This window comes from Vibrio sp. ZF57 (genome assembly GCF_001691235.1).
GTDB lineage: Bacteria > Pseudomonadota > Gammaproteobacteria > Enterobacterales > Vibrionaceae > Vibrio > Vibrio crassostreae_C.
In genome coordinates, this window is sequence record NZ_MAKD01000117.1 from 1 (window position 1) to 57,671 (window position 57,671).

The 57,671-nt window shown below is 44.0% G+C and carries 49 protein-coding genes and 3 pseudogenes (1 of these 52 running past the window's edge); 23 read left to right on the top strand and 29 right to left on the bottom strand.

Annotated features, from left to right (window positions below; genetic code table 11):
* Positions 1–41 precede the first annotated feature (41 nt).
* A complete protein-coding gene (locus A6D97_RS18395) occupies positions 42–473 on the bottom strand; it encodes a MarR family winged helix-turn-helix transcriptional regulator (RefSeq protein ID WP_065584988.1) in 432 nt (143 codons plus the stop codon).
* 97 nt (positions 474–570) lie between these two features.
* On the opposite strand from A6D97_RS18395, the gene A6D97_RS18400 reads away from it, so the two are divergent.
* The 4 genes from A6D97_RS18400 (at position 571) to A6D97_RS18415 (ending at position 3,953) form a co-directional block, all read left to right on the top strand.
* Complete coding sequence (locus tag A6D97_RS18400; protein WP_065584989.1) at positions 571–1,062, top strand: DUF2798 domain-containing protein; 492 nt, start codon at positions 571–573, stop codon at positions 1,060–1,062.
* Positions 1,063–1,096: 34 nt separating this feature from the next.
* The gene (locus tag A6D97_RS18405) at positions 1,097–1,402 is read left to right on the top strand and encodes a DUF3861 domain-containing protein (protein ID WP_065584990.1); all 306 of its coding nucleotides are present in this window, start codon (positions 1,097–1,099) and stop codon (positions 1,400–1,402) included.
* Between the two features lie 206 nt (positions 1,403–1,608).
* Positions 1,609–2,373, top strand: a complete 765-nt coding sequence (locus tag A6D97_RS18410; protein ID WP_065584991.1) for a hydratase — start codon at positions 1,609–1,611, stop codon at positions 2,371–2,373.
* A gap of 221 nt (positions 2,374–2,594) precedes the next feature.
* On the top strand, positions 2,595–3,953 hold the full coding sequence (locus A6D97_RS18415) for a Na+/H+ antiporter NhaC family protein (protein WP_065584992.1): 1,359 nt from the start codon (positions 2,595–2,597) through the stop codon (positions 3,951–3,953).
* 201 nt (positions 3,954–4,154) lie between these two features.
* Here the strand turns inward: A6D97_RS18415 and A6D97_RS18420 are convergent, their stop codons facing one another.
* The 3 genes from A6D97_RS18420 to A6D97_RS18430 form a co-directional block, all read right to left on the bottom strand.
* A complete protein-coding gene (locus A6D97_RS18420) occupies positions 4,155–5,315 on the bottom strand; it encodes a multidrug effflux MFS transporter (protein ID WP_065584993.1) in 1,161 nt (386 codons plus the stop codon).
* 310 nt (positions 5,316–5,625) lie between these two features.
* A complete protein-coding gene (locus A6D97_RS18425; RefSeq protein WP_017060579.1) occupies positions 5,626–6,006 on the bottom strand; it encodes a hypothetical protein in 381 nt (126 codons plus the stop codon).
* A 155-nt stretch (positions 6,007–6,161) separates the two neighbouring features.
* Positions 6,162–7,874, bottom strand: a complete 1,713-nt coding sequence (locus A6D97_RS18430) for an RluA family pseudouridine synthase (RefSeq protein ID WP_065584994.1) — start codon at positions 7,872–7,874, stop codon at positions 6,162–6,164.
* 291 nt (positions 7,875–8,165) lie between these two features.
* Here A6D97_RS18430 and A6D97_RS18435 point away from each other — a divergent pair, with 291 nt between their 5' ends.
* A complete protein-coding gene (locus tag A6D97_RS18435; protein WP_016769103.1) occupies positions 8,166–8,618 on the top strand; it encodes an NUDIX domain-containing protein in 453 nt (150 codons plus the stop codon).
* 17 nt (positions 8,619–8,635) lie between these two features.
* Here the strand turns inward: A6D97_RS18435 and A6D97_RS18440 are convergent, their stop codons facing one another.
* The 9 genes and pseudogenes from A6D97_RS18440 to A6D97_RS18480 form a co-directional block, all read right to left on the bottom strand.
* The gene (locus A6D97_RS18440) at positions 8,636–9,073 is read right to left on the bottom strand and encodes a bifunctional diaminohydroxyphosphoribosylaminopyrimidine deaminase/5-amino-6-(5-phosphoribosylamino)uracil reductase RibD (RefSeq protein WP_017060582.1); all 438 of its coding nucleotides are present in this window, start codon (positions 9,071–9,073) and stop codon (positions 8,636–8,638) included.
* A 155-nt stretch (positions 9,074–9,228) separates the two neighbouring features.
* On the bottom strand, positions 9,229–9,783 hold the full coding sequence (locus tag A6D97_RS18445) for a nucleotidyltransferase family protein (protein ID WP_065584995.1): 555 nt from the start codon (positions 9,781–9,783) through the stop codon (positions 9,229–9,231).
* Positions 9,783–10,070 carry an antibiotic biosynthesis monooxygenase gene (locus A6D97_RS18450; RefSeq protein WP_017060584.1) on the bottom strand — a complete coding sequence of 96 codons (288 nt, stop codon included), beginning with the start codon at positions 10,068–10,070 and terminating at the stop codon, positions 9,783–9,785. Before A6D97_RS18450 ends, A6D97_RS18445 begins: the two co-directional genes overlap by 1 nt.
* A 957-nt stretch (positions 10,071–11,027) precedes the next feature.
* A complete protein-coding gene (locus A6D97_RS18455; protein WP_017060585.1) occupies positions 11,028–11,885 on the bottom strand; it encodes a hypothetical protein in 858 nt (285 codons plus the stop codon).
* Positions 11,885–12,739, bottom strand: a complete 855-nt coding sequence (locus A6D97_RS18460; protein WP_017060586.1) for an ABC transporter ATP-binding protein — start codon at positions 12,737–12,739, stop codon at positions 11,885–11,887. Before A6D97_RS18460 ends, A6D97_RS18455 begins: the two co-directional genes overlap by 1 nt.
* On the bottom strand, positions 12,736–13,107 hold the full coding sequence (locus A6D97_RS18465) for a GntR family transcriptional regulator (RefSeq protein WP_017060587.1): 372 nt from the start codon (positions 13,105–13,107) through the stop codon (positions 12,736–12,738). The genes A6D97_RS18460 and A6D97_RS18465 overlap by 4 nt, the downstream gene beginning before the upstream one ends.
* 223 nt (positions 13,108–13,330) lie before the next feature.
* Positions 13,331–15,137: pseudogene (locus A6D97_RS18470) on the bottom strand (EAL domain-containing protein).
* A gap of 835 nt (positions 15,138–15,972) precedes the next feature.
* A complete protein-coding gene (locus A6D97_RS18475) occupies positions 15,973–16,452 on the bottom strand; it encodes a type II secretion system protein (RefSeq protein ID WP_017060589.1) in 480 nt (159 codons plus the stop codon).
* Positions 16,453–16,702: 250 nt separating this feature from the next.
* Positions 16,703–18,085, bottom strand: a pseudogene (locus A6D97_RS18480) (EAL domain-containing protein); the annotation flags it as partial.
* Positions 18,086–18,273: 188 nt separating this feature from the next.
* On the opposite strand from A6D97_RS18480, the gene A6D97_RS18485 reads away from it, so the two are divergent.
* Positions 18,274–18,963, top strand: a complete 690-nt coding sequence (locus A6D97_RS18485; protein WP_017060591.1) for a response regulator transcription factor — start codon at positions 18,274–18,276, stop codon at positions 18,961–18,963.
* Positions 18,956–20,305 carry a HAMP domain-containing sensor histidine kinase gene (locus A6D97_RS18490; RefSeq protein ID WP_065584997.1) on the top strand — a complete coding sequence of 450 codons (1,350 nt, stop codon included), beginning with the start codon at positions 18,956–18,958 and terminating at the stop codon, positions 20,303–20,305. Before A6D97_RS18485 ends, A6D97_RS18490 begins: the two co-directional genes overlap by 8 nt.
* Positions 20,306–20,478: 173 nt before the next feature.
* Here A6D97_RS18490 and A6D97_RS18495 read toward each other — a convergent pair whose 3' ends face one another.
* The gene (locus A6D97_RS18495; RefSeq protein ID WP_050633186.1) at positions 20,479–21,015 is read right to left on the bottom strand and encodes a GNAT family protein; all 537 of its coding nucleotides are present in this window, start codon (positions 21,013–21,015) and stop codon (positions 20,479–20,481) included.
* 226 nt (positions 21,016–21,241) lie between these two features.
* Between A6D97_RS18495 and A6D97_RS18500 the strand changes: the two genes are divergently transcribed.
* A complete protein-coding gene (locus tag A6D97_RS18500; protein ID WP_029235617.1) occupies positions 21,242–22,507 on the top strand; it encodes an HD-GYP domain-containing protein in 1,266 nt (421 codons plus the stop codon).
* 132 nt (positions 22,508–22,639) lie between these two features.
* Here A6D97_RS18500 and A6D97_RS18505 read toward each other — a convergent pair.
* A pseudogene (locus tag A6D97_RS18505) lies at positions 22,640–23,020 on the bottom strand (PTS sugar transporter subunit IIA); the annotation flags it as partial.
* 130 nt (positions 23,021–23,150) lie between these two features.
* Here A6D97_RS18505 and A6D97_RS18510 point away from each other — a divergent pair.
* The 4 genes from A6D97_RS18510 to A6D97_RS18525 all read left to right on the top strand — a co-directional run bounded on the left by A6D97_RS18510 (position 23,151) and on the right by A6D97_RS18525 (position 26,710).
* Positions 23,151–23,771 carry a hypothetical protein gene (locus A6D97_RS18510; RefSeq protein ID WP_017060596.1) on the top strand — a complete coding sequence of 207 codons (621 nt, stop codon included), beginning with the start codon at positions 23,151–23,153 and terminating at the stop codon, positions 23,769–23,771.
* Positions 23,772–24,216: 445 nt separating this feature from the next.
* Positions 24,217–25,425 carry a NupC/NupG family nucleoside CNT transporter gene (locus A6D97_RS18515; RefSeq protein ID WP_065584998.1) on the top strand — a complete coding sequence of 403 codons (1,209 nt, stop codon included), beginning with the start codon at positions 24,217–24,219 and terminating at the stop codon, positions 25,423–25,425.
* Positions 25,426–25,726: 301 nt separating this feature from the next.
* On the top strand, positions 25,727–25,996 hold the full coding sequence (locus A6D97_RS18520; RefSeq protein WP_065584999.1) for a hypothetical protein: 270 nt from the start codon (positions 25,727–25,729) through the stop codon (positions 25,994–25,996).
* Positions 25,997–26,041: 45 nt separating this feature from the next.
* The gene (locus A6D97_RS18525) at positions 26,042–26,710 is read left to right on the top strand and encodes a class I SAM-dependent methyltransferase (protein ID WP_240492709.1); all 669 of its coding nucleotides are present in this window, start codon (positions 26,042–26,044) and stop codon (positions 26,708–26,710) included.
* Positions 26,711–26,854: 144 nt separating this feature from the next.
* Here A6D97_RS18525 and A6D97_RS18530 read toward each other — a convergent pair whose 3' ends face one another.
* Positions 26,855–27,997, bottom strand: a complete 1,143-nt coding sequence (locus tag A6D97_RS18530) for a DUF3541 domain-containing protein (protein WP_065585000.1) — start codon at positions 27,995–27,997, stop codon at positions 26,855–26,857.
* 283 nt (positions 27,998–28,280) lie between these two features.
* Between A6D97_RS18530 and A6D97_RS18535 the strand changes: the two genes are divergently transcribed.
* Positions 28,281–29,636 (top strand): diguanylate cyclase, encoded by a 1,356-nt coding sequence (locus A6D97_RS18535; protein WP_065585001.1) that lies wholly within the window; start codon positions 28,281–28,283, stop codon positions 29,634–29,636.
* 161 nt (positions 29,637–29,797) lie between these two features.
* Positions 29,798–31,438: a DEAD/DEAH box helicase gene (locus A6D97_RS18540; protein WP_065585002.1), complete on the top strand. Its 1,641-nt coding sequence runs from the start codon at positions 29,798–29,800 to the stop codon at positions 31,436–31,438.
* 539 nt (positions 31,439–31,977) lie between these two features.
* Here the strand turns inward: A6D97_RS18540 and A6D97_RS18545 are convergent.
* Positions 31,978–33,507 (bottom strand): DUF3612 domain-containing protein, encoded by a 1,530-nt coding sequence (locus A6D97_RS18545; protein WP_019823380.1) that lies wholly within the window; start codon positions 33,505–33,507, stop codon positions 31,978–31,980.
* A 169-nt stretch (positions 33,508–33,676) separates the two neighbouring features.
* Between A6D97_RS18545 and A6D97_RS18550 the strand changes: the two genes are divergently transcribed.
* Positions 33,677–34,273: a malate synthase gene (locus A6D97_RS18550; RefSeq protein ID WP_017060610.1), complete on the top strand. Its 597-nt coding sequence runs from the start codon at positions 33,677–33,679 to the stop codon at positions 34,271–34,273.
* Between the two features lie 127 nt (positions 34,274–34,400).
* Here the strand turns inward: A6D97_RS18550 and A6D97_RS18555 are convergent, their stop codons facing one another.
* The 6 genes from A6D97_RS18555 to A6D97_RS18580 form a co-directional block, all read right to left on the bottom strand.
* Complete coding sequence (locus tag A6D97_RS18555) at positions 34,401–35,417, bottom strand: GGDEF domain-containing protein (protein WP_017060611.1); 1,017 nt, start codon at positions 35,415–35,417, stop codon at positions 34,401–34,403.
* Positions 35,418–35,874: 457 nt separating this feature from the next.
* Positions 35,875–36,087, bottom strand: a complete 213-nt coding sequence (locus tag A6D97_RS18560) for a cold-shock protein (RefSeq protein WP_004740083.1) — start codon at positions 36,085–36,087, stop codon at positions 35,875–35,877.
* Between the two features lie 359 nt (positions 36,088–36,446).
* Positions 36,447–37,724: a cytosine deaminase gene (locus tag A6D97_RS18565; protein ID WP_017068656.1), complete on the bottom strand. Its 1,278-nt coding sequence runs from the start codon at positions 37,722–37,724 to the stop codon at positions 36,447–36,449.
* 9 nt (positions 37,725–37,733) lie between these two features.
* Positions 37,734–38,972 (bottom strand): cytosine permease, encoded by a 1,239-nt coding sequence (gene codB / locus A6D97_RS18570; protein WP_065585003.1) that lies wholly within the window; start codon positions 38,970–38,972, stop codon positions 37,734–37,736.
* Between the two features lie 679 nt (positions 38,973–39,651).
* Complete coding sequence (locus tag A6D97_RS18575; RefSeq protein ID WP_017066494.1) at positions 39,652–40,875, bottom strand: biotin/lipoyl-binding protein; 1,224 nt, start codon at positions 40,873–40,875, stop codon at positions 39,652–39,654.
* On the bottom strand, positions 40,869–41,219 hold the full coding sequence (locus tag A6D97_RS18580) for an MFS transporter (protein WP_017066493.1): 351 nt from the start codon (positions 41,217–41,219) through the stop codon (positions 40,869–40,871). The genes A6D97_RS18575 and A6D97_RS18580 overlap by 7 nt, the downstream gene beginning before the upstream one ends.
* A 133-nt stretch (positions 41,220–41,352) precedes the next feature.
* On the opposite strand from A6D97_RS18580, the gene A6D97_RS18585 reads away from it, so the two are divergent.
* Positions 41,353–42,360 carry an AraC family transcriptional regulator gene (locus A6D97_RS18585; protein WP_017061786.1) on the top strand — a complete coding sequence of 336 codons (1,008 nt, stop codon included), beginning with the start codon at positions 41,353–41,355 and terminating at the stop codon, positions 42,358–42,360.
* A gap of 10 nt (positions 42,361–42,370) precedes the next feature.
* Here A6D97_RS18585 and A6D97_RS18590 read toward each other — a convergent pair whose 3' ends face one another.
* Together A6D97_RS18590 and A6D97_RS18595 are read right to left on the bottom strand one after the other, a co-directional pair.
* The gene (locus A6D97_RS18590; protein ID WP_065585004.1) at positions 42,371–43,309 is read right to left on the bottom strand and encodes an urea transporter; all 939 of its coding nucleotides are present in this window, start codon (positions 43,307–43,309) and stop codon (positions 42,371–42,373) included.
* A gap of 82 nt (positions 43,310–43,391) precedes the next feature.
* On the bottom strand, positions 43,392–44,051 hold the full coding sequence (locus A6D97_RS18595; protein WP_017061784.1) for a pyridoxamine 5'-phosphate oxidase family protein: 660 nt from the start codon (positions 44,049–44,051) through the stop codon (positions 43,392–43,394).
* A 90-nt stretch (positions 44,052–44,141) separates the two neighbouring features.
* On the opposite strand from A6D97_RS18595, the gene A6D97_RS18600 reads away from it, so the two are divergent.
* On the top strand, positions 44,142–45,599 hold the full coding sequence (locus tag A6D97_RS18600) for a PLP-dependent aminotransferase family protein (RefSeq protein WP_065585005.1): 1,458 nt from the start codon (positions 44,142–44,144) through the stop codon (positions 45,597–45,599).
* A gap of 46 nt (positions 45,600–45,645) precedes the next feature.
* Here A6D97_RS18600 and yjeH read toward each other — a convergent pair whose 3' ends face one another.
* Entirely contained in the window at positions 45,646–46,917 is a 1,272-nt protein-coding gene (gene yjeH, locus A6D97_RS18605) for an L-methionine/branched-chain amino acid transporter (protein WP_065585006.1), read from the bottom strand.
* Positions 46,918–47,171: 254 nt separating this feature from the next.
* Here yjeH and A6D97_RS18610 point away from each other — a divergent pair, with 254 nt between their 5' ends.
* The 3 genes from A6D97_RS18610 (at position 47,172) to A6D97_RS18620 (ending at position 49,289) form a co-directional block, all read left to right on the top strand.
* Positions 47,172–47,633, top strand: a complete 462-nt coding sequence (locus tag A6D97_RS18610) for an Lrp/AsnC family transcriptional regulator (RefSeq protein ID WP_017061781.1) — start codon at positions 47,172–47,174, stop codon at positions 47,631–47,633.
* The gene (locus tag A6D97_RS18615) at positions 47,627–48,547 is read left to right on the top strand and encodes a LysR family transcriptional regulator (protein WP_017061780.1); all 921 of its coding nucleotides are present in this window, start codon (positions 47,627–47,629) and stop codon (positions 48,545–48,547) included. The genes A6D97_RS18610 and A6D97_RS18615 overlap by 7 nt, the downstream gene beginning before the upstream one ends.
* A gap of 127 nt (positions 48,548–48,674) precedes the next feature.
* Positions 48,675–49,289, top strand: a complete 615-nt coding sequence (locus tag A6D97_RS18620; protein WP_017061779.1) for a LysE family translocator — start codon at positions 48,675–48,677, stop codon at positions 49,287–49,289.
* 393 nt (positions 49,290–49,682) lie between these two features.
* Here the strand turns inward: A6D97_RS18620 and A6D97_RS18625 are convergent, their stop codons facing one another.
* The gene (locus tag A6D97_RS18625; RefSeq protein WP_017061778.1) at positions 49,683–50,846 is read right to left on the bottom strand and encodes an alpha/beta fold hydrolase; all 1,164 of its coding nucleotides are present in this window, start codon (positions 50,844–50,846) and stop codon (positions 49,683–49,685) included.
* A gap of 53 nt (positions 50,847–50,899) precedes the next feature.
* Entirely contained in the window at positions 50,900–51,130 is a 231-nt protein-coding gene (locus A6D97_RS18630) for a hypothetical protein (RefSeq protein ID WP_017061777.1), read from the bottom strand.
* 273 nt (positions 51,131–51,403) lie between these two features.
* Between A6D97_RS18630 and hcp the strand changes: the two genes are divergently transcribed.
* Positions 51,404–53,065, top strand: a complete 1,662-nt coding sequence (gene hcp, locus A6D97_RS18635) for a hydroxylamine reductase (protein ID WP_017068651.1) — start codon at positions 51,404–51,406, stop codon at positions 53,063–53,065.
* A 101-nt stretch (positions 53,066–53,166) separates the two neighbouring features.
* On the top strand, positions 53,167–54,240 hold the full coding sequence (locus tag A6D97_RS18640; protein ID WP_065585007.1) for a hybrid-cluster NAD(P)-dependent oxidoreductase: 1,074 nt from the start codon (positions 53,167–53,169) through the stop codon (positions 54,238–54,240).
* 239 nt (positions 54,241–54,479) lie between these two features.
* Here A6D97_RS18640 and A6D97_RS18645 read toward each other — a convergent pair whose 3' ends face one another.
* Positions 54,480–55,916, bottom strand: coding sequence for a glyceraldehyde-3-phosphate dehydrogenase (locus A6D97_RS18645; protein ID WP_017068649.1), 1,437 nt, complete (start codon positions 55,914–55,916; stop codon positions 54,480–54,482).
* Between the two features lie 893 nt (positions 55,917–56,809).
* Between A6D97_RS18645 and A6D97_RS18650 the strand changes: the two genes are divergently transcribed.
* Positions 56,810–57,671, top strand: the 5' end (the start) of a protein-coding gene (locus A6D97_RS18650; protein WP_065585008.1) for an ATP-binding protein. The gene runs 1,703 nt beyond the window's last position; 862 of the gene's 2,565 nt are visible here — the first part of the coding sequence; its start codon is at positions 56,810–56,812; the stop codon falls past the right edge of the window.

Here is a 57,671-nt window from a genome sequence, read left to right on the forward strand (position 1 = left end):
CCACCGATCTTACGATTCGGTGGCGTTTTTTAGTTTTATTTTTAAGAGCAGCTTTCTAAGTTCTGCGCCATTTTCTTCGCAATTTTTCTGAATTGTTCTAACTCGTCTTCGGCCATGCCTTTGGTCATTCTCTTCAGCATGTCTCGATCGATATCCGAGACCTTACTCATGATCTCTTGACCCTTATCAGTCAGAACCAATAACTGGCTGCGCTTGTCTTCCGGGTTCGGAGACTTCTTCACAAGTTCCTGATTGATCAAGGCATTAATGAGCCGAGTGACCTGTGCTTTATCACGATCTAGGAAGTGTGCGATATCGATAGCGGTACATGGAGACTTCTTAGTAATGATCTTCATGACACGAATGTTCATAGGTGCGATCTCTGAGTCTAAGCTCTCAATCTGTTCGCTCATTTGACGTTTCAAAGAGTGCACTAGACGAAAGATTGATTCTAGCGATGTGTTATCAGACATAAACTATCCTTAGAAATATAGTTGACATTATCAACCACTGTATTTATAGTTGACATTATCAACTTAATTGTTCGTAAATTCAAGACAGGAAATAGATATGACGATTCAAGCAACTCTAACGCCAACTCTTCCTGAGCAAAAAGGCACACCGGTTTTATACAAAGTTTTGGTCATGATGAGCTTAATGCTGACGATTGGCGGCAGTTTAACGGCTGTGATGACTTACATGAATGTCGGGTTCGGTGAGGCATTCATTGGCAACTGGCTCTCTTCGTTAGCGCTAGTTGTCGTGATTATGATGCCAATTGGCATGGTGATGATGACTTTGGTGACTAAGTTGGTCGCTAAGGTATTGCCCAATTACGGCGAGAAAGCTCGCAACCTAATCGTGGGATTGATTATGGCGTTTATCATGGAGTCCATCATGGCATTTGTAACAGCGGCAAATAACATTGGATTTTCGGATACATCGGCGTTTACCAGTGGATGGTTTAATGGATTTATTGCCGCACTTCCCATTGGCCTTGCGATCATGGTCGTGATGTCGATGACGGTTAAACCTAAGCTCGAACGATTCATGAAGAGCTAACCAAAACACTTTTTAAGCATTTTAGGAGATCCACATGAAAGCATTCACAGGCAAACACAATAACTACCGTATCACTATCGAAGAAGTGAATATCAAAGAAGATCGTGAACTGCAAACCATGCAGTTTGAAATTGAAGACAGAGAAAATATGTTCGCGATTGTTGAGAAGATCAAACAAGACAGCGGCTTAGACGAGCAATCAGCAGCGCGACTAGGAGTGAGTATTCGCTTGCTAGGTCCATTGATGATGCAAGATAGAAAACACCCTCTGTTTGTTGATTTCATGCCTCACTTCAGAAACTTCATGCAGAATCTGAAGAAGACGTTGAAAGGGCAGTAAAGCCCAATCATCAGCAATACATCGAAAAGCCAGTAATCAACTTACTGGCTTTTATGTTCTTTAAATCAAAATAATTTCAGTTGTTTGCGTCTAGAATATGTGAAAATTTATGGCTGAATTTTCGGTGGTGCATCGTTGTTGAATTGTCTATTCAAGCCTCAATAAATCCGATATTATACGGGTCATAAAACTAAAGGTGGTATTATATGACAAATGTATTTGAACAAGCGGCTGAAGAACTGCTAAGTCGCCGCGTTGCGGGAACCAAAGCACCAAGATTGAACGAACAATACCGTCCGAACAACTTGGAAGATGCGCTAAAGATCCAATCATCAATGATCGATCTCAAGAGCGACAAAGTCGGCGGTTGGAAGTGTTTACTTCCTCTGGCTGAAGACAAGTTTGTTGTTGCACCTATCTTTTCGGGTAGCGTTCAACAAGGTGAAGTTTGCGAACTGTTTGCTGACAACGACGTAGTGCGTGTTGAGCCTGAAATTGCATTCACGCTTGCTAAGAGCCTGCCTGCAAACCAAGAAGGCTACAGCGAAGAGCAAATCAACGATGCTATTGGTTCTTGCCACATGGCACTTGAGCTAATGCAGTCTCGCTTTGCTGATGACAGCGGCGCTGAGTTCTACGAAAAGCTTGCTGACGGCCTAGTAAACCAAGGTTTGTTCATTGGCCCAGAGATTGACCGTGAAAAAGCATTCACTTCTTCTGAGATCAATATCGAAGTAACTCAAGGCGAACAAGTTCAAGCGTTCGCAGGTAAGCACCCAAATACATTACCACCAAGCCCTATCTACTGGCTGATTAACTACATGACTCGTCGTGGCGTTGATTTCCAAGCGGGGGAAGCGATAATCACGGGCTCATACTGCGGTATCGTTGAGATCGGTTTCGATAAGCCGACGACTTTCCACTACGAAGGCATTGGTGAATACCAAGTGACGTTCAAACAAAAAAGCTAAACTAGCAAGCGCACTAAATAAGCAAAAGCGAGTTTCTGTGTAAACGCTATCTATTCTCGAAAGGCTATTTACTGGTGAGTAAATAGCCTTTTCTATTATGTGATGTTCAATGGTGTGCTTATTACTTTGCATTAAATTGGGCGTTTAGACGTCTAGACGTTGACAAGTCCTAAGTGTGACATTAGTCTGCTCTCCTTCCTGTTCTATTGTGTTGTCGTTCCATGTCCAATTCGAAAAATTCTAATGCGGTAATTGCCCCTTCGGCAGTGGCGCTTATCCCTCTGATCGTGTTCCTTGCGCTTTTTATCGGCGTAGGTACCTACCTGTCGCTGCAAGGCGTCGATTTTGCTTTCTATCAACTTCCAGCTCCGATTGCGGCTCTGCCTGCTGTGATGTTAGCGTTGCTATTGAGCAAAGATAAATTGAACCGTGCGATTGAGCAGTTCTTAGGTGGCGTGGGTCACAAAGACATTATCGCAATGTGTATGATCTACCTATTGGCGGGTGCTTTTGCTGCTGTGGCTAAAGCTTCTGGTGGCGTGGACGCGACGGTAAACCTTGGTCTATCGGCTATCCCAACGAGCATGATCCTACCGGGCATCTTCCTTATTTCGGCGTTCATTGCGACAGCAATGGGCACCTCTATGGGTACTATCGCTGCGGTTGCTCCTGTTGCACTAGGCATTGCTGACTCAGCTGGTATGAGTATTCCTCTAACCGCTGGCGTAGTGCTAAGTGGCGCTATGTTTGGTGACAACCTTTCTATCATCTCAGATACCACGATTGCCGCGACTCGCTCGCAAGGCTGTGAGATGAGAGACAAGTTTAAAGAGAACATCCGTATAGCACTTCCTGCTGCACTTATCGCGATTGTTATCTTTGCTTTCAACAGCACAGCAACTCAAGTTCCTGAAACAGGCCCAATTGAATGGCTGAAAGTCCTTCCGTACATCACTATTTTGATTCTTGCTGTATCGGGTATGAATGTATTCGTTGTGCTGACGATTGGTATCTTGCTGGCGGGTGGCGTGAGCCTAGGTTCTGTTGAGAACTACGGTATGACGGATTACGCTCAAGATATCTACGCAGGCTTCGGCAACATGCAGGAGATCTTCTTACTGTCGATGCTGATTGGTGGTTTGAGTGAGCTAATGCGTCGCCAAGGTGGATTGGCGTTCCTGACTAGCTTGGTAAGTGGTGTGATTCGTGCGTTTGGCTCTTCACACTCTAAGCAAGCGAATGGCCGTGCGAGTGAGTTGGGTATTGCGGGCTTGGTATCTATGGTGAACCTATGTACTGCAAACAACACGGTAGCGATTATTGTGTCTGGTAGTGTGGCTCGGCAATTAGCTGAAGAAAATAACGTTTCTCTACGTCGCTCTGCCAGCTTATTGGATATCTTCTCTTGTGTGATTCAAGGCGTATTGCCTTACGGTGCACAGGTATTGCTATTAGGTTCGGTATTTAACTTATCGCCTTTGGATATCGTGGCTAATTCTTACTACTGTTTCGCGCTTGCAGTCGTTGCTGTGGTAGCTGTGTTTATTAAACACCCAGCACGTCAAGTGGCTCAAGCTTAGTAATAATTGACCAAACTGAGTGCTCACTGGCTCTGATAAGAAGGCTCCTTAATAGGAGCTTTTTTGTGCGTGAAACTCATGGCTTGAAAATTCAATGTACGTCTTCAAATACAAGAAAACCGCCTATGTAGACGGTTTCTAATTTCGTTATAGCGGTTTTCAAGTTTATTGTAGTGTGAATGACAATTAGGCTTGAGAGCTTTAATTCAGCTTATTAGTCACGAACTCTTTGTTTCTGACCATTAGCCACATCAGGCCGCCTAGCGTACCGATGGATAATTGGATAAAGCCTAGGTTTTCAATCAGTGACTCTGGGCGGATTGAAACTAATACCATGCCAAGCGAGCCACAAATCATGCTGAAGAACTGTATCAGTGCGACGGCAGAGCCCGTGTCATGATCTTGTTGATTCAACATCAAGTTGGTCCCCGGTACTCGCATGATGATCGCCATTAATGTCGCTGGTGCAGCGATGAACATGAAGAACCAAGGGGACAGGTCGCCAATGGTTAGGGTGAAGATTCCCGCAAGCGCTAATAAAGCAAAACATCCTGAGATGACCTTTTGAACCGGCATTCGGTAGGACAACTTCATGTAAATTGTTGGACCAAATGAGGCGCACAGTGCATTGAATGCGAACGCGTAACTAAACTGTTGTTCGGTCAATCCAAAGTGATCGATGTAGATATAAGAACCCGCCGCAAGAAAGCCCATCAACGCCATCGGTATGATAGAGAAAATGACCAGCAGCTTGACGAACGAGCGGTTTTTCATGACCACGCCCATTCTTCCCCATGATCGGAATATAGAACCTTGGTATTTGTTTTCGAGTGTTTCTCGGTAGCAGCAAGCTAATACTGACGCAAATGCACCAAAAATGGTGAGCGTGACAAACATCATTCGCCAAGAAGCAATTTTCAGTAGAAAGGCACCAAATACAGGCGCAACCATTGGCGCGATGATCACCAGTGACATGATAGTCGCCATGATCTTTTCACGTTCTCGGCCATCATAAAGATCTTTGACAATGGCGGTAGCGATAACGGTGATAGCACTACCAGCAAAGGCTTGGAATACACGAGCACCAATTAACTGTTCGATGCTATTGGTCATCGCGCACAATATGCTCGCGACCATATAACCCGCTAATCCAATTAATAGGATCGGCTTACGACCGAATTTTTCGCTGAGCGGTCCCCAGAACAAAAGACCGATGGCGTAAGTAACGAAGTAGCTGCTCAGGGTTAGGTTGACCATGGATCGGTCAGTATTAAACACCTCGACCATCTGCGGAAGCGCAGGTAAGTAAAGGTCGATAGTCAATGGAGGGAAAGCACTTATTATGACGAGAAAAAATAGCATACCGGTCTTTCCCAGTACTGGTTGTGGTCTCTTCAAGGTGGCTCCCGTTGTCCAAAATAGGTTTTTAATTGGTGTGATATTGCTATACAGAAGGCTAAGGCACGTCAGACAAGAAGGATAGAGTCGTTCAAGAATATGGTGAAAGTAACGATGAACTTATCTCTAATGAGTTCGAATCTACGAAGTCGGTCTGTGCACTGAATTGTATTACAAAACATTATTGCTTTTATAGCTAACGAGTTCAATTAGTTAGTAGCAGTGTAGCTTGTAATCGCCAGCGACACATTGTAATGATTATCGACTTGGCTTGTTATCTTTTCTTTGGGCGTTTTTCGACTAAACCGTTACGCTCTAAACCACGTCGAACGCTGCTGCATAGTTTACCAAAGCGGCGCAGTTCTTCGAAGTTAGGGCCTTGGCCAATGGAAATACTGTGCTCCCAATACATTAACTCGCTGTCGACCATCTCAAGTAGTTTCTTAGAGCAACCCGAGCAATTTCCTTTTGGACCACAGATAAACGTCTCTGACTCGTAAAGTGGGAGTTCGTTTTTAACTTCTTCAATTAAGTTAAGCATTGCCGAGTTTAAGTCTGGCTTTTTGGATGTAATTGGCTTCAAGCTTGGTGCTTGAGTTGCAATTAATGGGGAAGTCAGTTTGTTAGGTTGTAAATTCAAAGCAGCTGATGACATATCAAAGGCCTCAAGGAGAGAAGAAGGTGGGCATGCTACTCTTCACAACAAAGTGAATCTTGATGTAGTGCAATAAGCGTGGAGATATACCCAAAAGAGGTAGGAGCCACAAGCGGTTGTGACTCCTTATCAAAGCTCGGTACTAATGAGAGATTTTAGAATTCAGCGTCGAACTGGAATTCCATCCACTCTTTGGTGACTGGGTGGTGCAGCGCAAGTCTTTCTGCGTGTAAGTGCAATCGGTCGGCTTTATTTCCATATAGGCCATCACCCACGATAGGCATGTTAAGCCCTTCTTGGTGTGAACAGTGAACACGTAACTGGTGTGTACGGCCTGTTTTAGGGTGCAGGTAAACCTTAGTGGTTTGCTCGTTTCGCTCAATCACTTCCCATTTGGTTTCTGCAGGCTTGCCGTGTTCGAAGCAAACAATCTGACGAGGGCGGTCATACAAGTCGCCACGCAATGGCAGTCGAATATAGCCTTCATCTTGTTCTAGCACACCTTCAATCATTGCCACGTAACGCTTCTCAACTTCACGAGTAATGAACTGCTTCTGTAAGCTTTTGTTCGCACGTCGTGTTAAAGCAAATATCAGAATGCCAGAGGTCGCCATATCCAAACGGTGGATAACAAATGGCCCTTCAACATCTTGGTGCATTTCTTGAACGCGTGTGTAAGCCGAATCTTTGATGGTTTTACCCGGTACGGATAGAAAACCTGCTGGTTTGTGTACTACAACGATGTGTTCATCTTGGAACAGGATATCGAGGTCTTTTCCTTCAGCTGGGTTTTCTAGCAATGGGTTGGGATCGACTTCTAAGCCTTTCATCATGTGACCTAAAATCGGTACACACTTACTTTGGCAAGACGCGTAGTATTTCTTGTGTTTACGGATTTCCGATTTCGGTGATCGACCCCACCAAAATTCAGCCAGTGCCAGCGGTGTGTAACCGTTCAAATACGCGTATTGCAGCAGCTTTGGAGCGGCACATTCGCCAGAACCCGCTGGTGGTATCTTGTATGGGGTGTCTTCAAAGATCTGGTTCAGATCCTCAATGTTTCCTTCCGCATTTTGGAAAGCGTATTGTGAAAACAACTTGTGTTGAAGCTGATGAGAAAGGTGTGCTCTTTGCTCTTTTAGCTCAGCCAGTTGAGAGGTGAAAACATCAACTTTAGCCTGCAACACTTGCAGGGTCTGTTCCCAGTTGAGTTTTAGGTATTTCTGCTGGTTCTTGTCGGCAACACTGGCCTTGTTTAGCTCGTTATTTAGCTGTTCGAAAGCTTGCTCATCAAGGTTTTCTTTGCCTTGTTCACGTTGTTCTTTACGTGTTTTTCGGCCTTCTATAATTAATAAACGTTGCGCTTCAATCTCTTGTTCAGCTTGTGCTTTTTGTTGTGCCAGTTGCTCGCACAGTTCAAGGTAATCAGCGTTTGCTTGCAGCGCTTTAAATTTCGCATTCACAGCCATCATGTCGGCTGTGTCTTGATGGAAAAAGCTGTCGCTGCTCAACATGTCGAATACGGGTGGCACAAAATGGGGCAGTAGGTTTTGGTCTGCGATTTTTCCAGAGAAAGCAGAGAAGTAACCCAATTCACCTTCTGGGCTTTTCACCAGTAACACACCAAACATTTTGCCGCGACCAGCGTCAGAATCTAGTCCGAAGTCATGCTGCCAGTCGGTTTGTGTTTCTAGATATTGTTGAAGCTGATGAGAAGCGATTTCACACAGTGGGTGCGGTTCGTAGTAGAACGGGAATGTGAAACGCTCAGGCAACGAATATGACTCGATCGGCTGTTGAAAACGAGTGAAGCAATGCTCAGGTGTGTGGCTGTTTTCTGAGTCGTGCGTTGGTTTTGATGAGTGCATAGTCGTATTAATACTTATATCGTGGTGATAAATGGTTGTGAGTCTACTGTGTATGTTTAGAGACGTTAAACACAGTACAAGGCGGCGATTCTACTCTTTATCGAAAAGCGCCTCAAATAAGAAATGGTTCTATTACTGGATAGCTAAGCGAGACGGTTAATACTGAACCCATGAGTTATAGCTTGAACACCATTAATTGATGAGTAACTTCTCGTTTTTAATCATAGAAGACAATTTAACAAACCAAGGGTGGTAGCCTCGCTGCCCTCTTATGAAAACTAAGGTAACGTTATGATTCCACTCAATACTTCGATTGTTTCCGGTGTCGCTATTTCAGAGATCGACGGACAAATGAAAATGCTATTAATGAAGCGTGTTAAAGGTGAGTTTTGGTGTCATGTCGCAGGCTCGATTGAAGCGGGAGAAACAGGCTGGCAGGCTATCGTGCGCGAGTTTGAAGAAGAGACCCAAATTAAAGTGGAAGCTTTGTATAACGCGCAGTTTCTGGAGCAGTTTTATGAGGCGCACGTGAATGTGATTCAGCTAATCCCCGTGTTTGCAGTGCTATGCCCACCCAACCAAGCGATTGAACTGAATGACGAACACACCGAGTACCGCTGGTGTAATTTAGAAGAAGCAAAAGCGTTAGCGCCGTTCCCCAACCAACATGCCGTCTACGATCATATTTGGTCGTATTTTGTCGATAAGCCAGTCAATCCGCTTTATCGAGTGAAATTGAACTAATACTGGCTGTTTAAGATCTAGGACTTACCAAGGTAAGGGGCTAAAAAGGTGCTCACTTGCGCTTGGCATAACCCCACATCTACCTTCACACCGTGCGATTCAAGGATGGCAACTCCACGACCATTATTACGAGGGTCTGGGTCTAGCATCGCCACGACTACGTGTTTTACACCTGCTTTAACCAATGTATTAGCGCAAGCGGGTGTTCTGCCGACAAACGAACATGGCTCTAAAGTTACGTAAGCGGTAACCCCTTCCATTGTTCCGTCCGTTTTGTCGTTATAGTTATTGAGTGCTTCAACCTCGGCGTGGTTTCCGCCGACTTTTTGCGTGTATCCAACAGACACCACCTTATCGTCTTTCACCAAAACACACCCTACTGGCGGGTTTGGTTGGCAATCAGGTAAGGCTTGGCGCGAAGCTTCGAGTGCTTGCAGCATGTATTGTTGGTTCATGGTCGTTACTCAGTATGACGAGAGAGCGTAGCAGCTAGTCGCCACGCGTGTTTGATGAGTTGGTTAATTACTAACTTAATAAGCTAATAAGTGGGGCATGTTCGATCTGATTGGACTTTTAGTCAATGGTTTTAGCGTTTGAATTCGACTGCTAGTTAACTGTGACTCATCGTTAACTTGGGCCACTGGGTTAGCCAGTTCTTGGATTGTACTCTTTGATCAAAGATATCTCGGTTACGCTTTGGGTTGGGTGTGATTTGCAAATCAAACAAACTCTCTAAACCAAAAGACGAAATACATTCGATGTCTCCATTGAGGCTTTGCTTTACGGCCACAGCGGTCTCTTTCTCTGGCCAGTAACTCATCGCATCCAATGAGCCTTGGTAACGTTCATCCCCATTTCTGGTGTGCATGCAGGCTTGATTGCGAACTTGCCAATTCAGTTCAGGTAACCGTTGTTTAAGCAGAGCCTCGTATTGAAGATCCGATTCGTAAGAGGTATCAATGGGATCAAAGTAGATCACATCAATATCATTGAATGGAGTCGGGGAGGCATAACCATGCTGGTGATCCCAAACGAGGTTTCTCACAAAGCCCGCAGCGACATAACACTGCGGCAAATCCAACTGAGCGACACAGTCTAAAACCTTCATTCGTAAGGGATCTTGTTTGATCAACGTGACGATGCGTTTGGCTAGCGGATGTATCATTATGATGTCGGAACATCAGTGACTTGGTAATGACGTGTCACGTTCTGGGAGATTTCACCCCATTCAGAGGCTTTTACTCGCTGTTGGTGCATTTCGAATGCTTCTCGGCTAGTGAATTCTTCATACACTTCAAAGCGATTAGGTTGAAGCGTGCTTTGACTGACTCGAAACACAATACAACCAGGTTCTTCTAGTGTCAGTTCTTTGTGCACAACCAAGGCATGTGTCACTGCTTCTAGGTCGTTGTCTGGCACTAGAATATGCCCTTGCAGAATTACTTTACTCATAATTACGTCCATTTAATTACGTCTATTTAATTTGGTCCATTACGGCTTTTTTCTATCAAAAGCTCTATCCGTTACAAACATAATCCCATTTTGATGTTGTAACGTATAGGCTAATGTGGCGATTATTAGTTCACATTGAATGTGTTTTTAGTTACACCGTAACTTTAAAGGTGATGTAATCAACAAATGATAAGACACTGGAACTAAATCAGCGTTGGTCCGGTCTATTAAATTAGTATCATTGAACTGTATTGATACTGAAATGAATTTGTCATCTGAGAGAACTAACCTTAATTTTGAACAGCGGCTCATAGGATTGATTTGAGCCATAGTTGATATCTAGGTCGTACTTTGATGTAAATGGTACTCAAAACTCTATATATTTTGTGATTTGTATCATTGATCTGGGCATCAAACACCGTTAGATTCGATTGGTTGGCAATAAAAATAGCTCATGAAGAGCAGTTAAAGAAAAGGAAATATCCCTTATGAAAAAAATGAGAAGAGCACAGCTTCATCGCGTTCGTATCCAATACTGGAAAGACACGTCAAAAGAAGCATCAAAGAAATAAGCTTTAAATCGTAAAGCTTTATAAAGCTGAAAAGCTTAATCAAATGTAAAACGCAACAAACCGATTTCATTAGCACTCTCAAGGACCTTCATCTGGTCGGCGACTAACGAAATCATCCCCAAAGAGCTGGCAGGCATTAACAACAATGCAATTCAATGTCAGCTCATTAATACCTCCTCTAAGTTTATCTTCGTTTGTTAAACCTGTTACCCCAAACTAAAGCTTGTTCCTTGTTCCTTGTTCCTTGTTCCTTGTTCCTTGTTATCGCATCCCTGTACTCGTTAACGTCTTGATAATAAAAAAGCTCCCGATTTCTCAGAAGCTTTGATTTAGATTTTGATATCTGATGTGACTGCCCGATAAAGGCTCGTGCTTAGGATAGACTCTAACGTTGGAACAGCGTCTTTAAGCTCACATCGTCCGTTCTATTTAGCTTTAGGCTCAGTAGATAGCCACCAACACCGATCAGTGCGTAAATACCTAAAGATAAAATCGGCGCTTCTGCAATCGCACTTAATGGGTTGCTTGCTATGAGCACATTCATTGGCAATGACGCGATGAGAGATAGGAAGTCATTGATGCCATAGAACCCAAACACGGCGACAGAGAGGAACTTAATCGCATAGCTTGAGATGAAAATGACAAGCAATGGAGAGTTTACCAGCTGCGAAATCGCTAGAGTGACGGTTGCCAGTGGCAATAAAACCAGTGCAACTAACATCATTCGTCCAAAAAACACGACCCAGTTGCTCAGCACATAAAACAGAGATTGTTGTTCAACCAATAGCGCCAGTTGTTGTTCACTTGAGACGTTCAATATCCAGAATAGAAAATCTGCGAACAGTACTAACAATGCACAGATAGCCGGAATCACCACTAAACCGAAGCCGAGTTTCACACCGTGAGTCATTGCGTTAGATACCGGCATACTTCTCCAAAACATCGAACTGCCTTCTTGGCGCTCTTTACGCAGCGTTTTAGGGATGTAAAGCGTTGATAGGATCAGTGAAATAAGGCCCGCGCCAAAGTAGATCACTGAGTTGAGGTCTTGTGCGAACTCTCTGTGGATGTCGCTCACGTCACCGTTCACTTGCATTTCGAAGAAAAACTCATGCTGCGCTGCGCCATTGAAGAACAGACTAACGAACAGTAAGAAACCACATAACGCGACAAACAGAGGCAATCGAGTGTTAATTTTGTGCTCGATGAGTTCTTTTTCTAGCATGTAAAAACTTGGATGCATTATGCCTTCTCCGTCTGTGTTGCAAGGAATAGATCTGCGAGACCAACGTTATAGATGTTACCCAGTGATTCAACCTGCGCTTTGTATTGACCTTCCAATAACCACTTAGTGGTGCCCAGGCCTGATTGCGAGGTCAGTGGGTTGAGTTTCTGTATCTCGCTTGAATGGTTATTTGCGACTTCGATAATGAAATAGTCATTTTCGATGTCTTCCATGCTCTTTTGCAGCACACAATGGCCTTGTTTTAAAATCAGAACATCCGTTAATAAATGTTCAATCTCTGAAACCTCATGGCTTGCAATGATCATGGCGCGTTCGCCGTCGTGGAACCACTCAAGTAGATGGCGATAAAAAGTATCGCGGTACAGTAAATCTAGGCCAAGTGTAGGCTCATCTAAGATCAACACTTGGGTGTCAGTCGCGATGATGATCGCAAGGTGAAGTTGTACCTTCATTCCCTTAGAAAGCTGCTTGATAGTCGAAGAGAGCTTGATGTTGGTGCTGCTTAGCGTCTGTTCTGCTTTTTGCTTGTTGAAGCTAGGGTGTACACCTTGGGTGTATCTAAGCAGTTGCTTAACGGTCATCCACTCGGGTAACACGTTAACATCTGAGATGTACGACAAGTGCAGCATGAGTTCTGCATGCTGGTGGATAGGGTGGTAGCCATTAACCTCTATCTCACCTTGATAGCTGTGTCCACCAAGCAGTGATTTGATCAGTGTCGATTTCCCTGCGCCATTATGGCCCAGCAATCCAAGCACTTGCCCCGGTTTTAACTCAAAGCTGATGTTCTCGACACCCACTTGATTTGAATAGGTTTTGGTTACGTTTTTCACGGAAAGTAAAGTACTCATGACTTGTCCTTTATATGTTGTGCTAGCTGTTTCACGAGTTCTTCGACACTCATATCAATGATGCTTAGCGTCTCAGCGATGGCTGGGATCTGTGTGTTGATGAATGATTGGTGTGCGGACTCTTTCAATTTTTGAAGTGCCCCTTCGGCCACATACATGCCTTGGCCGCGTTTTTTCTCTACCAAGCCTTCATCCACCAGTAACTGGTAGCTTTTCATGACAGTAAGGTGGTTGATCTTGAGATCGGCGGCAACCGCACGCACAGAGGGCAATGCTTGTAGCTCTAGCCAAACACCCTGAAGAATTTGGTCACTGATCTTGGCGGCAAGCTGCCTAAAGATCGGCTGGTCGTCTTTCCATTCGGTCATAATTAAAACTGCATGGTGATATACATGTGTATAACACTAACCTATTTATTCGAGTTGGCAAGGATTTTATGAAAGTGCATCGGGTATTTTTATGTTTAGATAAAGCACGTTTGGTGGGGAGGGCACTTGAAGCCTACATCCTTGTGGGCTCTCAAGCAGCTGTATAAGCGATGATTATTTGAATAGGGAATGGTTGCTGATCAAGATTTCTATTAGGCTGGACCTATTGCTCCTTTGAGTCATTAGGCCGGCTATATAGGTAACCTTGATGTAAGTTGTAGCCTAACTGACACAAGATATATTGCTGCCTACGCGTCTCGACACCTTCATAAATCATTGTGATATTTGATAGGCGTCCAATCTCCGAGATATTGAGTAATACACCCTGATGATGCTCTCCTGACTCGATATCCTTAACAAAGCAACGATCCAGTTTTAGATAGGCCGGAGAGATAACATTGATGATTTCGATGTTGTTATTGCCCGTACCAAAGTCATCCAGAGCGATAGTGATACCAAGCTTTTTGATATCCTTAATGTTATCGATAACCTCACACCCATAGCCAATGTTCGAATATTCAGTAATCTCTACGACAAACTCATTCGCTTCCATCGCGGCTAAATGCTCACTGAGCCTTGCGAAGTTCGACCCTACCAAAGCACTCGGACACACGTTGACACCATAGATCTCATGGCTGTTGTTTAACTTCGCTTTTCTGACTGTCTCGATGAGTAAAATAGTATGAAAGGTGAGTAAATTGGTGCGTCTCATGGTGTTGATGAAGCTTAAAACGCCAACGTTACGCACACGAGATAACAACTCGTAGTAGAGAACGCAGTTGTCTTCGGTGTTGATGATCGGCTCTTCTTCAAAGGAGATGTGTTTCCAACGAAACAGGTAGATCACGAAACCCAGAATATAGGAACGATAAAGCAGGGTGGCGAGTATCAGAGAAAGCGCAATCCATAGTGCAACAATGTCGTCACTGTAGAAGGTGATGGTTGCACCCGTTGGTAGGGAGGTTTGATAGATAGATTTACTCTCTTCGCCAAGGTTTAAGATGTGGTAACCATTCTTCTGGATGGAAATCGAATCGACTAATAGAGGCAATAGTGAGTTCTTGTATCGAGCTTCGATAGATCGTTTAGATATTCGAGCAACCATCTCAATGTCGTGCTCGGTATCCATGAAGCGTGAATAGGCAAAGTCAGCACTATCGTAGAAGTCGTCTAATTGATTGAGCTCTATCATCTTAGAACGTGTTTTAGAGATATAGCAGGAGTCATAAGGTGTGGTCATGACGACAGAATCAAGGTTGAGCGAGTGCCTTAGCGAGTGCACAGCCCCGTGGCTATCGCAACCGTAGTCCATGACTTCTGCGGCAATGTGTTTGGTGTTCTCACTGTATTCATTCGCAATCTTCGTCGTATAAAGGATTTGGGAAAAGTAGACAACGAATAGGAAAAAGGAAGAGATGGTGAACACGGCTATCAGAGCCTTAATCAGCTCTCGATGATAGGTGTTGAACATCAGTTTCAACAGGCTTTGTTGCGTAATTAAATTTAAAGATAGAACAACCCCGTTTCGCGTATTTTTTCAACATCTCGAACTGGCTGGGCTTGAACTGGTTGATGTCGTACTTAGGTGCGATACGGTTGGTTGAGCTTTTATCGAGATCGATAAAGTAACCTACCTTATAAAGGTTAGAGATAAGTTCGCTATTATTATCTACCTTCGCTTTCTTACATAAGCTTCGATATTTCTTTCTTATAGAAGCAATAATATTTTTTAACGCGTATAAGCTAAACTCTTCGTCAAAGTGTAATTTAAAAGATTCTTCAACATCTCGTGCAGATTGAGGGTTTGATATTGACGAGTGTTCAATAAGGTATTTGAAAACAAAACTCTCTTTACTATTAAGAGTTTCCTCTGATATCTTATTACTGCCTCTTTTTATGTATATTTTTTCTTCATTGTAGATTAGTTGCAAGCTCTCATTATTGTTATTTATATTGAAAGAACAGTGCATAGCTTAACTCCTAAGCGATAGTTATTATATTTGTGTGATGGATATGTGATGGCTGGGATTTTCATTCAACACAAGAGTTCGATCTAAATAATATAACCAAAATGTCACCATTTTATCTCAAGATGTTGATACTAATCGCAGAATTTGGGCTTTAATGAAAGGTTATGGAGATGTTCACCCAAAAGTTGAATTTATAAATGAAAGCCAATGATTTACAAGGGGTAAGGGGGATTTATCCATTTGTTTTGGTATTTATCCATTTCACAGCTTCTACGCGGTAGGTTTAGCGACTGGATTTAGAGGTTTCTAATGTAGCTTCTGATGGTATTCATTCGGTTTATCGATGTGTGAGATTTATCAGAATTTTTCATGATAAAATTAAATTATGTCATTTTATGTGATATTAATATAATTTATGAGGCGTATTGTTTTGGTGATTTAATTAAAGTAATCAATGATAGAATTAATTATATTTGTTGAATGATTGACTTTAATTTATTCTGTTACGAAATTTAAATAATTAAACTTTAAGGTGGGATATTTAAAATAGGGAAAGGATGATTTTTATCATGATGTGTTGATTAAAGAATTTTAATGGAATTATTATTGACATATGTATCAAATATGTGTCTATGTAAATATTAATCGGCTAGTGATGAAAATAAGATATGAATGAGGTTGGTGTTATACCATGAGCACTGCCTAAAAGTATAAGCAGCAACAAGTTAGATCAATTAGTGTTATTTTTGAGCAAATGTTAGCGTAACCACATGATATTCAAAGATCTGTTGCGGTGGCTTTGTGTTAACTATGGAAGCGTGCAATCGTTGAGTATTTAACATGCACCATCAAGCACCACGATCTGTGGTTCTTTTTCTGGCTGATAAAGCACCTGACAAAAGTCTCCTTCTGGCGAATAGGTGTAGTTTTCGGTGTCGAAAGAGATGGCGGCTACTCTTTCTGCATTGCTGCCAGAGTCTACTTCTTTGTTGATGACATGAAGCTCTGTTGCGTCGATATTGAGCAGTCTTCTTAGTGAGTCAACATAGGCGATTGGGTAACCATGACAAACGTAGTAGGTCTCAATCTCCGTCTTTTCAACATAGTTGCACTCATCCTCAACGCCAGCAATCGCTGACTTCGCGTAGATCATATCGATACCCGTGCGAAGGTTACCAGCCACATCATGTATTTTACTCGCCCGAGCACTTCCTTGAACGTCTAAGAACTTGACCATAGCTGTCGCCGAAACGATCGCTAAAATTAATACAGAGATGATGAGTTCTAAAAGAGTGAAGCCGTTTTGTCTGTTCATGGTTACCGATTATTTGCTCTGCTAAAGGGACGGAATGAGGGTAATCTAAATACCAAAGTCATTACAGTTAGTGGGTATAATGGTTTGGTGTTTTATTGTGTGAATTTCTAAGTAATTTTCTTTATAAACAATAGCTTAATTATTTCCTCTTACTGTTAAACGCTATGTAAGCATACGTAAGCGTACACACCCACAGCAGCCGATTGTTTAGGAAGCATTCAAACGACTTAATTTATTGATAAATAAGTCTTTAATTGTAGGATTGTCGACCATTCAAAAACTGATTTTCGACTTCATTTGAGGGAATTGGTTTACTAAATAAAAATCCCTGAAGATACTGGTATCCACAATCGATTAAGAACGCTTTTTGCGTTTCGGTTTCGACACCTTCAGCAACCACTTTTAGCCCCAATTTTTCACAGATAGCATGGGTGGCTTGGACAATCGCTTTGCTCCCTTTGTGTGAACCGTGGACGAAGCTTTTATCGAGTTTCACGGTGCTAATCGGTAAGTCATGCAACATCGACAGTGACGAGTAGCCTGTGCCAAAGTCATCAAGGTGAAGCTCTACGCCCAATTTAGAAATATCGCTTAACGCTTGCCTGACTTCACCATGCTTGAAGATCATGGAAGATTCGGTGATCTCAAGGGCGATGCTTTGAGGTTGGATATTGTAGAAGTTCAACATTGCTAATAGCTGCTCGGCAAAGGTCGCGTGCATCTGAATACTCGAAATATTGATACTCATCATCAACTCACTATCAAACTCACGTTGCCATATCGATAGCTGTTTGAGTGCAGAGTTCAGAACCCATTTCCCGAGCGGTACAATCTGCCCCGTCTCCTCCGCTAAGCTAATAAACTCATCAGGGCCTATGTTACCTAGCTCTTTGTCTGACCATCGAAGCAAGGCTTCAAACCCTTTCACCTTGTCGCTGTTGGTGTTCATGATCGGTTGGTAGTGAAGGTTGAGATCGTCGTTTTCTATGGCGCGTGCCAGTCGATGGCGGATCTCTACTTTGCGATGCAGGGTTTGTGCTAAGTCTGGGGTAAACGTTTGGAAGCGGTTTCGACCATTCGCTTTTGCAAGATGCATCGCCATACCCGCTTGCTTTAGCAATGTTTCTTGGTCAACCGCGTTATCAGGGAAATGCGCGGTACCTATGCTGCAACCGACAGATAAACTGCCGATGCCTCTGATATGGAAACTTCGGTTTAAGGCATCAATGATGCGAGAGCAAAGTAGTGGGATATTTTGATTTCGGCAGGTGTGGGCAATCACAATGAATTCGTCGCCACCAAATCGCCCTATCATGCATTTCTCATCAACCAACTGTTTAAGGCGTTCACCAACCTGTTTGAGTAGTTGGTCTCCGACAGTGTGCCCATAAGTGTCATTAACTAATTTGAAGCCATCAAGGTCGACAAACATCAATTCAAACGGTGAGCGATAGGCAATGCTGGTTTCTAGAAGGTTGCTGATCCCACGGCGATTATAAAGCTCCGTTAAACAGTCGTGTTCTGCGTTGTATCTGGCTTTTATCAGCTTCTCTTTTTGCTTTGTTGTACAGGTTAGGTTTAGCAGCAGTTCGCTTTTATCAAAGAGCCACTTTCCTTGCACATCAAAATGGTGTGCTCTGAAGGAGGAAACCTTGATAAACCAAGGCGCACCGGTTGTTGGTTCTCTATTCTGTAAACGTGTATGTACAAAAGTGATTACTATGTTTTGCGTACGGTAAATGTAGGGCTCTGATTCCAATATTGATGATCTATGACCAGTATATATACTGCCTTCGCTTTTAATAAATACTGGTGATAGGAATGTCGAAAACCAAAGTGCTCATTGTTGAAGATGACCAAGAGATAGCTCGTCTAACGACGCTTTACCTCGAAGCTGAAGGTTACAATGTTAGCGTTGTTCATGAAGGGAACTTGGCACTTGAAGCGATCCGTAGTATTGAACCTGATTTAGTGCTGTTGGACTTGATGCTTCCAGGGATGAGCGGCGCGCAAATTTGCCGTCAAGCCCGTGAGTTTTACAATGGAATGATTTTAGTGCTAACGGCTTCCGCCGATGAAATGAGCGAGGTCAGCTTGTTTAAATTTGGTGCGGACGATTACGTTGCCAAACCGATTCGTGGCCATGCCTTGTTAGCGCGAATTGAAGCGTTATTGCGTCGAGCGACTCCCGTAAAAACTGCGCAAGAAACTACGGCTGAAAAACAGTGCGATATTGTAATCAACAGCTCTGCTCAAAGTGCCACGCTCTACGGCCAAAACCTCAAGCTTACTTCTGCTGAATTTGAAATCTTAAACCTTCTCGTTAATAACATCTGTCAGGTCGTGACTCGAGACCAGTGCTGTCAGTTATTTAGAGGGATAGATTACGCGTTCAACGACCGCTCGATTGATATGCGCGTGTCTGGGTTACGCCGAAAGCTGCGCATTCACGCAAAAGACAAACAGTTGATTCGTACGGTTCGCAACAAGGGGTACATGCTGGTTGCGTAAGTTCATTGCTACGAAGCTTCGCTCGGTTTCGATGTTTGCTCGCTTATACCTTGGGATTGTGACTGGGATGTCGGCAACGATATTTTTGTTCTTGAACCTTGGTGAGGGGTACATGCGACGCACCGAGATCGAAACCTTCCTCAATGATGGCATCTACTTTGCGGAGCAGTATGTTCGTCAACACAATCAAGAAAACTCACTCTATAAAGAGCTCGATAGAACAGGCTACCAACAATTTTATATCTTCAATTTACGCCTGTTGGAGAATTGGTCGGGCGAGGCGCCTTGCCAACAATGTGAGTTATACACAACCTTAAACGGTGTGCCGATATATCTAAGTGATGACAACCTCTATTCGACCGTGTTTCAGCTACCAAACTCTAAATTCAGTTTTGGGTTCAGTGAGGTAGGGGACTTTTTCTCTCCTGACATTGAATGGTACGAAGACTCAGAACGACACTTTTTGTTAGGGCTGTTGTTGGCTGTGATTGTGGCGATTGGAGCAAGTGTTTACTTACCTGTGAGGCGTTTTCAAGAAAGAATAGAGTTGCTCGTCGAGAAGCAGAAACAGTTTGGTAAGGGCAAGCTTAGTACTCGATCTGACATGGACGACATCCATCCTGTTTCTGATTTGGCCAGCAGTTTTAACTTCATGGCTGAAGAGATCGAAAGCAAAGTAAAACAAAGTCATATTTTCGCTCAAGCTATCCCACACGAAGTACGAACTCCGCTAAGTCGTATTCAACTGGCGACCGATATCCTAAGAAGGGGAGCCCCCGATAATCATCAGGTTCTTTTCGATGACATTGATACCTACATTGAGGATATCAACGAGCTCACGTCAGAAATCATCATGCTGTCGAAGTTGAATGTCATGGATAACTCTTTCTTTGAGCTCGTTAAAGTGACCTCCGATCTTCGTGAGTATTGCCTAGACCGAATTCGTTACTCGAAACTAGACAATGCCACCTTTGAATCTAAGGTACAGCTAGAGTGCAAGATTAAGTGTGATTGCTCAATGGCACGCTTGGTGTTCGATAACGTTCTCAAGAATGCGGGTAATTACACACAAGACAAAGTGTGGATGACGCTGGATGAGAACTCAGAAAACTGGCTGGTGGTGATTGAAGACAATGGTTCTGGAATACCAGAGAATAGGCGTGATGAGGTATTCCTTCCGTTCTCTCGACTAGACTCAAGCAGAACGTCGACCAACGGTGGATTGGGGTTGGGCCTCGCGATTGCTCTATCGGCGGCTAAAAAGCTTTCTTGGGATATCAAAATCGACGACAGCAACTATGGTGGCGCCAAGTTCAGTATCGTGATTCCTAAGATCGCATAAGCTGCAGCTTCAAGAGCTCTTCAGGCTCGTCAAATAACAAAGCCACCGACTAATACCGTGGCTTTGTTATATTCCGATTTACAAGCGAGTGACTTCTTAGTTACTACTGCCTAGAGCCTAGAGCCTAGAGCCTAGAGCCTAGAGCCTAGAGCTTAGAGCCTAGAGCTTAGAGCTTAGAGCTTAGAGCGATGAAGTCCATAAATAGCGTGGTCTACGATGCGACCATTCAAGTTTTCGTTACGCGTGATGATACCTTCTAACGTGAAATGTAAGCGCTCACAAACCTTACGGCTGCTTTGGTTACCGGTTGCGGCTGATATCTCTACCTTTTCCATATCTAACTCATTGAAAGCAATATCAATCAGCTTCTGGACAACGCGCGTCACAATCCCCTTTCCTTGGTATGTCTCAGATAACCAATAACCTATCGTCACCTTTTGCTTATCATGATCAATAGTATTGAAACTGCAGTTACCGACGACCTTGTCTTGATACACGATCGCACAGGTCATGCTTTTCCCTTCCGCATAATCGTGTAGCGAGCGTTGGATGAAGATCCTAAAGTCTTGCTCGGTTTTACAATGTGGCGGCCACACGAGCCATTGACTTAGGTACTCATTCTGGCTTTGTGAGATTTCCGCGTAGTGAGAAGCGAAGCTCTCTTCAACCAATGCGATGGAGAGTTCGTTGTCGATAACCGTTTTAAACATGTCTTTCCTTTTCTTATGGCTGCTTATTTAAGCGAATCTTAGTCGGCAGGCTATAATGTCGCATGATTTTTAATATGCAACCATTTGTAGCACGGATTTTTCGTGATACGTTGGTTCTATCACGAAACTCATTAAACCTTACAATAGTTGTGTATATAATCATTAGCTATGCATTAGTATTAGCGGCCTAAATATATAAAAAATATAAAAATGCTAGGCTTAAATAATGAATCAACATTGCCAGGACGTGACCGTGGACTTAAGGAAGGCTCTATTCGGTATTGCTAAGGCGCTTGATAACGTCGGTTTCGAAAGTAAAAATCATGGACAGAGAGTGGGCTATATCGCGTATCGATGTGCTCTGAGTGTGGGGTGGGAAGAAGAGCAAGCGCAGCTCGCGTTTTCGTTAGGCTTGATTCACGACTGTGGTGTCTCGCAAATTGATGAACAGCTCAGTTTAACGTCTGGGTTTGTACCTGACTCAAGCTATCACCATTGTCAAAAGGGCTACCAAATCTTAAAAGAGTGCCCAGTTCTTTCTATATTTGCTAAGCCGGTTCTTTATCACCATACTCCGTGGTCTGAGCTAAGGGCTATTCATATCAGCGAGTTAGAAAGAGAACTAGCTGCCATCGTGATGCTTGCCGATAGAGTCGATTATCTATACGGCATAACCTCTTCTGATCGTTATGGAAACCTAACACCAGATGGCAAAGCGAGCATCATTGAACGTTTGACTGAACAAGCGGATGAGATGTTCGAAACCAACCTTGTGCAACACATGTGCGAGTTGGTTGATTTGGATGACTTCTGGTTTTCTATGGAGATTCCATACATCGAGAACATGAGGGATAACTTTGAACCTGTGCCATTTTTCTCCCAGCAAATGTCGCTGGATGAGACGGTGGCCTTTGCCGAGTTTATCGCCAATGTTGTTGATACCAAAAGTTCGTTTACCTTTAAGCACTCTTTAAAGGTTGGGCAGCTTTCAGAATACCTCGCCAAACAGCTGGGTTATTCCTACACCACTCAGCGCAAACTCTATCTGGCTGGGTTAGTCCATGATATCGGTAAACTGCAAACCCCTAATGACATTCTGCATAAGCCGGATTTACTCACTGAAGAAGAGTATTGCTGTATTAAACGCCATGCAACGGACACTCGATTCGCATTGCAGGAGTTGTTCAGTTCACCTCAGGTTTGTCAGTGGGCATCTAATCACCATGAAAGGTTAGATGGTTCGGGTTACCCAATGGGAAAAACGGCGGAAGAGTTGGATCAACCCAGTCGAATTGTTGCTGTGGTGGATGTGTTTCAAGCGCTAACTCAGTCTCGACCTTATCGTGGAGGCATGACGTTAGAAGAGACTCTCGCTATTTTGAGGGACCACGTTGATAACTTTAAGTTGGATCGAGAAGTGTTTGAGTGCCTTAATAAACACGCGCAATATTGCTTTGAATTATCGACAGACAAACGAATGTACGCGTTTTAACGCCACTGAATGCTTTCGAGGTGTGACGCCTAAACTCATACTCGGTCGAAATGACTAAACACCAGAAACAGAAAAGCGATAGCCGAGGCTATCGCTTTTTTCATGGGGGTTATCAGGATCTTTATATCGAGATTAGTATCGTTTTAAGATCTCGATGATCGCTTGCTCAGTTTCCGCTGCGATGATGGCATCGATGTCATCATCATTTTGGAACAACTCTGATAGCGCCATAATCGTATGGATGTGGCTATCTGAGTCCATCGCTGCCAGAGTAATCGAAAGGTAAACGTCACCGTTGTCTTCTGACTCTAAATCAACACCCTTCTTGAATACCGTTACTTGCAGTGATGCTTCGTTCACACCATCTTCAGGGCGAGCATGAGGCATCGCAATTTTTGGTGCCAGAACATAGTACGCGCCGATGTCCTTGTGCTTTTGCTTGATAGCTTGAACATAATCTGTTCATTTCATAACGTTCCGTTACAAACCCTTGTTATTGACTGATGACTCAATAAATTTAACCCGATGTGTGAGCGAATTTATATAAATAACAATTATGTAAAATATTGATTTTATGAATGTTTACTCATTAAGTCGATTTTTGTTAGAACAGCCTATTCAAAACAATAAGATAGGTAAATCTATGAAAAAACTCGTCAGTTTACTGCTCGCTGCAGTATCGTTAGGGCTTTCTGGTTGTGCAACGGTATTAACAGCAGAACAAAGTGCGCCTCAACTCAATGAAGTTCCACAGGAAAAAGCGTTGACCGTCGCTGTAATCGATAAGAGACCATACGTTCTCGATCATGATAAAGAGCCAAAATTTGAGGGAATTATTCGCAGTTCGTTAGGTATTCCTTATACCTACAACACGGCGACACAGCAGCCAATGTCTCAATTTTTGACTGACAGATTGGTCGCAGGCTTGAAAAAACAGCAAGTAGCTGTTGAGTCGGTTGAGACGACGCCTGAAGAGGATATCACCAAGGTTGCTGAGCAGATGAAAGCATTCGACAACAAATCGATGATGTTTGTCTTGAATGAGTGGAAGTATGACTTCCACGCATTTACGGATAACTCTTGGTACAACGTTAATGTGATTATCTATGATGAAGCTGGTAATAAGCTACTCAGCAAAAATTTCCAAGGCGAGAATGATGTACCTGATGGTGGTGCAATCATCAATGAGATGCAACTGATCTACAAACAGCGTTTTGAAGAGATATTCCGAGATGCTGAAGTGAAAAGTGCCCTGCTAAACTAGTTATTCCCACTTTGATCTCATATTTTGAAAAAGCCACACTCTGTGGCTTTTTGTTTTAATGCTGGTTTTTTTTGCATTATTTCTTGCTGGGAAAATGAATTATTGCGAGAAGTAGTTCGATTTGTACGCTTTATGACCGCGCGATCGTTTGCGTTAAAAAATGTGATGAAAGTCTCACTTAACTGTTTATACTTCTCTTCCGGTTTTAAGCCGGTGCTTAGCCAATACAAGCCGTCACATGGATATGTGAATGACCCCACGGACCGGACCAGCTACGTTCCACTGCTTGTATAAGGTGATTTTTTACATGAACAACTCGTTGTTACATTCGCTAACCCTGTTAGCTCCTTCATCGCGTAGCGTTTTGCTTGCGGTTCTTTGTCCTTTTCCTTTGATGTCATTTGCTTGGCTCATGTTCACTCTTTAAGGATTACTAGGACACATTATGAATATTCTATTTGGTTTTGTCGGTGTTCTTGCACTGATTGCTTGCGCGTACCTGTTATCTGAAAGTCGTTCTTCAATTAACTGGAAAACGGTCTCTCGTGCACTATTACTTCAAATCGGTTTTGCAGCCTTAGTATTGTATTTCCCTTGGGGACAACTGGCGTTAACAAGCCTAAGTAATGGTGTTTCTAGCCTGCTTGGTTTTGCAGACGTTGGTATCGCTTTCCTATTTGGTGATCTGGCTACTGAAGGTTTCATTTTCGCGATTCGCGTACTTCCAATCATTATCTTCTTCAGTGCTTTGATCTCTGCGCTCTATTATTTAGGCGTTATGCAGAAAGTGATTCAAATCTTGGGCGGAGCGGTGCAAAAACTGCTGGGTACAAGTAAAGCTGAATCTCTGGTTGCTACAGGTAATATCTTCCTTTCTCAGGGTGAGTCTCCTCTTCTTATTCGTCCCTTTTTAAAGTCTATGACTCGTTCGGAACTGTTTGCTGTAATGGCAGGTGGTATGGCGTCGGTAGCGGGTAGTGTACTTGGTGGTTATGCTGGCCTTGGTGTTGAGCTTAAATACCTTATCGCTGCAAGCTTTATGGCGGCTCCGGGCAGTCTGTTAATGGCGAAGATCATTGTTCCTGAGCGCAGCACACCAAGTGATTACGACCATATCGAACTAGATAAAGCTGACCAAAGCAACGTGATTGATGCATTGGCAAGCGGCGCGATGAACGGTATGAAGGTTGCGGTAGCGGTTGGTACTATGTTGGTTGCATTCGTGAGTGTGATTGCGATGGTCAACACTGGCCTAGAAAGCCTAGGTGAAACGTTCGGTTTTGCGGGTATTACGCTACAAGCTATCTTTGGTTACCTGTTCTCGCCTCTTGCATGGCTGATCGGTATCCCAAGTGACGAAGTATTGATGGCGGGTTCTTACATCGGTCAGAAGATCGTTATGAACGAGTTTGTTGCTTTCATCGACTTCGTTGAGAACAAAGCTCTGTTATCTGAACACAGCCAAGTGATCGTGACTTTTGCTCTATGTGGCTTTGCTAACATTGGTTCTATCGCGATTCAGTTAGGTTCAATCGGTGTTATGGCACTAGAGCGCCGTGCTGAAGTTGCAAACTTAGGTTTGAAAGCTGTAGCTGCTGGTACGCTAGCAAACCTAATGAGTGCATGCTTAGCGGGTATTTTCATCCTGCTTTAAGCTATATTCAGTTAAAGCGGACACTTTACTTACGGAGTTAACGTAAGGAGGGTGTCCGCTTTTTTGTGCCTGTTAATCAGGCGAAATCGGGTTTTGGCCGTCGACTGTGATTTGTCTATAGTGAGTAAAAGCTCACTCGGAAGAGTAATAGAGCCAGTTCCTTTTATCCGATATACTTGAATATCATCAGGTTGCGATTAATAACATTCGGCTTCGATTGAGAATATTCGGTTCCGACTAAGCATATCCGCTTTCGATTAGGAACAATGGCAACCAAGCTAAATTAATCAAGGGTCTCTCCATGAACATTCGCGTTCTCATCGGTCTTATTGTTACCTTCATTGGCTTGTTTTCGATGGTTTACCTAATTGCTGGCGGCGCTCAGTTTCCTATCTACCAGTGGCCAAAAGAGGCTTATCTCGGTTTGGTGTTCAGCGTCGTGTGGGGGGCTGGTGTTGCAGCGTCTGTAGCGTATTTCTTCTCGGCATTGGTGTTTGTTACTGTCGCCGTGGTTTGCTATGCGATCGGTTATAAAATCGGTGGGCTCTTTTCTTCAAGTTCTAAAGCTTAATCTTATCAAGGTGTGCTGATGTTCATTGAAGTAGGGCTGATTTGAATGCACTGGCTCGATCGTTGGAAGGTGTATCGCTATCATCGGAAACAAACTAACCGCTCGAATGGCGACAAGGCTAAAGCTTTAGGTTGGACTAGCGAAGAGAGTCAATTGTGTCGCTTTGAAGTAATCGCTCGTGCGGCGGACTTCGAAAAGAAGAGTGTTTTAGATTTGGGTTGCGGCTATGGCGAGCTGTTTGAACTGCTCGACAGCATCTATCGTATTCAATCTTATACCGGCGTTGACCAACACGCAGGCTTTCTTAAGAAGGCGAAGCAAAACTACACAGAAGATCGTTGTCAGTTTTTGGCGGGTGATATGAGCAAAATGAACCTTGAGGCGCACGACATTGTCATCGCTAGTGGTTCACTGAACTACATCTCTCGTGATTCTGATTATCTGACAAACATGATTACTCGCATGTATGAACTGGCGAATCAGACGGTGATTTTTAATCTTCTCAACTCAAGCCAGTATCCTTCGCGTAATACCTTGATGAGTTATCACCCTCAAGGTGTCTATCGTTTCTGTAAAACGCTCTGCGATGATGTCTCTTTAACGGAGGGCTGCGCAGAAGGGGATTTTACGATAGTGATGTCGAGTAGACGACACTTGTTACCAAGTGCCGCCCCTCTAAGAACTGTACGTAACAAAGCCGTGTCAGGAGCTTGATGTCGTCTTTGTTTTTATCTTTACGCAGGTTTTGATATTAACAACTTTTGATACGAGTACTGACGTAGTAAACAGCAAAAAGCCGCAGCCTTGAAAGGTATGAGGCTTTTTGGGTTCTATGATGAACCTAGGCTAGGTATGTTGCTAGTTCTTCGGTGGTTGGTTTTTAATGAGTCCGTAAGGGATGTTAGTAAACACCTTAGGGTTGCCTTCATAAGTCGGCGCTTCATTCACTTGCTGCCAATCGAGTAGCATGATTGCTAACACGTTGCGGTGTTCACCGTACTCAAGATCAAAATCACCAGTGATAGAAGGGATCATGCCTTGTTTCTCATCGATTGAAGCTTGAATCGCGAGTCGAGTTTTCTCTAGAACTGGGTCATCTTCTAAACCTGCCAACAAGAAGGTTAATCCAACCTCAGCAATGACATCTTCTTTCGCACGCAGCAGAATCGTATCGATGTTTTCTCTAAAGTAATCGTAGATCCATTGATGGTCTTGTTCGCTTACTTGATGTTGGTAATATTCTGAGTCGCCGAAGATGACGTGTGTCATACCATAGATCTTATTGCCGAATTGCTGGCTTGAGAGTTTTTTGTCTTTATCGTCTGGATACGCTTTTTTGAAGGTATCGACAAACTCATCAACGACATCTTGTTCACCCAGTTGGCGCAGCCAGTAGACTTGATTGGCGAGTTGAGCCGCCCACGCTTTCACCATGTCTTCATTGGTCACGTATCGTGAGAAGTCATAGCGACGAATGATTTCGCGTAGCTTGGCATCGTTCTTGTGTTCTAAACCGTATTCGTGAGCACGAGCCATAGAGCCTAGAAGGTCAACACCAAGGTAAAGGTATTCAGGCATGTGCTTGGTGATGTTGTAGCGTCGAATACTGCGCTCATCGTTATCACCAATATAAGATGCAACTCGCTTCTCTGAGTAGAGTGCGATTTGTTCCATGGTTTGAACGTCATTCGACAGGGTGCTGAGCTTGCTTGCCACTCGAGCCATGTCGCTCCACACCGCCGCTGAATACTTATCGTCTAATGTTTGACGATACATGCGCAGCCCGTAGTGACCTTCTTTGAATGCAGGCAGGGTGTAAAGCTGGCTTTCGTAGGTGGTGCGAATTAGGTCTGCAGATTGCTTGAAAGATTGTTCTTGAGAATTGAGCGAATCTGCTTGGGATTGAACGTTCACTGCGGTTGGCGCTTGAACGTTTTCTTGTGCGTGAACGGCAACCGAGGCTGATAGCAATGTACACAGTGTGATAGTTTTTAACTTCATGTCGTGAGGTACCAAGCTGATTATTAGTCTATGTAAAATAACATTGATGAATCCTTCAATGTAAGCGTTGAGTCAATACAATGTAAGCTTTATAAGGTTCACTAACCCTTTTTGATTAAACCATTCGTTTAGTAAAGAAGTTTGAAGTGATGGATCACTCAATATTTGATAGATAGTCGACGTCAGTATGGATTTTTAATGACTTAGCGGCATACTGGGGCAATAAGCCAGAAATGAGCCGTTATAAGGCAGTATATAGAACAATAGTGTTAGAGGTTCGTAAATGCCAAGTGGTTCTAGCAAGCAGTGGTCTGCCAGAGTAGTATCTTTTCTTTTTTTCCTTGCGATAGTAAGCGCAATTGAGTTCTTTCATGCCAAGCAATTAACTTTTCTTAAAAACGAATCGTATTCAGAGGCAAAAAAGCAACTATCCATTATTCGTTCTCGGATTGAAGCCGCGATCGTGTCAGATATGTATATCCTCAATAATTTCTCGACCTTAGTGACCATCAACCCCGATGGTGAGGTGAAAAATTGGGACAAGATTGCTGAGAATATCATTCAAGATGGCTTCCATATTCGACTTATCGGACTCGCCAAAGACGACATTCTAAATTTTGTTTACCCGCTGGAAGGCAATGAGCAGATTCTCGGTATTAATTATCGTGATCACCCAAACCAATGGGAGTCGGTTGAGATAGCCCGTAATCTTGGCAACACTTTTATTGCTGGTCCCTTTGAGCTTTTTCAAGGTGGACAAGCCCTCATTACGCGCACTCCGATCTTCCGAGATCCACCTTTCAATCAAGATTATTGGGGTGTCTCCAGTGCTGTTATCGGTTTAGATGAGCTGTTTGAAGATGTTGGAATCGGCAAGATCGAGAACAAGTATGAACTCGCTATTCGTGGTGCAAACAGTTCAGGTAAAGATGGCGCTGTCTTTTATGGTACTCAGGATGTGTTCGATAATGCGTTTGCCACTGAACAGGTGAGTTTTCCATACGGTGGTTGGTACCTTGCTCTTTCTGGCAACGAACACGTATTAATGGATGAGCCTTGGTATCGCATCCAAGCGGTAAGGCTGGTGGGCTACTCCATAATATTAGTGCTGGCGTTTGCCTTCTTTACTATTTATCGCCTGTACCGGATTGCAGATAGCCGCTCTATGCATGATGAGCTAACGATGTTACCGAATCGTCGATACTTCATGTATAGCCTCAAGCAGGCCTTCAAAACCACTCAAAAACAGAGAGCGAGAACCTTTGCCGTTGTAAATATCGACCTCGATGGCTTTAAAGCAATCAACGACACTTATGGTCACGCGGCAGGCGATCAGGTATTGATCGAGTGTGCTAACCGTATAAGAAGTGAGCTGCGTGTTTCAGATATCGTCGCAAGGATAGGAGGTGATGAGTTCTTGGTCTTGTTGCCACGCATCATCGATGAGCAACACGTATCGTCGATCGTGACTAAACTACGAAAGGCGATATGCTCGGCGCCAGTTGTGTACGAGGCGCACTCTATTTATCTCAGAATCAGTGTGGGTTGGGTTATTCACAATAACAACTACAATGATGTCGATGCGCTCTTAAAAGCTGCTGATGAAAAAATGTACGAACAGAAGCGACAAGTTATCTAAGTTGAATTTGAGCTGCGATTAGAATTTAGTTGCTGAATGTGGGGAAAAGCCTCAGAATACCGCGCTTTGCTCCGATCAATGTATTTGATGAGCAAAAGCTGAAGCAACGCACTTTTAACGTGTTGCTCATACTAAATGTTATTCAACTGAGAAAATAATCTATGAGTTTTACCTCCCTTGGCCTTTCTGAACCGATCCTTAAAGCTATTGAAGCACAAGGTTACGATAAGCCATCACCAATACAAGAGAAAGCCGTGCCAGCTGTCCTAACGGGCAAAGATGTTATGGCCGCTGCTCAAACAGGTACAGGTAAAACTGCAGGCTTCACGCTACCTATTCTTGAAATGTTATCGAAAGGTACTCGCGTACGTCAGAACCAAGTTCGTGCGCTTGTGCTAACGCCAACTCGTGAACTTGCTGCGCAAGTGAATGGCAGCGTAGTGAAGTACGGTATTAACTTACCGCTGACTTCAACGGTAGTGTTCGGTGGTGTGAAGATTAACCCTCAGATGCAAAAACTGCGTCAAGGCAGTGACGTGTTGGTGGCAACACCGGGTCGTCTCCTTGACCTATACAACCAAAATGCAGTGCGTTTCGACCAACTAGAAATCCTAGTGTTAGATGAAGCAGACCGTATGCTAGATATGGGTTTCATCCGCGATATCCGTAAGATCTTGGCTTTCTTGCCTAAGAAGCGTCAGAACCTACTGTTCTCAGCGACGTTCTCTGATGATATCCGCAGCTTAGCGAAAGGCTTAGTGAACAATCCTGTTGAAATTTCAGTAAGCCCTGCAAACTCGACGGCAAAAACGGTTGAGCAAAGCATCTACCCAGTAGACAAAAAGAAAAAAAGCGCAATGCTAGCGAAGCTAATCAAAGATAACGATTGGCGACAAGTGTTGGTGTTCAGCAAGACGAAACACGGTGCTAATAAGCTTGCTCGCTTCCTTGAAGAGCAAGACATCACTGCTGCACCTATTCATGGCAACAAGAGCCAAGGTGCACGTACTAAAGCCTTAGAGAACTTCAAAACAGGTAAGGTACGAGTACTTGTTGCAACTGATATCGCTGCTCGTGGTATCGATATCCCACAACTGCCTCAAGTAGTTAACTTCGATCTTCCTCATGTATCAGAAGACTATGTACACCGTATCGGTCGTACTGGCCGTGCTGGTGAAGTAGGTAAAGCGATTTCATTGGTTTGTGCGGATGAAGTGGGTGAGCTGTTCGGTATTGAACGCCTTATTCAACAAGTGCTAGAGCGTCGTGAACTGGAAGGTTTCTCTCCAGTAAACAAGTTACCTGAGTCTCGCTTGGATTCACGTCCAATCAAGCCTAAGAAACAGAAGAAAGCAAAACAGCCACGTGAGCATGCTGATGGTCAACGCTCTGGTGATAACGCTCGCGGGCACAAGCCAGCAGGTAAGAACAAGCGTCATGTAGCTGGCAATGGTTCGGCGCCAAAGCGTAAACCAACATCTGGAAAGAAACCGGCTGAAAACAATTCAGCTGCGACAGGTGAAGATAAGTCAGTAAGAAACAACGGCAGCAACTTTAAGCGCGGTAGTGCGGGCAATAAACCTGCTGCAAATAACGCGGGTGCTCAGAACACTCTAAGCAAACCAAGCGGTGCGGGTAAATCTAATGGTACTGGTAAGCCAAATAACGCGGGTAAACCTGCAGGCAGGCCTAAGAAGTCTGGTTACGGCGGTAGCTACGGCCCAAGCAAGTCGTCAAATAAGCCAACAGGCAACAAACCTTCACCGTCGAGAAGCCGCTCTAAGCCAGCTCCTCAGAAGTAGAGTCTATTAGATAGACCATAGAGGTCCAATAACGAGAATGTCTCACAGGAGAGTTCTCGTTGATTAGTGACTTTTTACTGTCTAACTCAAATAAGCGCGAATATTGGATCTCAATGTTCGCGTTTTTTTATGGGCGTTGTTTATGTTGAGTAACCTAGGGAGAGGTTTATTGCTGTTTAAAGTGATTGAATCTAAGGGAAATATGGCATTTTGGGGAAGGGTAATGAATCTTTAATGATTTATTAATAACAACATAATCACTAGCGTTTTTGTTTAATTTCGCAATTTGCAATTCCAGTTTGCAAAACAAACAAGGATATACGGCTAATACGTGTTCAGATGCGTAGTAAATACGTGTTTTAAAAGTTGGCACGCATACTGCTTTAGTAATGGTGACCCTTCTTAAGCCGAGGGTCACCTAGCCAACTGACGTTGTTAGTGAACCTTTTTTGTTCACACAAAATATATGACCAATCACCCTTATTGTGATTGGTTTTTTTTTGCTTGAATTTTAGGTTCTATTTTTTGTTATTACTTTTTTACTCACCACACTTCGAGTAACAGCTTGGTTGGCGTGGGCATTCTCCACCTCTAGAGCAGATAAGCCTCGCCTCTGTCTCAATCCCACGTTCAATCCAATTTATATTTAGAATCTTGGCTATTGTCGTGAGATCTTTCTTGATGTTACGCGGAATTGCCACAGAGCCACCATTGTTAACGCATGACGCTTTTAGCTGCTCTGCTATGTCTCTTGAATTACCGCCTTGAGCATCAATCGCAGGGTTGAGATCTATACCAGCACACAACACACGATTGTTACCCGCAGGGTCCGTCATATTGATGGATTCACAGCAGTAGATCCTTGGCTCATCACCCACATTCAAAATGGAGATTTGAGCCGAGCTTCCCGCTCGAGGTTCTGATAATCGACGGAACACAGCCCAATGTTGACATGGGTCAGCGACCGTTCTCATATTTCCCCAAGGCAGTGGAATCCCGTTCCCGCGATATACCGCCTTGAGTTTCCCCGGCCCATAAGCATCAAAGTAGTGCCAGTGAGGGTAGGGCGATACTACAGTCATTCGACGCATCGCAACAGAGGGGGAAACCCCTGCTCTTTTGTGAACGTCGATTTCGTAACCAGTGCGGTCAAGTAGCTGCCTAAACGGGACTTTCGGGCACAGAAGTGCGCCAGCAAAGAAGCTGGATTCAAAGTCTCGCCATGCTTGAAGAATGTCTTGGGAGTTGAGCTGTGAAGAGCCTGATACCTGGTTGTCGTCCCACGTGTTGTTGTTACCGACCGACAACACACTCTTTAGGCCTTCTTTGCTGTGCAGAATGCAATGACCGATATAAACCGAAAGGTCGTATTTCAGACGAGTTGGATACTCTTTAAGAATCTCGTTTAAGAAGATAGTACCGGGAGGCTCAAAGAAGGAGGTCACTAACTGCTTAGCGTTAATTCCGAGCTCATCGACGACGTCTTGCGGCGTGCGCGTCACCCAGCGGATGTTGATTCCTAGGCTTCTAGCGATGTCTATCAGGTCTTCTACGCTGAGGTTAAGACGTTTTAAGCCTACTTCTTCCGCAGCGCGCTCAAGGTCAGGGAAGTGGTTCTGGTTGCTCTCTTGGTGTGCTCGAATCAAGAGGTGCGCAAACTGGCGGCCTGAAATGCCCGTTTGTGACAGCATCTCAGGAATCGCAATTTGCAGGATGTCGTTTGAGAATAGGAAGCTCGGCTCGAGCGCCATGCCACTTATCCCACCACGATTCCCCTTATCAGGAGCAATGGCTTGTTGTTCAGATTCGTCGTCGAGGAACCACGTCGGATTCTTCTGAAAGACCTGTGCAATCACTTCCAGCATATCGATGCTCGGAACCCGCTTTCCACGTTCAATCATTGAAAGGTAAGAAACGGAAGGGGCGTATTCTGGGTTGATTCTAATACAACGCGCAGACAGGTCTTCCATCGTTAAATGGTTACGCTTCCTAAGATTTCGGATTTTCGTACCTAGGAAATGTGACTGACGAACTAAACTTTTTGACAAGGCCATATTTGTAAAATTCACATTGTAAAATTTTTGTTGTGAAATTGTATGTAAAAAAGCGCTAATCTACAAACTAAGCAATTCACAAAATGACAAATAAATTAAACGTTAGTTTGGAATAATTGCTCTAGGACACATTTTTGCTGTAGAAATCGGTGGTTATCACCGGACTGGTCAAGAGGGAAAGACTATGAATATGCTTACATTCGATAAAACAGAAATCCAAAAACAATCAAAGCCATTTATCGCTGAAGCTGTCTTTGCTGTGGAGACAATCAATGCTAATCAGCAAACTGAAAAGCAAGTGAAAGCAAAGCAGCTGCTTGATCGACTATTCCCACTAGAGAATGGTTCACATCAAGACGTAACCAGCTACGTAGTCGATTACCGCCATATTATGGCTTACTTTAAAGACGGTCAGCACAGCGGTCTGAAGCACCCTAAGCAGTTTGTAGCGTACATGGGTGAGAAGAACGACCCAGACTCTATCTTGTTTCGAGATGGCAGTGGCAGCCACCTAGAGGTGATGTTTGGTTGCCACAAAGGGACAGGTTGTATTGAGCTAGTAGAAATTGATGATATTCAGTTGGAATCATGCACCACGTTTGGCCAATCACCAATGGAAGCAACAACCACAATGCGTGAAGAGACCATTGCAGCGATGCGCCACTGGATCAGTTTGATTCAAGGTGACGCAAAGGGTAAACCAAAGGCATGCAGTGAAGATAAAGAGTTCAGAGCAAAGAGTGGTGAAGACTACTGCTTGAATTATTGCTTCCAGATCTAACGGTGAATCCTAGTTAGCTAAAGTAATTTATACAACTAAAGAAAAAGCCCCGAAGATAATGTCTTTGGGGCTTTCTAGTCTCAATACGAGCCGACTAATATGTCGATAAGAGCATTGTTGGTGTGTTTTACAAAGGCATGACTCGGTTACGGCCAAGTGATTTCGCTTCATAAAGTAGCTTATCAGCACGTTCAATCAGCGATTGAGCTGATTCGCCGGGTTCAAGTTCAGCGACACCAAACGATGCAGTGATACTGCCGACTTGTTGACCACTGCGGCGATCTTTAATCGACAGCTTTTCTAGAGAGCGACGATTGGTATCAGCGAGTTGACGAGCAATACGCAAAGACTTGTTAGGCACAATCAGCGCGAACTCTTCACCACCAAATCGATAGGCAGAAATACCTTCACGGCAACTTAACTTCAGCTTGCGAGCGATCGCTTTAAGCACCATATCGCCAAACAAGTGGCCATAGGTGTCGTTGAAATTTTTAAAGTGGTCGATATCGAGAAGAATCAGACACAAAGATTGTTGTGCTTCACACAGGGTTTCTATGTCACGGTCGAAAGAGCGACGGTTATAGAGTGTGGTTGTACTATCGAAAAGCGCATCTTTCTGAACTTCTACTAACTGGGTTTTTAGCTTGGTGATCTCTGAGGTTGCAGAGTTTAGCTGAGAGTTTAAAAACTGAGTAGAGTGACGAATATGACGGGATTCAGACACCAGCTGTCGAACTAAGGACATGACTTCATCAATAGATAGGCTTTCATTATCAACACGAGCCAAGTCCTCGAAGCTTTTATCGATCATGTCAGAAAAAGCGGAGGTGTCGGTCAGGGTGTCATTCATTGAATTGGAAACTTCAGAAACTAACAGTTCCAAATTAGCGCGAAGGTCATTGATATTGGTTTCGGATTTGCTGGCAACATAATTGTTGTATAGCTGCTCACCAACGGCAGGAGGACAAATACCGTAGTGTTCTAAAACACCATCCATGTCTTGAGTCAGCTGGGGAATAGCGTTATCGACATAGGTGTACCAAAGTGCGTAATTTGCAGGTGTCGTTGACACCCTGTTCTTCATCATAAGAGGCACCGCTTTTTTTAGATTTGCGGTGGATTTCTGAAATTCGTCTTTGTTCATTATTTTTACTGCAGATACCAAAACAACTAAGCCACTTGCGAACAAGGTTAGCGGATTTCGAAGGTCTTTGCTTTAAAAATTATATGATTAGTGGATGAGGGTTGGATAAATAACTCATTTTTATTATGAATATCGATTGCGTATTCATAAGCGTAATCTAATGGATTGTTCTTTAACCATATTTGGGCTTATCAAACTTTCGGCGTAGCGTGAGTTAGTATCAAAAGATTGCTGAGAATTAAGTGTTGTCTAGGGAAGTGCATACAAAAAGTGACGTAAATTGATCGTTGAGCTTTAACTGAGAAAGTCTAGGTTGATGACGCTTGGCTGGTGATTTGCATTTGTTCAGAGTTTACGGGGGAAAGCCTGTATCGAGAGGGGAAATGTTTATAAGCAGGCATAAAAAAGCGCCGATAAAAATCAGCGCTTTAAAATTCTTTTTAGCTATAAGAGCTAATTATTGAGCAACAACGTTTGCTGCTTGTAGGCCTTTTTGACCGTTTTCAACTTCGAAAGAAACCTTTTGGCCTTCTTTCAGAGTTTTGAAGCCTTCAGAAACGATTGCACGGAAGTGTACGAATACGTCAGCGCCGCCGTTGTCTTGAGAAATGAAACCGAAACCTTTCTCTTCGTTAAACCATTTTACAGTGCCAGTATTTGTGTTAGACATAATTTGTCCCTTATTCATAAATTTTCTAAGTTGTTGATTGCATTTAATGCAATGCGCTGATAATTGAATTATTTAATATTGCTAAGAAATAAGGAAAAACTACTTACAAAAACGGGTAACGATTTTACATGTCAATTTTTTACTATTCATCTAACTTAAATAACTCCGGCTAACAGAGCGAGAGCATGTTAACACAGTCTTTTGAGATGTACACGCATTGCTTAAGAAATTTGTGTTTTTTTTTGTCATACCGTGCGAATGTACAAGATTTACACTGATTTAGTGATAGTTTTGTCGCTTCGTCCAACACAACAAAAGGAAGCATCTCAGCTTCCTTTTGATCATTAGTATAGACGATATTAACGCTTAAAGTTGATATCTTCAGTTTGATCTAAATTTATTTTTGTTTTCGCTGGTTGAGTCTCTGCAATCACCTTACCGTGGCGTATTGAGTACTGCACTGGTACTTGGCGGCGTACTGCATCAAAGCCATTGTCAGCAGGAAGAATCAGCAAGCTACCTGGCTTACCTTCTTCGATACCGAAGTTGTCTTGAATGTTCAATGTGCGAGCAGAGTTCTTGCTGATCAAATCAAGTGAGTTGTTGATTTGGTCGTAGCCCATAACCTGTGTTACATGCAGTCCCATGTGCAGAACTTGAAGCATGTTCGCTGTGCCCAGTGGGTACCATGGGTCAAACACATCATCGTGGCCAAAACAAACGTTGATGTCTGCTGCTAGCATCTCTTTAACGCGCGTTACACCGCGGCGTTTCGGGTAATCGTCGAAACGGCCCTGTAAGTGAATGTTCACTAGCGGGTTTGCCACGAAGTTGATACCTGACATCTTCAATAGACGGAACAGGCGAGATGTGTAAGCACCGTTGTACGAACCCATTGCAGTGGTGTGGCTAGCAGTTACTTTCTCGCCCATTTCAAACTTATGAGCAAGGGCTGCTAATGTTTCCACAAAGCGAGACTGTTCGTCGTCGATTTCATCACAGTGAACGTCGATCAGACAGTCGTACTTGCGTGCAAGCTCGAACACATAATGCAAAGATTCAACCCCGTATTCACGAGTGAATTCGAAGTGAGGGATAGCACCGATAACGTCAGCGCCGATCTTCACTGCTTCTTCAAGCAACTCTTTGCCGTTAGGGTATGAAAGAATACCTTCTTGAGGGAATGCAACGATCTGGATGTCGACCCACTCTTTCATCTCTTCACGAACTTCAACCATCGCTCTTAACGCAACGAGTGTTGGGTCAGACACATCAACGTGTGTACGAACGTGTTGAACACCGTTAGCTATCTGCCATTTCAGTGTTTGCTTGGCACGAGACTTTACGTCTTCGATTGATAGCAGTTCTTTGCGCTCAGCCCAACGCTCAATACCTTCAAACAAAGTGCCAGAGATGTTCCAGTTAGGCTCACCAGCAGTTTGAGTAGTATCTAGGTGGATGTGCGGTTCACAGAAAGGAGTAACTGCAATGCCACCTTCAGCATCAAGGATGTCGCCTTGATGATTGATTTGCGCGCCATTATCGAGAATGCGAGAAAATTGACCATTTTCAATCAGAATCTGTTTCAAGCCTTCTTGGTCTTGAAGTTTCGCGTTCTTGATTAATAAGGTTGTCATAGTGTGTCCTTAAGCGGCCTGAGATTTCAGAGCTTTTTTGTTCAATAGAGGATTAAGCACGAGGTAACTGATTGCACCACCTAACACTGCGTTCAAAGGAACAACGCCAGGTAGGAAGTGACCAGCGGCTACGCCTGTTGCTACCGCGATAATGCCAGCCCAGTTAACGGTTTGGAACTCTGCATTTGCAAAATCTTTGTAACGTTTACGGTTCGCGAAGAAGTCGGCGATGATTACGCCACCAATTGGTGGAATCGCCAGCGAAAGGAAGGTTAACCAACCAACGAAGTTGTTGTATAACCAAAGTGCGAAAATCGTACCGATAATGCCGTTAATGATAGACATTGTAGTACTTGAGCGACCAGTGATGTTAGATAAACCCAAACCGGATGCATAAAGTGCATTTTCATTGGTTGTCCAGATATTCAAGCCAAGCACGATGATGGCTGGAAGCAGCAGACCTTGCGCGATCATCACATCTGAAATATCTGCCTGACCGGTTGCTGCTGCTCCTGCTGCGCCGAAGATAAACATCAGCGAGTTACCGATGAAGAACGCAACCATAGTAATTAATACTGCGCTTGCTGGCTTTTTACCGAAGCGAACGAAATCGGCCGTTAACGTACCCGCACTTACGAACGAACCTACAACCATTGCAAGAGCCATTGAAAAGTCCATTGGCGTCTCTGGTTTAATAAGTTGCAGTTGCTCTAGTCCACCAACACTGTCTACCGCAATCAGTACTGAGTAACCACCCAGAATCGCAATTGCAGGCACTGCAATCGCTGAAAGCACCATTAGCGCTTTAATGCCGAAGTACACTGTACCCGTCATCAATAAGCCAGATACGATAATCAAGGTGTTGGTATCAATGCCCGTTGCTTTTTGTACTGGAATAGCAAACATCGCAACACCCACACCAAACCAACCGACTTGTGTACCACCAAGTAAAGCAGAAGGAAGCCATGAGCCTTTAGTACCGAAAGAGAAACGAGCAAGAAGGTGGGTAGAGAGGCCAGTAGATGAGCCGATGTAGCCAAGAAAAGAAGTGTAAATACCGAGGATTAGGTTACCGATGAGAACGGCGAGGAAGAAATCGTTGAATGAAAGACCTGTCCCGAGTGAACCACCTGTCCACATACTTGCAGAGAAGAAAGTGAGTCCAAGCATTACCATGGTGAGTGAAGCGACTCCTTTCCTAGCCGATGTAGGAACCGGCCCTAGACTGTAGTTATTATCAGCAGCCATTTTTTACCTCCGCAAATGATCAAAATTAAAATTAACGGTCGCCGTATTGCAGGAAAACTTGCGCATTATGATGATATAAATCACATAGTCAATGCTAATTTTGTCAATAATTGCCCATAAAAACCAGTTATTGCAGTAATTATCTTGTAAAACATAGGGTTATTTTCTGTCTTTATTTAAAAAAACAAATAGAAAACGTTTTCTATAATGCGTTGGTTATCTGCTGTTCTTGGTTGGCTAGGAATGCTTATTATTATACGTCTGAATGGGTGTCTGTATCGAAAAAGAGGGCGGTTGGCCAAACTGCAGGCAAAAAAATAGCCAATCGCAATAATCGCAATTGGCCTATATATTTTGTGAACAAGAATAGGTTCACTAACAACGTCAGTTGGCTAGGTGACCCTCGGCTTAAGAAGGGTCAATATATACATAGCAGTTAGTGTGCCAACTTTTAAAACCACGTAAAACGGCAGTTTTATAGCAATCTGGTGCGTATTTGAGCGTTTAATTTGCGTTTTTGAAATGCCCAGTTGCAAAATGCAATTGCGATTTGCAACTTTAGAGTGTTTATTCGTTTTTCGGGTTTGTGTTCTTTCTGGCGACGAATGGTGAAATAAACAAAAAGCCCGTGCGATCTAAGAGCGCACGGGCTTGGGTATTGTTTCACCAATAGGAAGTATTAGATGGAGTAGAAGAAGTACAGTTGAGACTTCATTCTAATGATGATCCCGCGTATTACGTCTAGGAACGCCATAAAGCTGATAGGCTTCTCACCGCTTACCCACGCTAATCCGACAGAGCCAACAGGAATATCGTAACCCTCTGCCTCATCAATTTTTAAACGAACAAAGTGGTGCTTGTTCTGAAGGTTTTTGCCTGTGGTAACACGAACCTGCTCATCGATACCCAGCAAACTTGCTTGCGCTTCACCAGTGGCTTCTACAATGCCTTCTACGGTTGCAGAGAACACTTTTCCTGGGTATACCGCTGTCGCAAATTCCGCAGGTTGACCGACCTTAATATTACGAATCGCTTGGTGGTTAACTCGCATCAGCACGTACTTCTCTTCGGTATACATCTGGATACGAGGCATCATTGAAACACGCTGACCTTCACGAAGAATAAAGTTCGTTACAAAGCCGTCAGTCGGTGCCGTGACTTTGGTGCTGTTCAAGTCCCATTGTGCTTGTGCCAGTGTTGCCTTTGCTGAATCGACCTCAGTTTGCTTCTTGCTCACATTGGTTTCAGCTTTGTGGATGTTCAACTTCGCATTCTCGGCATCGACTTCTTTCTTGCTAAGCTGAGATTCCAATGTCGTAACGTTATACGTCGCTAAGTCTACCTTTGCTGTTTGTTGGTCGATGTCAGTTTCAGTGATCGTATGTTCTACCACTTTGTTTTGCTTCTGGTAACGATCAAGCGTCTTTGACTGCAGTACTAAGTCTGTTTTAGCCGAATCTATTTGTGCGACTGAAGCTTTGATGTCTTCAAGCGCCGATTGATAGCTGACTTTTGCAATGCTCACTTCTTGACGAGCTGTGTCTAAAGCGACCTCTGCAGACTCAAGTTGAACGCTGGCTTTGTCTCTTGCGATGACATATTTAGTGTCATCAATTTCGTAAATTAGCTGTCCTTCAGTCACATCCTGGTTTGGGTCGATGTGGACTTTGGAAGTTTTTCCCGACACATTAGTTGAATCGGGACGCAGCTGAATATGTGGAGACTGAACCACTGAGCCTCCCGATAGATCCATCGGAGTAAAATTGAGTAGGCCAACCCATACAAACAGCAACCAAGATGTACCCCCTAGGTACGCAAACGCCTTGGTGCCTTTGTTCCAAGGCATACCAACAAGTCTGAGTAAGTAAATGAACAGTGCCCAAATTGCCAAGCCTTCTAACATGTTTGGCTCTCCTCATCTTGCTTGTCGGAAGTTGTTTGCTCCTTGGTTGTGGTCGGTGACTTCCATGTGTCTCTTAGATTGATGATGGCTTTTTCCATATCAACGAAGGCCAAAATTACTGCTAGTACCCATACCCAGTGCCATACAAAACCAATCCATGTTAATGCGGTGATCAAACCGAGTTGTTGATGCTCTTTACTGTGAGCCTTGTTGATTGGTAATTCATGCACACGCCAGAAGCCGTAACATGCAGCAGCGATGGTTGCGACTAACACTACGCCTGCAACTACGTGTAGTGCGGTATCTGCGCCGGTTCCGACAAATGGGACACTAACTAAACTCATTGATATACCCTAGGTTAAATTGAGCACCGAGTGTTATTGATATCAGATTTAGAAGTTGATAATTTACCAATTACTTTAATAATGATGTCATTATGATTTGATCTGTAATAGTGACTTCTAAGTATGGTGGCTAATGAACAATTGTAACTTCTTAAGAGCATTGGGTATTTTGGGTATTTACCAATACGCAACGACTAATAAGGCTGTGAATACTGAGCAATTAGGTATTCCTAAATCGGTGTTTAATAACCCGATGAACCTTATCCCCGTAAGTGAAGTGGACAAATGGTATGGCTTACTTGAACAACAAACCGGTGATTCCGATATTATCTTGAAGCTGGCTGATAGAGTGGATATTGAAAGGCTAGGTCCTCTCTCTAACTGGTTTTTCTCGGGGCACGATCTGGCGTCGTCTATACGCCGAGTTAACATCGGGTTGCACTGTTTGCAGTCCGGGGCTTTTCTATATGGCGCTCAAGTCGGTAATTTCATCAAATGGTGCTACGACAATCCTGCTTATACTGAGGTGGGTAAAGTTCATGACTCAATTCGAGTTGCCATCTTTATGATGAAGATATTAAGGCGTTACTTGGGAGACGACTTTACTCCCGCAGCCGTCTCTATCGCAGGTTATCGCGAGAACACTCAACTCTATCAAGAGTATTTTGGGTGCAATATTCAGTGGGGCCAGCCACGAACTGAAATCTGGATACCAAGCCAGTCGAGGTTATCGAGCAATCAAGCCCCTTCTAGCGGCAAGATGAGCTTGGCAATGAACTTTCATGACTTAGATAATTACCTCAACATGCCTGATGCCGCGGATGAGCATAAGGTGACCTATGAGATGATCAATTACAGTCGCCATTTCGGCCTGCCAACACTGCATAAAGTGTCGAGTTTGCTTGGGTTATCTGAACAGCAATTTCAACGTCGATTGCATAACTTAGGCATCAACTTTTCTACCATTATGGGCTATGCGTTAAGTAATGTGGCGGTGGAGTTGTTGATGTATTCAGTGCCAATAGATAAAGTCGCGACGAGGCTCGGCTATACCAATGTCGCGAGCTTTAATCGGATGTTTAAGAAACATCGAGGTTTGACACCCAAGCAATATGTTGAGCGCCTAAAAACTGGCCTGTAACTATTCAGAGCTAACTTATGGTTCGTTTATGGATCAGGCTGGACAAGTAAACCATCCCCCAAGTACTCAAAATGAAAGGGGCGGTGAGTGGTAACAGTGACAGTTCATGAAAACCAAGTGTGATGAGACAGCTTAACAGCATGCCGAATAGGATTAACGGCCAACGGATTCGCGGATAGGGCACAAGTGCTAAAGTGGCAAGAATGGCGTTGTACCCGTAAAGACCTTGGGCTACCAGTTCGTTAGAAGCGCCAATCAACCCGCTAAATACGGTGCTAATTATTACTGCGAGCATAACCCAAATGGCATGCTTGATATTGTTGAGTGCGATGGCGACTAAGATAACGAGCCCCGACAACGCATTTTCGATGAAGCTGACTTGGCTTATCCCTTTTAACAACGGGATCACCACTGTCGGCAGGTTGAACCACGAGTTAGCCTCAATACTGATGAGTGGCATCAGTGCGGAATCAGGTGCAGAAAACGCTGACAGCTCAAAGGTTGATTGGATAATATAAATCAGCCAAGTGGTGAGGATAAAGGCGCTAGTGTAACCGCGATATTTCTCAAAACTGAATACGATGTGGGCAATCGGCACCGTGAGTAATGCACCTAACGCAGTCACTAAAGCCAATAATGGTGTCACACCAAAAAAGTTACCGATAAATAAACCAATCAAAGCGCCATTTAGCGCGTACATTCCACTATCAATGTCGTCAACTGACTTGTTGGTGTTGGTGTTGGTGTTGGTGTTGGTGTACATATAGCCATAGAAAGCTAATGCATAGCTGCAACTGGCGCCAAGTAAGGTAAGAAAAGCCAGCGCCAGTGACTCAATAGAAATGGCAAGCAACAGCAAAGTCGACGTCATGATAGACGGTGTGAAATAGACTTGCCCAATGCCATTGAGCAAGCCTTGAAACGGCAGAATATCCTTGTTCGTTTTCATCGTCTGATTACATTATTGAGTCATGTTAAATTTTTGTAATTCAGATTGTATACAATTTTATCAAGTTCACCATCTTCGAGTGTTAATTCTGATACCAGCGTTCACCATAAGCTTGTTGGTAATCTGGTGTTTCAATGATGCCTTCTTGTTCTGGAACGGTTTCTAACGGCCCAACAACAGTTCTATAGGGCAATACGCCAGCCCATACTGGAATGTCCATATCGGCTTTATCATCATTCACTCCATGTTTACCAATCTTCACGGAAGCTTCTGTTAAAGGTATCGCCAACAACTCGGTCGCAGTGAGTTCTTTTTCATTACTGAGCCTCACTTCATCGGTTCTGCCCGGTGCGATTTGCTCAATAAAGATATTCAACAAGCGATCCTTTTCTTGATTGTCATCGATGACTGAAAATGACCCCAATACCACAGCAGAACGATAATGCGCACTATGATGAAATGCCGAACGAGCCAGCACCCAACCATCGAACAAGGTGAACGTTAAACAGGTTGGTTCTCCCTTTTTTAGTCCTTTTAGTAGGCGACTGTTTTTAGCTCCATGAATGTAGACTATATCACCCACTCGCCACGCGAGCATCGGGATGACCATTGGTCCTTGTTCGCCCTGCAATGCAATGTGTGCGATTAAGCTCTCATCAATAATTTGGTGCAGTTTCTCTTGTTCAAATACGGCTTTGTGAGCCCCTTTTTTAATCGTGGTTCTTTTCGTGTTAGATAACATAATCGCTCCTTAATCATTGCCTTTTGATTAATGTAGCGATTAACTGGTCTATTAAATAGAGCCACTTTTAAACACTATTTGGATCCAGTTATGCAGCCTATCGATGTCGGTGATCTACAGTTAGACGAACAACACGGCACGCGTCAAACCGCCTTGTTCCACGCGATAAGAGAGAAGATCGTTCAAGATTTATGGAGCAAGGGCAGTAAGTTACCTTCAACACGTAAGTTGGCTGTCGAGTTATCGGTGAGTCGAAATACGGTGATTTATGCGTACGAACAACTGGTTACTGAAGGCTATATCGAGAGTAAGCAAGGCTCAGGGTTTTATGTCTCGGTTGAACAACCAGAACACTTTCTAAGTTTGTCTAAGCCAAACAGTGTTCAGGATCCGAAGGTCAAACAAACAGTCAGTAAACCGAGTACAAACATAGCGACACCTAACGACATTAACCGCAGCTTTGCCCCAGGAGTTCCTGACTTAGATGCGTTCCCTTTTGCGAAATGGCAGAGGTTGCTGCAACGTCACTCTACACGTCAGAACATTGCGGGCAATCAAGAGGTTCAGGGAAGCTCAGCCTTGAGGGAAGCGTTGAGTGGGTATCTTGCAAGCAGTCGTTCCGTTCATTGTAATGCCGACAGAATCATCATCACCGCAGGTGCGCAGCAAGCCATCTCAATCGGATTAATGGCAACGTTAGCGATGGGCGACAAAATCCTCGTGGAGGAACCCGGTTATCGACAAGTACATAAAATTATCGATCTGTTGAGACTAGAGTTAGAAGGTGTAAGTGTGCGTGAAAAGGTGGGGTTGGATATTGAGAAAGTGTTGGCCAGTAATGCTAAGGCTCTGTATGTCACACCGAGTAACCAATACCCAATGGGCACGACTTTAAATACTGAGCAGCGCCTTAAACTGATCGATTGGGCCAATCAACATCAGTCATGGATCATTGAAGATGACTATGACAGTGAGTTCCAGTTTGCTCATCGCCCTTATACCTGCATGCAAGGGTTGGCGGGAAAGTTGGGGTTCGATGATCGCATCATCTATGTCGGCTCTCTGAGTAAGGTTATGTTCAATGGCCTTCGATTAGGGTACTTAGTGGTACCAGAAAGTCTGGTGGCGAAGTGTCTTGAGATCAAAGACGCGCTTACTGGAGACACGGCGTCCCACACACAGGAAGCTTTGGCGGATTTTGTTCGAGAAGGCGACTTGCTGCGTCATATTAGAAAGATGCGTCGGTCATACAAACTCAAGTATGAAGCGATGATAGAAGCGATTGAAAGCGAGTTTAACGGTGATCTTGAAGTGATCAGTCAGGCGGCAGGGCTACATGTGACCGTGAAGTGGTATCAAGGTATATCTGAGACTGAATGGAGTCATAGAGCTGAGCTTGAAAATATCATCATTCGTCCGTTTGATTTTTATGAATATGGATCAAGTGATGCTCGTGATTGGAGTGGGGTGGTGTTGGGGTTTGGAAATATCCGATTGGCTGACATAAAGCCGAAGATCAAACAGATCGCTCGGCTTTTTTATCAGTAATATTGGTAGGGCTTGTTTACCATTTTCTGATTCATCACGAATCGAGTTACAACTTGTCGATAGAGACGGTGGGTTTACCTTTACCTAGCCACTTCCGCCAAGGGAGTGACAATGTCACAAAAACAGTCACAGCATAGAGCATCGACCAACTTAAACAGATAAACACCAAGGTACAGATGACCAATGAAAGCATGGCAGTGTATCTAGATGCGCCTGTTAGTAATCGGCAAGCGGCTAACATTGCGAGCAGATAAACCAGAACAAAAATACCGTTGGCGAGCTTGAGAAAGAACTCAAGGTCTAAATTAGACAGCTCACCAATCACACACGAAATAAGCACGACAAAGCCAATTGCTAACGTTGGGTAGAGCGGTACGCCGCGGCTGTTCAGTTGAGCCATTCGACTTGCAGGGCTGTGTTGGCGGGCCTGAGCCCAGATCATCCGAGACAGGCTTTGTGTGTAAAGGTTTAGGCTGGCAAAGCAAGCAAAGAACCCCAGCACGCTGATGACGGTTTTGAAGCCATTACCAAACAGTTGTTCTGTTACCCAAGGGATGGATGCGGCATCGAATTCAGATGAACCGAAAGCACCCAGCTTAAGAATCACTACTGAACAAGCCCAGTACACTAGCCCCGCAACAAAACAGCCTGCAATGATGGCGATTGGGAAGTCACGTTGTGGATTTTTGAATTCCTCTCCCATGTGAGCAAAAGCTTCTATTCCGACAAAGCACCAAAACATGACAGCTAAAGCAGCGCCGATAGACCACATTGAATTGGATGAGATGGCAGGAAGAGCAACATCGGTTGCCGTGATGTCGGCTTTCCAAACAAAAGCGCTGACTAAGGCAAAAATCGACAATGCGATCACGGTTTGCAGTCGGCCAGAAGATTTACTGCCCATCAAATTGACGGCAATAAGCAGGGCGACGGTAAAGGATTGAGCACCAAGTGGTGTATCGAGAGGTGCGGGTAACAATTGTTGAGCAAAACCACCAGCCAGTGCAATGGCCGCTGGAATACCGACAGGAATAACACTCACAAACAACCACGCCACGCTTGTTTCTAATCGCTCGCTAAACGCCTGGCGCGCAAAATAGGCAGTACCACCTGCATTCGGGTAGCGTTTTCCTAATGATGCGAAGGTCAGTGCAATCGGGCAAATAGCGATAAACAGGATTAACCAAGCGAGAAGAGACAACTGTCCTGCAATGCCTGCTGCGATCGCAGGGATCATAAATAATCCAGTGCCTAGCAAGGTCGTCGAGAGTTGTCCGATTCCTGAAATAAGCGTGATTTCTTGTTTGAGTTGTGTCATTCGCTCTCCTAGCTATTTGATTCTGGTCACGGTCTTCCAGTAACTTTCTTCTGGTGTGTGAGAAGTTATGATTGAGAGCATACATTGTTGACATCAATAATACAGCTAGCGAAACGTCGTAAGACACCGTCATTTTAACGGTATTAATCCGATTCAGTGTGAAAGTGTCGGCTGTCAGAATGGCTGTTATAAGTAGGAAAGTTGTGTCAAATTAGGCGTTATAAATAGAACAATAAATGAAAAGAATCAGAAGCATGGATAAATTTGATCGCCAGATTTTGGATATTCTCAAAACCAATGCACGATGCTCAGTGAGCGATATCGCCCGAGATGTCAGCCTCTCGCGTTCAGCGGTGAACGCCAGAATCAAGAAACTGGAAAGCGACAAAGTGATTACGGGCTACTGCGCTCAAGTGGCAGAACCCAACCAAACGAAGAATGTGTGCGCTTATATCTTGTTGAAGTTCGACATGTCGAGTAGTGACCATAGTTGTGAGTCTTACGCGAAACAAATCCAGAGTATTGATGAGGTGCAATGGTGCCACTCTATTAGCGGTGAGACAGATATGATGTTGTACGTGGAAGTGGAAAGCATGGAGAGCTTGAACCGAGTTCGCGATCAGCTGCAAAGTTACCCGGATCTTCGCCACTTAATGACTCATACGGTTTTGACCGAGTTTTTCAACAAACAGAATGCGACGGTGCATTCATGTTAGGCAATATCAACTTAAACCTACTGCGTTCACTGCATGTACTTCTTGAAGAGTGTCATGTGAGCCGTGCCGCCCAACGTTTGCATATCACACAATCCGCGGTGAGCCGTCAGCTCAGCCAGTTACGTGATTTGTGTGGCGACCCTTTGCTGGTCCGTGACGGCAACAAACTGGTGCCGACCAACCGTGCATTGCTACTCAAAGGTAAACTCGACGACCTGCTTGGCGAGTTTGACCACCTGTTAGATGATAAACCCTTCGAGCCGCAAGACTGGCAGGGTGAATTGGTGTTGTCTTCGAGTGATTATGTCGCTCAGTATATTCTTCCTGTGATTGTGGCAGAGGTGTCTGCTGAAGCGCCGAACATTAATCTGGCTTATCGATTGTGGCAGCCAAACTACCTTGAAGCACTGAACGAGTCTGGGATTCATTTGGCTTCCAGTATGTTTCCCACAAAGCCAGAACATGTCTCAAGTATCAAACTTGGTGAAGATAAGTCGGTGTGTTTGATGCGAAAGTCGCACCCGCTGGCTCAACAAGCGGTTTTGAGTGCAGAAGATATTGTTCACTACTCTCACATCAAAGTGACGGGTGGTGGAGATAAAGACAGTTACGCGGACATAGCATTGAAGAAGCAAGGGCTGAAGCGAAGAGTGGCTTTACAGGTTCCGTTCTTTTCATCTGCTGGTACTGTGTTATTGCAAGACGACTATCTGATGATCGTGCCAGAACATATCGCCTATAACCTAGGTCGACACCTCGATACTACTTACTTTTCGTTGCCATTTGATACGGAAATGCATACCTATTGGTTAATGTGGCATCCTAAATATGACAACGACTCTGCCCACAAATGGGCGCGAGAAAAAGCATTCCAAGCCATGCAAAAGTCGAGTTACAATATCAGTATGACTTGAAATCATAGGTGTGATGATAATCTTTGATTTCAAATAATACCTCCTGCGAATTATGGTAAGTGCCAAGTATTGAGTATTAAGCGTAGAGCGTTCAGCTGGAACGCTTTATTTTATTAGGAATGGAATGATGACAGTAACAATTTGGTTTTCTTTATTAGCGATTTGCTTGTTGGGTGCAATGTCTCCGGGCCCAAGCTTGGCGATGATCGCTAAACACAGTTTGGCTGGTGGCCGTATGAACGGGCTTATCGCAGCTTGGTCACACGCTGCTGGTATCGGTATTTATGCGTTCGCAACCATTGTTGGTTTAGCCGTTGTGCTTGAGCAATCCCCAATGTTATTTAAAGGTATTAGCTTAGCGGGGGCTGCTTATCTGCTTTATCTTGGCGTTAATGCGTTACGTTCGAAAGGTGGTGTTGCCGCGAAATTAGAAGCGGGTGAAAAGATGAGTTACATGCAGTCTGCTCGTGAGGCTTTCTTGATCTCTATCTTGAGCCCAAAGATCGCATTGTTCTTCATCGCTCTGTTTAGCCAATTTGTAGCGCTAGGTAATGAACTGACCAATCAAGTGATTATTGTCTCAACGCCGCTGATTGTCGACGGCCTTTGGTACACCTTTATCACCTTGGTACTGTCTAGCCCGTTGATTGTTGAACGTATTCGCTCGAAAGCTCAGTTGATTGATCGACTATCTGGCGTGGTGCTGATCCTGCTTGCTGTTCGCGTGGTGTGGACGATATAGCAGTAAACGATAAGAATAAGTAACTAGGGTCTGTTAACTTTTAGTGGTTAAATTTTGTTCGAGATAGAATCGTTTTAGGCGCGGCAAGGAGTATGTAGCCTAGTCATTCTAAGTTAATACTTCTTAACAAAGCATAAAACGATTCTAGCCGAACCCTTCGGGCAGCCTTTGTGGTTCATTTCTACTGCGTTATCGGCTTCTTATGTAGGCTAGCTACACTTCAAAGCCTCTGCCTTGTAGAAATTTCCCACAAAGTGCTGCAAAAATCAGCTCTAAAGGTCAACAGACCCTAGACGTTCACCAGAAACGACACTCATTAAAAAAGGCTCACTAGACGTTATCTAGTGAGCCTTTTTGATTTCTCTGGATTAGCTTTTGGAAGACTTGAGCTTATTAGCCTTCAGAGTTCAGTACGGCATCTAGCTTCGCCATCGAGTCTGAGAAGTAGGGGTTGTAGGTCAAACGCGCATGGTTCTTCCCTTCTTCACGATAGCCCCAAGCTGAGTACCAAACCTCACTGGTTGCATTGCATTGTTCTTCAAACCCTTCTGCCTGACCATTGGAGCAAATCTTCTCGCTACCATTGATTCCGTAATAAGGGTTGTTTGGTGAGAACAGTAAGCCCATGTGAGAGCCGTTCGAGATGCGTTGCTCTGGGATCTTCATGCTGTACTGAACAGCGCGAGGATCCTCGAGAGTCGTCTCTCCTTGCCAAACCAACACATTGTTTGGATTCGGCATAGATTCAGTAAAGGCTTGCTGAACGTAGTTGGTGTCAATCACGCTGTCGCCTTCACTCATCATAATAAAAACTGGTTTATCGAAGTGTTTATCTTGTAAGTCACCACGTACGACTTCTGATGTCTCGTAGTAAACCGATGCACCATTCATTGGCAACGAGTTGTAACGCAACACATTGTCTTCAGGATCTTGATCCGCCCAAGTGACAAAGTAGCTTGCTAGTCCCGCGTATTGAACGGCAGACGAGCTCGGTTGAAACGCAGGTGAGAACAGCAGTAACCCAGAGATCTTTGGATCGTTCATCGCCTGTGAAGTCACGAGGTTCGCGCCGGTTGAATAGCCGCCTAGCCAAACAGAATCATACTCTTGCTCAAGTAACTTCGTATGATGAGCCACCACACCTTGCCAATCTTCTAGGCTCGGCTGCATTAAATCACCCACGCGACTGCCGTGACCCGGAAGTAATACGGTTCTCACTAAGTAACCTTGCTCTGCCAAATGGGTAGCGATGTCTTTAAATGAGTAAGGTGAGTCGCCTAATCCATGAACCAATAATACCGCCTTGCCGTTTGGCGAGGTTGGTTGATACTCGGTTGGTGAATTGAGTTGGATCTCGAGTTGCTTGTCTTCCGTCATGAACACGCGGTTTTTCAATAACCAATCTTGTGTGTCATTGACGTAGGCATCAAAGCTGTCTTGCTGATAGCTAGGCAAGTCTGGAGATGTTTCGTAAGCGGGTATCGGTGTCTCGTTGGAACAACCAACGAGACTTAAAGTCGTTAAGGCCAGCAGTGCTAGGAGGGGCTTTCTTTGCATTATGTAATCTTGTCTCTGTTGTGCTTTCACTATGTCTGAAACTAAAGTTTAGGTTACTTTTTGCTTGAAAGGTCTTCGTATTCACCTTCAATAACACCGGCATCATTGGTTGATGACTGACGAGTGTTCATATGAGCTGCGAAACCTTGTTTCTTCATTTGATTCTGAATGCGCTTGCCAGTAATTAAAGCTGCAATAGCTAAAGGAATAGCAAGGATCAAGCTTGTGAATAACGCCAAAAGGCCAGTAAACAATGCAACAATCGTAACTAATATATTTTTCATATTCATTCCTCTTTTTCTATGTTGTTACTTTATCGCTTCTATTCTGAACGAAACATGAACGCCGTTAATAAATCTCTGAGAGTCACTATGACACGGATGTGTGCTGTTAGGGAGTTTATATGTAGTCATAATCACGCACTAAAAACATGGAATAAAACTAAGTTTAATAAAATCAATATGTTAAAAGTTGGCACGCTTGATGCTCTATAGGGGTTGGAATAAGTCACTGTAAGCAAAGTACTTACAGTTAATAAAAATTACTGGAGCCCTTATATGTTCTGTATTCAATGTGAACAAACAATTCAAACCCCAACCGTAAAAGGCTGTTCTTTCGCACAAGGTATGTGTGGTAAAACTTCGGAAGTATCCGACCTTCAAGACGTGTTGGTGCATTCTCTTCAAGGTGTTTCTTTTTGGGCCAATTTGGGCCGTGCGTGTGATGTTATTGATACTGAAATCGACGAGTGGGCGCCAAAAGCGTTTTTCGCAACACTAACCAACGTTAACTTCGACCCTGCTCGTATCATCGAATTCGCACAACAGTCCCATGAATTCAAGCAGCGTTTAGAGCAACAGGTTCGCGCGGCAGCGACATTGATTGGTTTTGAGATCCCAGCGCTTTCTGCTGCTGCTCAATTCGACCTTCCAACGGACTCTTCAGAGCTATTGGCGCTTGCCCCTCAAGCGGCGGTAAACCGTGGTCACGACTCTCAACACGAAGATGTGATTGGTCTTCGCCTTCTTTGCCTATACGGTCTAAAAGGTGCAGCAGCTTACATGGAGCACGCACGTGTTCTTGGTCAAACTGATAATGCTATTTTCGCTGAATACCATGAAATCATGGCGTTCCTAGGTACAGATCCATCAGACCTAAAACAACTGTTAGATACGTCTATGCAGATCGGCTTAATGAACTACAAGGTCATGGAAATGTTGGATAAAGGCGAGACAGATACCTTCGGTCACCCTCAACCAACAACCGTGAATGTGAAGACGAAGCGAGGTCACTGTATCCTTGTTTCTGGTCACGACCTGCATGATCTAGAAAAGATCCTTCAACAAACGGAAGGCAAGGGCATTAACGTTTACACCAACGGTGAGATGCTACCTGCACACGGCTACCCTGAACTAAACAAGTACCCACACCTTGCGGGTAACTACGGCAGCGCTTGGCAGAACCAGCAAAAAGAATTTGCGAACTTCCCAGGTGCGATCGTAATGACATCTAACTGTCTGCTTAACCCAGATGTGGGCTCGTACGCTGACCGCCTATTTACGCGTAGCATCGTAGGCTGGCCGGGTGTTGCTCACCTTGAAGGTGACGATTTCAGTGCAGTGATCGATTGTGCTCTTGCGCAAGAAGGCTTTAAGCATGACGAGATCGAGCAAATGATCACTGTCGGTTTTGGTCGTAACGCCTTGATGGAAGCAGCGCCTGCGGTTGTTGAACAAGTGAAAGAAGGCAACATCAAACACTTCTTCCTAGTGGGTGGTTGTGACGGCGACAAATCTGAACGTAGCTACTACACAGATTTCACAGCTCAAGCGCCAGAAGATTCAGTAATCCTGACATTGGCATGTGGTAAATTCCGTTTCAACAAAAACCAATTCGGCGACATTAACGGTATTCCACGTCTGCTCGATGTTGGCCAATGTAACGATGCATACTCAGCGATTCAGCTTGCTCTTGCGCTGTCTCAAGAGTTTGATTGTGGCATCAACGAACTACCACTAACACTTGTTCTTTCTTGGTTCGAGCAAAAAGCGATCGTTATCCTGCTTACTCTGTTCGCACTGGGTGTGAAAGGTATCTACACAGGCCCAACAGCGCCTGCATTCCTAACTGAAAACCTACTAAAGATTATTCAAGACGAGTTCGATATGCGTTCTATCTCAACGCCAGAGCAAGATCTTAAAACAATCTTAGCGGCTTAATCTAAGCCCACTCCCAAGCCCCGTTGTTGCTGTTCTCTAGGAACGTGCAGCGGCGGGGCTTTTTAGATTTAATTCTTTAGTATCAGTGAGGTGTGTGAACTATGTATGCATGGTCGGATAGCGATTCAATCAATTTAGTGTGTTTAAAGAAATGGCACGAGACGCCAGATACGGTCAGCTTTGAGCTTGGCAGTATTCCACAAGATTTACATTTCAATTTTAAGCCCGGTCAGTTCATCACCTTGGGTTTAGATATGCCGACGAAAACGGATTACCGTGCTTATTCCGTGGCTTCTTGCCCCGAAGATAACCGCCTGAAGTTGACGGTCAAGCGTGTGGAAGGTGGCTTGGTTTCGAACTTTATTGTTGATGAGCTTGATGAAGGTGACGAGGTTTCTGTGTTGAAGCCGGCAGGCTCGTTTAACTGTATTGATTGCATGCCAACGGCAACAAAGAAAGTAACGCTAGTGAGTGCGGGCTGTGGCATTACACCCGTAATGGCGATGGTAAAATATTGGCTGTCTCAAGACAGTGACAGTGACAGTGACAGTGACATTGAGATTGATTTCGTCCACATGGCACGCAACAAGCTTGAGACTATCTACTTTCAAGAACTTCATCAGCTCGATGAATCACATGCGAATTTCAACTTAAAACTGCTGTTAAAAGACAACGAAGGAACAACCGCCCCTCAAGGTCGTTTAGATAAAAACTGGTTGGTGAAACTGAGCCCAGATATCTTAGATAGAACGGTTTACCTGTGTGGGCCTGTCGGCTTCATGCAAGATATTGAGAGTTATCTGAAAGAGCTTGAGTTCAACATGGATAACTTCTATCAAGAAAGCTTTACTCCTGCTACTCAGGATGCTCAATCAGAAGCGTCAAACGCCGAAATTGCTGACGATACGAATAGTGCTGTTAAGGTATTTGTGCCTGCGTTCGGCGCTGAAGTTGAAGCGGAAACTGGCACACCATTGGCGGATTCATTAGAAAAAGCAGGCGTTCCAATTATTATCGCTTGTCGTAGTGGGATTTGTGGTTCGTGTAAATGCAAAGTGACCAAAGGATCTGTGGAATCAAGCAGCCAAGAAACATTGACGCCAGAGCAGATTGAACAGGGCTACGTGCTTGCATGTTCAAGCTCGATTCAGTCAGATGTTGAGGTTGAGTTATAACAGACGTAAAGCTGTGCAAGAGTGATGAAGACAAGATCTTATTATAGCGATAAAAGTTAGGGCGCTAGATGTAAAAAGGCCACCTAGATCAGTTAGAGAGAGCAGATCTAAGTGGCAACCCTCTTGTTTATACGGGGGAGTAAAACAAAAGGGGTTGCGAAGTCCATACAGACTTCGCAGATATAGTTATTATGTTGTGGAGCTTGTTGCGATGGACGTATCTACAAGAGCGAAGTTAATTAAACTTCTGGGTATGTCTTGTAGCGTACACCCATCATCTGTTCCATACAGTGAACAACTTGGCAGCTGTAGCCAAACTCGTTATCGTACCAAATGTACAGCACGGCACGGTTGTCTTGTGCGATAGTCGCCACACCGTCAACCACACCTGGGTGACGAGAGCCAACCAAGTCGGTAGATACAATCTCAGTCGAGTCTGTGTAATCAATTTGTGCAGACAAAGCAGAAGACAGCGCCATTTCACGCAGGTACTCGTTCAACTCTTCTTTGTTTGTGCCTTTCTCAAGGTTTAGGTTCGCAACTGCCATTGAAACGTTTGGCGTAGGAACGCGAATCGCATTACCTGTTAGCTTACCTTCCATTTCCGGCATCGCTTTTGATACTGCTTTAGCAGCGCCAGTCGATGTCAGTACCATGTTCAATGATGCAGCACGACCACGACGATCACCCGAGTGGAAGTTATCGATTAGGTTTTGATCATTGGTAAATGAGTGCACCGTTTCGATGTGACCAGACAGCACGCCAAACTTGTCGTGAACCGCTTTCAATACTGGCGTGATTGCGTTAGTAGTACAGCTTGCTGCAGAGATGATGGTGTCTTCTGGCTGAATAACATTTTCATTCACACCAAATACCACGTTCTTGATGTCGCCTTTACCAGGTGCAGTCAGTAGCACTTTCTTCGCACCGTTACACGCAACGTGTTGGCTCAGGCCTTCCGCGTCACGCCATACGCCTGTGTTATCAACCACAAGTGCATTTTCAACACCGTAAGCCGTGTAATCCACTTCTTCTGGTTTGTTTGCGTAGATAACTTGGATGAAGTTACCGTTAACGATGATCGCTTTGCGTTCTTGGTCTACAACAATGCTGCCGTTGAATTGGCCGTGTACAGAGTCACGACGAAGCAGGCTTGCACGTTTTTCTAGGTCGCCATCTTTGCCGCCGCGTACAACGATTGCACGTAAACGCAGTGGGTAACCCGGGCCACTTTTCTCGATCAACAGACGAGTTAGCAGTCGGCCAATACGACCAAAACCGTACAATACAACGTCACGAGGTTCTGTCATTGCATCGCCTTCAAGCGATTCGATAAGTGCAGTTTGTAGGAAATCATCCAACCCATGTGTGTCTTCGCGATCTTGCCAGAATGAATGCGCAAGGCGACCAACATCAATACGACATGGAGATAAGTCCATAGAGAGAAGGTGTTGAATGATAGGTTGAGTCTGTTCTGCTGTAAGAGGAGAACCAGTGTAACGTTTTGCGATGCGGTGAGCTTTGATGATGTCGATAGTTGTCGCGTTAACTAAGGTCTTACCAAAGAGGATAACTTCTACGCCTTTTTGACGGTATAACTGACCTAAAGTTGGAGCGATGGATTCAGCAATGGTTTGACTAGTTTGCCAATCTAGGAGGTGCTTTTCGGGACTCATCTTTACTCGGGACCTTTCACGTTAAGTTTCTGCATTCATGGCGGTTGTAGGGAAGCCAATCAGCATAGGGGATTTGAGGCATCAGTCTGTGGTCTTTATTGCCACTTAAATGTGCTGATATACCTTGTGTGTAACTTGTAATTTTTATGTGGCAGGATTGTAAGGTACGACGGGTTATTCTGCTAGGAAAAATAAATGCAGACAAAATATCTGCAAATTGGCTTTATATTAGCCATAAATCAAGATTTGAACGTCGATAAAGACTATTGACTTTAATAATCTGTAGCACTTATTTTTCGTCAAAAAATACTCAATTCAAAGGATAATATGTAATACAGGTCATATTGAACATTAAAGGTGTGATCGCTAACTCAAGTTACACGTAAACAGTAAACGATAAATAAGGGAATTAACGAGTATTGATGTTTGACCTTTGAATAAGCCTAGCTTGAGTGTGAAAAGTGCATCACGCAAACGATTGGATGTCACAATTTTAACCTAACTATCCACTTTGTTAGCACGCAGAGTCATTATTCACAGTCTAGTTGAGCCGCAGAATGTGGATGTGTACTTGTTATGCCGGTGATAATAACTGGAGAAAACGTCTTTTGTTTACCTTTTGCTCACTGAAACCTCGCTTGTTTAAACCAGTCTTAATAAAAGCACGCCTTTCCGCTTTAAAGCACTTTTCTGGATACCAGTTGGCTTTAATTTTTCGTTCTGGGCTCAGAGTATCGTTTGTTCATATCCAATTTGATCAATAACCCTCTGTTAATGTCCTATTCTTAATTTGGGTTAGGTAAATTACTTTCGGGAAGGGAGTCGTTATAAAAATGATAAACATGTCAATTAGATGGCGTCTTATTTTTCTTTCCACGGTTTCTGTACTCATTATGTTCGGGTTTACAGTGAATGAAGTGCTTAAGAACGATGAGAAGATGAATCACCTTGAAACAACGCGTATTAAGGTCGAAGCGCTTCAATTTTTTAATACGGTTTCAAGTGATGCTTATCGATGGTTGGTGCTGTCTAATGATTCCCCTGAGAAAGGTCAGTTGCTTTTAACACTGCAATCAGAACTGGATAGACTGACTCAGTATGGAATGCGACTTCAACGGTTCGACAGCAATTGGAGTATTGACCCTCAGTTAGCTGAATTGAAAAAGTTGTTGATGATCCTAGCTAGTACACCTGAAACGACAGACAGCAGAAAATTGACAGAGCGCGCTTTCGACTTGTTAAAAGACGTGCTGATGGAGCTGTCCGAATATCGCATGGCTTTAGTCGATGGCAATATTGGTCAAGCGGAAGCGATGTTTATCAATCTTACGCATTATGTGTTTTGGACTCAGAGAGAAGCGTGGTTAAGCTTCAGTTTGTATCGCTCGCCCGAGCTAAGAAATCAATATTTATTGAGCTATGTAGGTGCGCTAGAGAGGCAGCAACAGTTGCTTGATACATTTTTCCGCTCTGATACTCGTTCACCTGAAATTAGGCAACTGCTAAACGCGGTCGCCAAAGATGATTTTCAAGACAAATTTATATCTCGAATCCTCAAAGGGGACTTTTCATCACCCGAAATATATCAACACTTGAAAAGCTTAGAGGTTAAAAAACGGGCTATTTCAAACGCGATTGGCGCTTACACCAATCAAATACAGTTTGAACTGACCAAGAATATCGCGTTGCAGAAAAGGCAAACCTTGGTCATGACGTTGCTTATACTCATCGCTTCTGGTGTTTTGATGTGGCTTG

Bases quoted from the DNA above. Each gene is read 5' to 3' on its own strand.
- A6D97_RS18395 (WP_065584988.1), bottom strand. From the start codon at position 473: ATGTCTGATAACACATCGCTAGAATCAATCTTTCGTCTAGTGCACTCT.
- A6D97_RS18400 (WP_065584989.1), top strand. From the start codon at position 571: ATGACGATTCAAGCAACTCTAACGCCAACTCTTCCTGAGCAAAAAGGC.
- A6D97_RS18405 (WP_065584990.1), top strand. From the start codon at position 1,097: ATGAAAGCATTCACAGGCAAACACAATAACTACCGTATCACTATCGAA.
- A6D97_RS18410 (WP_065584991.1), top strand. From the start codon at position 1,609: ATGACAAATGTATTTGAACAAGCGGCTGAAGAACTGCTAAGTCGCCGC.
- A6D97_RS18415 (WP_065584992.1), top strand. From the start codon at position 2,595: ATGTCCAATTCGAAAAATTCTAATGCGGTAATTGCCCCTTCGGCAGTG.
- A6D97_RS18420 (WP_065584993.1), bottom strand. From the start codon at position 5,315: ATGCTATTTTTTCTCGTCATAATAAGTGCTTTCCCTCCATTGACTATC.
- A6D97_RS18425 (WP_017060579.1), bottom strand. From the start codon at position 6,006: ATGTCATCAGCTGCTTTGAATTTACAACCTAACAAACTGACTTCCCCA.
- A6D97_RS18430 (WP_065584994.1), bottom strand. From the start codon at position 7,874: ATGCACTCATCAAAACCAACGCACGACTCAGAAAACAGCCACACACCT.
- A6D97_RS18435 (WP_016769103.1), top strand. From the start codon at position 8,166: ATGATTCCACTCAATACTTCGATTGTTTCCGGTGTCGCTATTTCAGAG.
- A6D97_RS18440 (WP_017060582.1), bottom strand. From the start codon at position 9,073: ATGAACCAACAATACATGCTGCAAGCACTCGAAGCTTCGCGCCAAGCC.
- A6D97_RS18445 (WP_065584995.1), bottom strand. From the start codon at position 9,783: ATGATACATCCGCTAGCCAAACGCATCGTCACGTTGATCAAACAAGAT.
- A6D97_RS18450 (WP_017060584.1), bottom strand. From the start codon at position 10,070: ATGAGTAAAGTAATTCTGCAAGGGCATATTCTAGTGCCAGACAACGAC.
- A6D97_RS18455 (WP_017060585.1), bottom strand. From the start codon at position 11,885: ATGCATCCAAGTTTTTACATGCTAGAAAAAGAACTCATCGAGCACAAA.
- A6D97_RS18460 (WP_017060586.1), bottom strand. From the start codon at position 12,739: ATGAGTACTTTACTTTCCGTGAAAAACGTAACCAAAACCTATTCAAAT.
- A6D97_RS18465 (WP_017060587.1), bottom strand. From the start codon at position 13,107: ATGACCGAATGGAAAGACGACCAGCCGATCTTTAGGCAGCTTGCCGCC.
- A6D97_RS18475 (WP_017060589.1), bottom strand. From the start codon at position 16,452: ATGAACAGACAAAACGGCTTCACTCTTTTAGAACTCATCATCTCTGTA.
- A6D97_RS18485 (WP_017060591.1), top strand. From the start codon at position 18,274: ATGTCGAAAACCAAAGTGCTCATTGTTGAAGATGACCAAGAGATAGCT.
- A6D97_RS18495 (WP_050633186.1), bottom strand. From the start codon at position 21,015: ATGTTTAAAACGGTTATCGACAACGAACTCTCCATCGCATTGGTTGAA.
- A6D97_RS18500 (WP_029235617.1), top strand. From the start codon at position 21,242: ATGAATCAACATTGCCAGGACGTGACCGTGGACTTAAGGAAGGCTCTA.
- A6D97_RS18510 (WP_017060596.1), top strand. From the start codon at position 23,151: ATGAAAAAACTCGTCAGTTTACTGCTCGCTGCAGTATCGTTAGGGCTT.
- A6D97_RS18515 (WP_065584998.1), top strand. From the start codon at position 24,217: ATGAATATTCTATTTGGTTTTGTCGGTGTTCTTGCACTGATTGCTTGC.
- A6D97_RS18520 (WP_065584999.1), top strand. From the start codon at position 25,727: ATGAACATTCGCGTTCTCATCGGTCTTATTGTTACCTTCATTGGCTTG.
- A6D97_RS18525 (WP_240492709.1), top strand. From the start codon at position 26,042: ATGCACTGGCTCGATCGTTGGAAGGTGTATCGCTATCATCGGAAACAA.
- A6D97_RS18530 (WP_065585000.1), bottom strand. From the start codon at position 27,997: ATGAAGTTAAAAACTATCACACTGTGTACATTGCTATCAGCCTCGGTT.
- A6D97_RS18535 (WP_065585001.1), top strand. From the start codon at position 28,281: ATGCCAAGTGGTTCTAGCAAGCAGTGGTCTGCCAGAGTAGTATCTTTT.
- A6D97_RS18540 (WP_065585002.1), top strand. From the start codon at position 29,798: ATGAGTTTTACCTCCCTTGGCCTTTCTGAACCGATCCTTAAAGCTATT.
- A6D97_RS18550 (WP_017060610.1), top strand. From the start codon at position 33,677: ATGAATATGCTTACATTCGATAAAACAGAAATCCAAAAACAATCAAAG.
- A6D97_RS18555 (WP_017060611.1), bottom strand. From the start codon at position 35,417: ATGAACAAAGACGAATTTCAGAAATCCACCGCAAATCTAAAAAAAGCG.
- A6D97_RS18560 (WP_004740083.1), bottom strand. From the start codon at position 36,087: ATGTCTAACACAAATACTGGCACTGTAAAATGGTTTAACGAAGAGAAA.
- A6D97_RS18565 (WP_017068656.1), bottom strand. From the start codon at position 37,724: ATGACAACCTTATTAATCAAGAACGCGAAACTTCAAGACCAAGAAGGC.
- codB (WP_065585003.1), bottom strand. From the start codon at position 38,972: ATGGCTGCTGATAATAACTACAGTCTAGGGCCGGTTCCTACATCGGCT.
- A6D97_RS18575 (WP_017066494.1), bottom strand. From the start codon at position 40,875: ATGTTAGAAGGCTTGGCAATTTGGGCACTGTTCATTTACTTACTCAGA.
- A6D97_RS18580 (WP_017066493.1), bottom strand. From the start codon at position 41,219: ATGAGTTTAGTTAGTGTCCCATTTGTCGGAACCGGCGCAGATACCGCA.
- A6D97_RS18585 (WP_017061786.1), top strand. From the start codon at position 41,353: ATGAACAATTGTAACTTCTTAAGAGCATTGGGTATTTTGGGTATTTAC.
- A6D97_RS18590 (WP_065585004.1), bottom strand. From the start codon at position 43,309: ATGAAAACGAACAAGGATATTCTGCCGTTTCAAGGCTTGCTCAATGGC.
- A6D97_RS18595 (WP_017061784.1), bottom strand. From the start codon at position 44,051: ATGTTATCTAACACGAAAAGAACCACGATTAAAAAAGGGGCTCACAAA.
- A6D97_RS18600 (WP_065585005.1), top strand. From the start codon at position 44,142: ATGCAGCCTATCGATGTCGGTGATCTACAGTTAGACGAACAACACGGC.
- yjeH (WP_065585006.1), bottom strand. From the start codon at position 46,917: ATGACACAACTCAAACAAGAAATCACGCTTATTTCAGGAATCGGACAA.
- A6D97_RS18610 (WP_017061781.1), top strand. From the start codon at position 47,172: ATGGATAAATTTGATCGCCAGATTTTGGATATTCTCAAAACCAATGCA.
- A6D97_RS18615 (WP_017061780.1), top strand. From the start codon at position 47,627: ATGTTAGGCAATATCAACTTAAACCTACTGCGTTCACTGCATGTACTT.
- A6D97_RS18620 (WP_017061779.1), top strand. From the start codon at position 48,675: ATGACAGTAACAATTTGGTTTTCTTTATTAGCGATTTGCTTGTTGGGT.
- A6D97_RS18625 (WP_017061778.1), bottom strand. From the start codon at position 50,846: ATGCAAAGAAAGCCCCTCCTAGCACTGCTGGCCTTAACGACTTTAAGT.
- A6D97_RS18630 (WP_017061777.1), bottom strand. From the start codon at position 51,130: ATGAAAAATATATTAGTTACGATTGTTGCATTGTTTACTGGCCTTTTG.
- hcp (WP_017068651.1), top strand. From the start codon at position 51,404: ATGTTCTGTATTCAATGTGAACAAACAATTCAAACCCCAACCGTAAAA.
- A6D97_RS18640 (WP_065585007.1), top strand. From the start codon at position 53,167: ATGTATGCATGGTCGGATAGCGATTCAATCAATTTAGTGTGTTTAAAG.
- A6D97_RS18645 (WP_017068649.1), bottom strand. From the start codon at position 55,916: ATGAGTCCCGAAAAGCACCTCCTAGATTGGCAAACTAGTCAAACCATT.